This window comes from Pseudomonas phytophila (genome assembly GCF_025643095.1).
Lineage (GTDB): Bacteria > Pseudomonadota > Gammaproteobacteria > Pseudomonadales > Pseudomonadaceae > Aquipseudomonas > Aquipseudomonas quasicaspiana.
On sequence record NZ_CP081201.1, the window covers coordinates 6,304,953 to 6,347,500 of the forward strand.

A 42,548-nucleotide genomic window follows, 5' to 3' on the forward strand; every position below is an offset into this window, starting at 1 on the left:
CAAAGTTTATGGGCCAGCAAGACTGATGCACCGGTCGAGATCACTCAACAGCAGCAGAAGTATCCTTCGCGACACTAACTTGCCGTGATCCCCATAGGAGCGCGCTTGCCCGCGATGCGTATTTCCAAACAAAATATTCGCGGGCAAGCGCGCTCCTACAGTTCGAAAGCCCGGATCTCAAACCAGATACCAGCGCTTATCCGACACTGTGCCATCCAGCGGCACATCCCAACTGGCTTGCGCCAGGCGCTCAACCTTCTGACACTCATGGGCAAGCCCAAGCAATACAGGCTTTTGCCAGGCTTTTATGCGTGAGCGATACGCCAGACTGCGATCGTAGAAGCCGCCGCCCATACCCAAGCGCCCGCCTTCATCATCAAAACCTACCAACGGCATCAGGATCAAATCCAGCGCCCAGATTTTGCGCTGTTTCGCCGGATTGATACGCGGCTCTGGAATGCGGAAGCGGTTGGGTTTGAGTTTCTCCCCGGGCTTGACCCGCTGGAACACCATCTTGGTTCTAGGCCAGGCGCTGAGCACAGGAAGATAAGTGGCTTTGCCGCGTTTCTGTGCGGCGCGCAGTAATAGCCGCGGATCAATCTCGCCATCCATGGGCAGGTAAAGCGAGATGTGCCTGGCGCGACGAAACAGGGGATGTTGAGCCAGTTGCCGATAAATGCCGCGTGCCGCTTCGCGCTGTTCACTGGCGCTCAAGGCGCGGCGAGCCTGACGTAATTGTCGGCGCAATTGCTGGCGTGTGAGCGGTGCGTCACTGGTCATGAGCGGCGGGACATGCAGACTGATCCATCACGGTTGAACCAGGATCGAGGACGCCAGGGCGACGACCTCGTGGACAGTGTTGTCGAATGAAACCGGCAACACTCAGAATTGAGACTCCCCGACGAACCGCTGTCGGTGTAGCCCTTGAACCCGAAAGTTCAAGGTGGAGATTGCAGGAGGTTTTAAGGCTTTCCGTCGAGCGGACATGCACACCAACCCCAACGTGCAACCCCCGTGGTTGTGCGTATCGGCTCAGGGACATGACCGACTGGCAAGCACTCCAGGGAGCGGCGCAAGTATACCGAAACTTGTGAGAAATTTCAGCCCCGAGGCGCATCCGGAGGCAAATCGGAGTCTGTGGCAAGCACCAGATCAACGCGATCCAGCAGGTCGCGGACCTGTTCGCGAGTTGAGCCACTGGCCTGCAGGTCGGGCAAATCCTGCTTATGGAGCAAATCGTGAGTAATGTTCAACGCGGCCATCACAGCGATCCGGTCGGCACCGATTACTTTGCCGCTGCTGCGGATTTCACGCATCTTGCCATCCAGATAACGCGCGGCGCTGACCAGATTGGTGCGCTCCTCCTGAGGGCAGATGATCGAATATTCTTTGTCGAGGATCTGTACGGTGACGCTGTTGCCATTGCTCATGAGTCTTGCTCCAGGGCCTTGAGGCGCGAAATCATTGTCTCGACCTTCTGCCGGGCGATTTCGTTTTTTTCAATCAAATGAGCGCGTTCTTCGCGCCACGACTTTTCCTGAGCTAATAGGAGTCCGTTTTGGCGTTTTAGTTGCTCGACTCGAGTGATCAGTAATTCCAGTCGGGCCATCAGCGCTTGCAGGTCGGTGTCTTCCATTGGTTCCCACTGAATACTTTCTGATGAGTGGCACAGGAGCTGGCTTTACGCCACGGCCTCTGAAGCGCCGCCTACGGCCGTGTAGATGATCTTGTGGCCCGGATAGTCTAGGATACAAGCCTTCATTCTAGACACTGAGCCGATTGGCGACTAGCTACCCATGCCCATTCAGAATTCCCCGTACAAAGCATTCGCCACCCTGCTCAGCAGCAGCGGTCATCCTGTCTCTCCCGCTGAACTGCACGGCTTGTTGCTGGGCCGCAGTTGCGCCGGTTCCGGCTTCGATTCCGGTGACTGGTTGAACGACGCGGCAGAGCTGCTTGAGTCCGTGCCTGAAGACAATGTTCGTCAGGCCCTCATCGGCTTGCAGGAAATGGTCAAAGGCGAACTCACCAGTGACGACATGACCGTTGTTTTGCTGCTCCCGAGTGACGACGAGCCGCTTGCCGAACGCGCCATCGCGCTGGGCCAGTGGTGTCAGGGCTTCCTCACCGGTTTTGGTCTGACTGCCGGAGACACTGCCTTGAGTGCCGAAGCCATGGAAGTGTTGCAGGATCTGGCGGCCATCGCTCAGGTGCAGGACGCGCTGGAAGAATCCGACGACGGCGAAAGCGATTACATGGAAGTCATGGAATACCTGCGCGTCGCACCGCTGCTGTTGTTTACCGAGCTGAACAAAGCCACTAAGCCTGCCGAGCCAAAACCTTCGTTGCATTGATCCTTCATCGCCGCTTTCGCGACCATCGCCCATCCGGACGATGGTCGCGGCGCTTAAAAAGGGAACCTGCCTGCCTATGATCCACATCCCAAAGTCGGAATACGCTCGTCGACGCAAGGCTTTGATGGCGCAGATGGAACCCAACAGCATCGCCATTCTGCCCGCTGCCGCCGTGGCGATACGTAATCGCGACGTCGAACATGTGTATCGTCAGGACAGCGACTTCCAGTACCTGAGCGGCTTCCCGGAACCTGAAGCGGTGGTGGTGTTGATACCCGGCCGTGAACATGGCGAGTACGTGCTGTTCTGTCGCGAGCGCAATCCTCAGCGTGAACTGTGGGACGGGCTACGCGCCGGGCAGGAGGGAGCCATCCGCGACTTCGGCGCTGACGACGCGTTTCCGATCAACGATATCGACGATATCCTTCCCGGCCTCATCGAAGGCCGTGACAGGGTTTACTCGGCCATGGGCAGCAACGCGGAGTTTGATCGGCACCTGATGGAGTGGATCAATGCGATCCGCTCCAAAGCCCATCTGGGCGCTCAGCCGCCAAACGAATTCGTTGCCCTGGATCACCTGCTCCACGACATGCGTCTGTATAAATCGGCGGCAGAAATCAAAGTGATGCGTGAAGCTGCGAGGATTTCTGCCCGCGCTCACGTTCGTGCGATGCAAGCCTGTCGCCCCGGGTTGCATGAGTTCAGCCTCGAAGCCGAGCTGGATTATGAATTCCGTAAAGGCGGCGCGAAGATGCCTGCCTACGGCTCTATCGTTGCTTCGGGCCGCAACGCCTGCATCCTGCATTACCAGGAAAACGATGCGCTGCTCAAGGATGGCGATCTGGTGATGATCGACGCGGGTTGCGAGATTGACTGTTACGCCAGCGATATCTCCCGGACCTTCCCGGTCAGCGGCAAGTTTTCTCCTGAGCAGAAAGCAATTTATGAGCTGGTGCTCAAATCTCAGGAAGCTGCGTTTGCGGCCATTGGCCCGGATAAACACTGGAATCAGGCACACGAAGCAACTGTCCAGGTCATTACCGAAGGTCTGGTGGAACTGGGCTTGTTGCAAGGCGATGTGGATGAGCTGATCGCCAACGAAGCCTACAAGGCTTTTTACATGCACCGCGCAGGGCATTGGCTGGGGATGGATGTACATGACGTCGGCGACTACAAGGTCGGCGGCGAATGGCGGGTACTGGAAGTCGGCATGACCCTGACGGTCGAGCCGGGTATCTATGTCGCCCCTGACAATCAGCAGGTTGCGAAGAAATGGCGCGGTATCGGTATAAGAATCGAGGATGACGTCGTGGTGACCAAAAAAGGCTGTGAAATTCTTACCGGTGACGTACCCAAAACCGTCACGGAAATCGAGGCATTGATGGCCGCTGCCCGCAATCAACCGGAATTTGCTGCATGAGTCGTTTCAACCTGGCAATCGTCGGCGGTGGCCTGGTCGGCGCCAGCCTCGCCATGGCTTTGCAGGCAGGCGCGAAGGAGCGCGGCTGGAAGATCGTGTTGATCGAACAGTTCGCCCCTGGTGACACTTATCAGCCGAGCTATGACGCCCGTTCTTCGGCTTTGTCCTTCGGTGCTCGACAAATCTACGAGCGCCTTGGCCTGTGGCAAGCCATCGCCCGCCGCGCCGAGCCGATCCTGCAGATTCAAGTGTCTGACCGTGGTCGATTCGGGTCTGCGCGCCTGTCGGCGATGGAAGAAGGTGTTCCCGCGCTGGGTTATGTGGTGGAAAACGCCTGGCTGGGCCAATGCCTTTGGCAGGGCCTGGACAAAGACGTGGTCAGTTGGCGCGTCCCGGCCGAAGTCAAACACATGCAGGCGTTGCCGGATGGCTATCGCCTGTTGCTTGACGACGAAACCGAACTGGAATGTGATCTGGCGGTTCTCGCCGACGGTGGCCGTTCGAGCCTGCGCGAACAACTGGGTATCGGAGTTCGTCAGCGCCCTTACAATCAGAGCGCACTGATCGCCAACATCACGCCGAGCGAAGCCCATTGCGGTCAGGCGTTCGAACGCTTCACCGATGAAGGGCCAATGGCGCTGTTGCCGCTGCCGGAAAACCGTTGTGCGCTGGTCTGGACGCGTAAGGGTTCGGATACTCAACGCTTGCTCGAACTGGACGACCGCAGTTTTCTCAACGAACTGCAGAGCGTGTTCGGCTATCGCCTCGGCACGCTGCAACAGGTCGGGGTGCGGCATGTGTATCCGCTGAACCTCATCGAAGCGGAAGAACAAGTCCGCTCACATCTGGTCGTACTGGGTAACGCTGCGCACAGCCTGCACCCGATTGCCGGCCAGGGTTTCAATCTGTCGCTGCGGGATGCACACGCATTGGCGCAGACGCTACTGGCCAGCGATACGCTGCCGGGTGACCTGCCAACGTTGCAGCTGTATCGCGAGCAACAGCGACTGGATCAACAGCTTACGGTCGGCTTTTCCGATCAGGTCACGCGCCTGTTTGGCAGTAATGAGCCTCTTATCGCAGCGGGTCGTAACATCGGTTTGCTGGGCCTTGATCTGTTGCCTCCGGCCAAGCGCTGGTTCGCGCGTCAGGCCATGGGCCTGGGGACTCGTCCCAATGTTTGATTTACGTTTTATCACTCACCGGCTTACGCCATCAGCGGGAACGATTTAAAGCATGGAAATCCGCGCAGATCTCCTGATTGTCGGGGCCGGAATGGTCGGCAGCGCTTTGGCACTGGCTCTACAGGGCAGCGGCTTGAACGTTATCGTGGTCGATGGCGGTCCGCTGAGCGTCAAGCCATTTGACGCTCAGGCGATGTTCGAACCTCGAGTCAGCGCGTTGTCCGCCGCCAGCCAACGGATTCTGCAGCGCCTGGGTGCGTGGGAAGGCATCGCCAGTCGGCGCACCAGCCCTTACGGCGAAATGCAGGTCTGGGATGGCAGCGGCACGGGGCAGATTCACTTCTCGGCAGCCAGCGTCCACGCCGACGTGCTCGGGCATATCGTGGAAAACCGCGTTGTTCAGGACGCCCTGCTGGACCGTCTGCATGATTGCGATATCGGCCTGCTGGCCAATGCGCGACTGGAGCAAATGCGGCGCTCCGGGGATGACTGGCTGCTGACACTGGCTGACGGTCGTCTGCTACGTGCGCCGCTGGTCATTGCCGCTGACGGTGCCAACTCTGCGGTTCGACGTCTGACCGGGACTAAAACCCGAGAATGGGATTACCAGCATCACGCTATCGTGACCAGCGTGCGTACCAGCAACCCGCATCGCAAAACGGCCTGGCAGCGTTTTACCGACAATGGCCCACTGGCGTTCCTGCCGTTGCAGCGTGAAGGCGAGCATTGGTGCTCCATTGTCTGGTCAGTCACCCCAAAAGAAGCCGAGCGGTTGACGGCTCTGGACGATGATGCGTTCTGTCGCGAGCTTGAACAGACCTTCGAAGGCCGTCTGGGTCCTGTGCTGGCCGTCGACCCTCGGGTGTGCGTGCCACTGCGTCAGCGCCACGCCAAGCGTTATGTCGCTGAAGGTCTGGCCTTGATCGGCGATGCCGCCCACACCATCCACCCGCTGGCCGGCCAAGGGGTGAATCTGGGCTTCCTTGACGCGGCGGTACTGGCTGAAGTGTTGTTGCATGCCAATGAGCGTGGCGAGCGACTGGCTGATGTGCGCGTGCTGAGCCGCTTCGAGCGGCGACGCATGCCTCACAATCTGGCGCTGATGGCCGCTATGGAAGGTTTCGAGCGGCTGTTTCAGGCCGACCAGTTGCCGCTGCGCTGGCTGCGCAATACAGGGCTGAAAATGGTTAATCAGATGCCGGAAGCCAAGGCGACCTTTGTGCGCCAAGCGCTGGGGTTGAGTGGGGACTTGCCGGATTTGGCGCGGTTGTAAGCCCAATGTCTTGGTAATGTGGGAGCCGGGCTTGCCCGCGATACAAACACCTCGCTGCAACAGACATATCGCGTCATCGTTCATCGCGGGCAAGCCCGGCTCCCACAGGGAATGTGTTTGCAGGCCTACATAGAACCACCCACAAATATTTGAGCTTCCACCTCGCAACATTCTGTTACTCGTCTATCCAGACTTGGCAAATGGGATTCACTACCATTTCGCCTCATTTTGCGAACGCGAGACCTCTCCATGCAGGCAAGCAAGCGTCTTCTGGCTGCTTTGACACTGACAGTGCTCGGCAGCACCGCACAGGCTGCCGATGAGGTAGTGGTTTACTCCTCCCGGATTGATGAGCTGATCAAGCCGGTGTTTGATGCGTATACCGCTAAAACCGGCGTAAAGGTCAAATTCATCACCGACAAGGAAGCGCCGCTGATGCAGCGCATCAAGGCCGAGGGCGAAAACGCCACTGCCGACCTGCTGCTCACCGTCGATGCGGGTAATCTCTGGCAGGCCGAGCAGATGGGCATTCTGCAGCCGTTCACCTCACCGGTGATCGATGCCAATATTCCTGCGCAGTATCGCTCGTCGACCCATAGCTGGACCGGCCTGAGCCTGCGCGCCCGGACCATCGCCTATTCAACTGATCGTGTTAAGCCCGAAGAGCTGACGACCTACGAAGCCCTAGCTGGCAAGGACTGGGAAGGTCGTCTGTGCCTGCGCACAGCTAAAAAGGTTTACAACCAGTCGCTGACTGCCACGTTGATTGAAACCCATGGTGCCGAGGCCTCCGAGAAGATCCTCAAGGGCTGGGTGAACAACCTGTCCACCGACGTGTTCTCTGACGACATCGCGGTGCTGGAAGCGATTAACGCCGGTCAGTGCGATGTCGGCATCGTCAATACTTACTACTATGGCCGCCTGCATAAGGAAAATCCTGATCTGGCAGTGAAGCTGTTCTGGCCGAACCAGTCGGACCGCGGCGTACACGTCAACTTGTCCGGTATCGGCCTGACAAAACACGCCCCTCATCCGGAAGCCGCCAAGGCTATGGTCGAGTGGATGACCGGTCCTGAAGCACAGGCGATCTTCGCGGGCACCAATCAGGAATTCCCGGCCAACCCGAAAGTCGCCCCATCCGAAGAAGTCGCGAGCTGGGGTCAGTTCAAGGCTGATACCATTCCGGTCGAAATTGCGGGCAAGCGCCAGGCCGAAGCGATCCGCATGATGGATCGGGTGGGCTGGAATTGATCGCAGCCTGACGCCTGCCGATGTAGGAGCGCGCTTGCCCGCGATAGCGTTTATTCAGCCGAAGAGGTTTTCGACAGAAAGATAGCTATCGCGGGCAAGCGCGCTCCTACAGGCCCATGTCGTAACCATGCCTTTAAGGTCTATCCCTTGGCACATCCCGCCCAACGCCGCTGGTATCCACTGGTCTTCGCCATCGCTGCATTGGTGCTGCTGCCACTCAGCGTCTTGCTGCTTTCCTGGCAGACCATCGACATGCAGATCTGGTCCCACCTCTGGGAAACCCAGATGCCACGCCTGCTGGGCAATACGCTGACACTGGTGCTGGGAGTGGGTTTCGGGGTCACGCTGCTTGGCGTCAGCCTGGCCTGGCTCACCAGCCTGTGCGAATTCCCCGGTCGGCGCTGGCTGGATTGGGCGTTGATGCTGCCGTTTGCGATTCCCGCCTATGTGCTGGCATTTGTGTTCGTCGGGCTGCTGGATTTTGCAGGCCCCGTACAGACTTTGCTTCGCGAGTGGTTCGGCACCGGGCTGCGACTGCCACGCGTACGCTCCACCGGCGGCGTGATCATCGTGCTGGTGTTGGTGTTCTACCCGTACGTCTATCTGCTCGCACGCACAGCGTTTCTTGCCCAGGGCAAAGGTTTGATGGAAGCCGCCAGAGTGCTTGGCCAAACACCCTGGCAAGCATTCTGGCGCGTGGCATTGCCCATGGCACGCCCGGCCATTGGTGCGGGTGTGGCATTGGCGCTGATGGAAACCCTGGCCGATTTCGGCGCGGTGTCGGTGTTCAACTTCGATACCTTCACCACCGCGATTTATAAAACGTGGTACGGCTTCTTCAGCCTCTCCAGCGCAGCACAACTGGCCAGCCTGTTGCTGCTGGCGGTGATGATCGTGCTCTACGGCGAACGCCGAGCCAGAGGTGCGAGCCGGGCGACCAACGAAAGGCCTCGGGTCAAGGCGCTTTACCACCTTCGCGGACTCAAAGCGGCGGCTGCCAGTTGCTGGTGTGGACTGGTGTTCATCTGCGCCTTCGCGGTCCCGCTGTTGCAACTTATTGTCTGGGTCTGGCAACGCGGGCGCTTTGATCTGGATGAGCGTTATACCGGGCTGATCCTGCACACGTTGTATCTGGGCGGCATCGCCGCGCTGATTACCGTAAGCGTGGCACTGGTGTTGGCGTTCGCCCGACGTCTGGCACCGACCCCGGCGATCAACTCCGGGGTTGGCCTGGCCAATCTGGGCTATGCACTGCCAGGTTCAGTGTTGGCCGTTTCTATCATGCTGGCTTTCAGTTATCTGGATCGCGTACTGGTCATTCCGGTTTCCGGCTGGCTGGGCGGTGCAGGCAAGCCTTTGCTGCTGGGCAGTCTGGCTGCGTTGCTGCTGGCTTATCTGGTGCGTTTCATTGCCGTAGCCTACGGGCCGCTTGAAAACAGCCTGTCACGCATCCGCCCTTCCCTCCCGGAAGCAGCACGCAGTCTGGGTGTCAGTGGGCCACGATTGTTTTTCAAGGTGTATCTACCGCTGCTGGTCCCTGGCGCACTCAGTGCAGCGTTGCTGGTGTTCGTCGATGTGCTCAAGGAAATGCCCGCCACCCTGCTGATGCGCCCGTTCGGCTGGGACACGCTGGCGGTGCGCATCTTCGAGATGACCAGCGAGGGCGAATGGGCCCGCGCCGCCCTGCCCGCCCTGACGCTGGTCATGGTTGGCCTGTTGCCAGTCATCGGTTTGATCCGACGCTCGGCCCGCCAATTTCGTTAGGTGCGGGTCTACAGCCTTGCGGCTACAATGCGCCGCAATCGGTGTGGTCTGTCAGACTGTTCGACATGTTGCTATCTGCTCCAAACCCCGAAACACAGGGGGCATGTCAGCGTTTTTGCCTGTCCGCACCTTCGCCACGCCCGGAAGGAGAAACCCATGGGACAGCGCACGCCGCTTTTTGACCTGCATCTCGCCCTGGGCGCGAAGATGGTCGATTTTGGTGGTTGGGACATGCCGTTGCATTATGGATCGCAGGTCGAGGAGCACCATCAGGTGCGCCGGGATTGCGGTGTGTTCGACGTCTCACACATGCATGTGATCGATGTAACCGGCAGTCAGGCAAAAACCTGGCTGCAGTATTTACTCGCCAATGATGTCGACCGGTTGAAGGATGTGGGGCAAGCGCTATACAGCGCGATGCTCGACAACGACGGCGGGGTTATTGACGACATGATCGTTTACCTCACTGACAGCGGTTATCGTCTGGTGGTCAACGCGGCTACCGGCGACAAAGATCTCGCCTGGATGTTTGTGCATCTGAATGACTTCGATGTGCAACTGAACAAACGTAATGATCTGTCGATGCTGGCCATTCAGGGACCCCACGCCCGCGCCAGAATTGCCGAGCTGGTCACCGCCTCCCGTGCTGAACTGATCCGCCAGCTCAAGCCGTTTGAAGGGCGCGTAGACGCCAACTGGTTTATCGCACGTACCGGCTACACCGGCGAAGACGGCCTGGAAATCATTCTGCCGTCTGAACAGGCACCTGGCTTCTTCAACGATCTGGTGGGCGCTGGTATTTCTCCAATCGGTCTGGGCGCACGAGATACCCTGCGTCTTGAAGCAGGCATGAACCTGTATGGGCAGGACATCGACGAGCAAGTCACGCCTCTGGTAGCTAACATGGCCTGGACTATTGCGTGGGAGCCTGCCTCCCGCAAGTTCATCGGCCGTGCCGCTCTGGAAGCCGAGCGCGCACGGGGCATTGGCTCCAAACTGGTTGGTCTGGTGCTGGAAGAGCGCGGCGTTTTGCGCGCTCATCAAGTGGTGCGCATCGCAGAAATTGGCGAAGGAGAGATCACCAGTGGTAGTTTCTCTCCTACGCTGAGCAAGTCGATTGCCTTGGCACGCGTGCCAATGGCCACTGCTGACCGTGCCGAAGTCGAAATTCGCGGCAAATGGTACCCGGTTCGCGTGGTGAAGCCCGCGTTTGTACGTCATGGCAAAGCCCTGATCTGAATTTTCCTGGCGGGTTTACCGCTGACCCGATGTTGAGGATGACTAAATGAGCAATATCCCCGCCGAACTGCGTTTTGCTGAAAGCCACGAATGGGCAAAGAAGGAAGGTGACCTGATTGTCGTGGGCATTTCTGACCACGCTCAGGAAGCACTGGGCGACGTGGTGTTCGTTGAACTGCCGGAAATCGGCAAAGTCTTCGCCGCTGGTGATGCTGCGGGTGTCGTTGAATCGGTGAAAGCCGCTTCCGATATCTATTCGCCGATTGCTGGCGAAGTCGTCGAAGTCAACGAAGCACTGGGCGACGCGCCAGAATCGTTGAACAACGACTCTTACGGTGCATGGATTTTCAAAATCAAGCCAAGTGCTGCCGATGCTGATCTGGCGAAACTGCTGGACGCTGCAGGCTACAAGGCAGCTATCGGCGAGTAAGCCGAACAGCCAGCCATAAAAAATGCCGCTCAATGAGCGGCATTTTTTTTATCTCTAAATTACTGGTTTTCAGCAACCAGATTCTTGGCCAGGATGGCGTTGGCCAGATCCATGTCCGAAGCGTTCAGGCCTGGGTTCTCGCTGCGAACCTGCTGGATGGCAGCTTCCAGGAAAGGACCACGGATACCGCCGTCGCTGGCAACAAAGCTGCCTGCGTCGTCTTGAGCAGCAACGATCAGTTTGTGATCCTTGAAGGTCAGGTAAGTGGAGCCGGTAGTGGCGCCAGAAGAAATGACATCACGCCAGAACCCAGCGTCAGCCATTGCTGAACCAACCGGGAGAGAAAGCAGAGCAAACGTGGCGACAGCGAGCTTGAGACGCATGATGAGGTACTCCAACAGTGATTGTTCTGAAACTCTTGGATAGCGGGAGTGATGCGGTAGTTCCGTGGTGGATGCGACGACACCTGCAGGAGCGCGCTTGCCCGCGATAGCGTTGAGTCAGGCACCAGTGTGCTATCTGGAAGACTGCTATCGCGGGCAAGCGCGCTCCTACAGGGGTCAGGTGTTATTCAAAGCGCCTCAACCCGCAATATCGCCCCATCCTGGCCGATCACCCGTACCTGACTACCGACCGGGGTATCAGGCCCGTTCACCAGCCAGACGCTGTCGCCAACCTTGATCTTGCCCCGCCCATCGACAATCTCGTTCTGAACGGTAAACACGCGACCGATCAGTTCCTGGCCGCGCATGTTCAGACCGGGCTGATCCGAGGGTCGGTTCACCGTGCGCTGACGTCGCCACCAATACAACGCGGTCAGCACCGAGGTCACCGCAAACAGCAGGAACTGAAAAGTCCAGATCATCCCTGGAATGATGAATGTCATGACCCCTACCGCTGCAGCCGCCACGCCCATCCACAGCAAATAGCCGCCCGCGCCGAATACTTCGAGAATCAGCAAGATGGTGCCCAGCCCAAGCCAGTCCCAGAACGACAGGTTTTGCAGGTATTCCATAGGGCGTGCCTCAGGACTTCTTGCTGTCGAAGGTAGCTTTGACGATTTCGCCGATACCGCCCACAGCGCCAATGACCTGACTGGCCTCAAGAGGCATGAGAATGACCTTGCTGTTGTTGGCTGAAGCCAGTTTGCCCAGTGCATCAATGTACTTTTGCGCAACGAAGTAATTGACCGCCTGGACATTGCCGCTGGCAATGGCCTCGGACACCACCTGGGTGGCGCGTGCTTCTGCTTCGGCCTGACGCTCACGCGCTTCAGATTCGAGGAAAGCGGCCTGACGACCACCTTCAGCCTCAAGAATCTGCGCCTGCTTCTTGCCTTCGGCAGTCAGAATCGCCGCCGCTCGCAGACCCTCGGCTTCGAGGATTTGCGCGCGCTTGATCCGCTCGGCCTTCATCTGACCACTCATCGCCGCCATCAGGTCGTCAGGCGGGCTGATGTCCTTGATTTCGATACGGGTGATCTTGATGCCCCACGGGGCCGTCGCTTCATCCACGGTACGCAGCAGGCGCTCGTTGATGTTGTCACGCTGGCTGAGCATTGCGTCCAGCTCCATGGAGCCGAGCACGGTACGGATGTTGGTTTGCAGGAGATTGCGAATGGCATGCTCGAGGTTGTTCACCTCGTAGGCCGCCTGCGCGGTGTTCACGACCTGGAAGAAACACACAGCGTCGATTTGTACCGTCGCGTTGTCAGCAGTAATGACTTCCTGAGGCGGGATGTCGAGCACGCTTTCCATGACATTGATCTTGCGTCCGATGCGATCCATCACCGGCACGATGATGTTCAGACCCGGCTTGAGGGTTGTGGTGTATCGACCAAAGCGCTCGACCGTCCATTGGTAGCCCTGCGGCACAACCTTGAAGCCCATGAATACGATGGCGATCGCCAGCGCAACGAAGAGTAAAACCACACTGCCCAGTTGCATAACATTTCCCTGTTGGTTACGAACGTTTATCAGGGGGCTATTTAGTCAGACTTTGGCTACAGAAAGCCAATGATTCAAAGGAATATTGGTTCTGGATATGAGTTATTTCTTAAGAGCGGCGCTATCCAGTGGGACCGAATTTATTCGGGAAGGCGGTATTTCAGGAGATAAATAGCCTGCGGATGTACCGCCCTCTTCGCGAATGAATTCGCTCCCACCGGGATCACCCATTGCAGGCCAACATAGGATCTCCCAGAGATAACCATCTCAGGTGGATCGCAAATCCCTGTGGGAGCCGGGCTTGCCCGCGACACTGGCGACGCGGTTTCACGGCCACACCGCGTCATCGTTCATCGCGAGCAAGCTCAGCTCCCACAGGCTGGTAGCATCTCAAGCTTATGCAAAAACTGTGGGACCGACTTTATTCGGGAAAGGGCCGGCAGATTCAACACTTCCGTCGCCTGACATGACGCATTCGCGAATGAATTCGCTCCCACCGGGATCAACCCTTGCAGGCCACCATAGGATCTCCCAGAGATAACCATCTCAGGTGGATCGCAAATCCCTGTGGGAGCCGGGCTTGCCCGCGATACTGGCGACGCGGTTTCACGGCCACACCGCGTTATCGTTCATCGCGAGCAAGCTCAGCTCCCACAGGTTGGTAGCATCTCAAGCTTATGCAAAAACTGTGGGACCGAATTTATTCGGGAAAGGGCCGGCAGATTCAACACTTCCGTCGCCTGACATGACGCATTCGCGAATGAATTCGCTCCCACCGGGATTGGGTTTGCGAGCCTAAATCGGATCTCACACCGCGAGCCGCGCTCCAGACGACCTCAGCGCTGTTCGCTCTGCGGCGTCACGCGTAGCACTTCTTCAAGTGTGGTCAGCCCCGCCGAGACTTTCTGTGCGCCGGACAAGCGCAAACTGCGCATGCCCTCTTTGAACGCCTGGCGACGCATCGCGGTAAGGTCAAGGTCGGCGCTGATCAAACCTTGCACGCCATCGGACATCAGCATGATCTCGTACACCCCGGCACGGCCACGGTAACCGGTGTCACGGCACTCCACGCAACCTACTGCCCGGTGCGCGCCGGCCGGCACAGGCGCTTGCCATGGTCGGGTCAGGCTCTGCCAGTCGCCCTCATCCAGTTGCACCGGTGCCTTGCAGTGCGGACACAGAGTTCGCACCAGTCGCTGCGCCATGACCCCAAGAATGGTCGCCTTGAGCAAGTAATGCGGTACGCCAAGTTCCAGCATCCGGCTGATTGCACTGGGTGCGTCGTTGGTGTGCAGCGTCGAGAGCACCAAGTGACCGGTAAGCGCGGCCTGGATCGCCATCTCCGCAGTCTCGAGATCACGAATCTCGCCAATCATGATGATGTCCGGGTCTTGCCGCATCAACGCACGGACACCGCTGGCAAACGACAGATCGATGTTGTGCTGGACCTGCATCTGATTGAATGCGGGCTCGACCATCTCGATAGGGTCTTCGATGGTGCACAGGTTGACCTCAGAGGTCGCGAGCATTTTGAGCGTGGTGTAAAGCGTGGTGGTCTTGCCAGAACCGGTCGGCCCGGTGACAAGAATGATGCCGTTGGGCTGACGGGTCATGCCCTCCCAGCGGCGCAGGTCGTCGCTGGAAAACCCGAGCTGGTCAAAGTTTTTCAGCAGTACATCCGGATCGAAGATCCGCATGACCATTTTTTCCCCAAACGCCGTCGGCAGTGTTGAGAGACGAAGCTCAACCTCGCCGCCATCAGGGGTGCTGGTTTTAACCCGTCCGTCCTGCGGCTTGCGCTTCTCGGCAACATTCATACGACCAAGGCTTTTCAGGCGACTGACGATAGCCATGGTCACTTGCGCGGGGAATTGATAAACGTTGTGAAGCACGCCGTCGATGCGAAAGCGCACCGTGCCCTGCTCACGGCGGGGCTCGATATGGATATCACTGGCGCGCTGCTGGAAAGCGTACTGGAACAACCAGTCGACGATATTGACGATGTGCGCGTCGTTCGCATCGGGTTCCTGGTCACTGGCACCCAGCTTGAGTAACTGTTCGAAGTTGCCCATGCCACTGATTTTCTGATCCGTCGCGGCAGCGCCGCTGACGGACTTGGCCAGCCGATAAAACTCAACGGCCAGCCGCTGAATATCGACCGGATTGGCCACCACACGCCGTATTGGCAGTTTCAGCACGTGGGTCAGGTCAGCTTCCCAGCCATGCACATAGGGCTGCGCGCTGGCGATGGTCACTGAGTCATGATCGACCGCCACCGCCAGAATCTTGTGGCGTTGCGCAAAGGCGTAAGACATCAAAGGCGTGACCGAAGCGACCTTGATCTTCAGCGGGTCGATGCGCAAATAAGGCTGACCGCTTTGGGCCGCGAGCCAGGCAGTCAGGGTTTCCAGATCCAGCTTGCGCCCCGGTCGCTTGAGGTCGTCGAGCTGTTGCGCAGCGATAAACTCAAGCGGATGCAGTTGCAGGTTCGCAGCACTGCGCCTGTGGGTCAGTGCAATCTCGGCACTGTTCTGATCGATAAACCCTTCGGCGACCAGATCGCGCAGCAGATCATTCAGATCCAGCCAACGATCCTGTGATGAGGCGTGAACTGACATGCGGATTCCTTTGGACAAATCGGCTCAAACGAACCAAGCGTAGCCCCCAGCGTGTCAGTTATTTCGGCATATGCGTACACATGAGTTACGTTTTTTTTCTGCCAGGCTTAACCGACGGCGAGGGAAACCGTTGAGTTTGAGACGTACGGCTGGGCCAGTTGTTCCAATTCTACCGAGCAGACGTTGATCAGGCTGCGCATTTTTTCCGCAATGACCTGCGCCCGGTGCCAGGTCAGATTAGCGATCTCAACGTCGATACCCAACACGTCGTCCTCCTGCATCACGTTGACCTGATGAGGGATCAGGTACTGCATCGCAAAGAGGTTCAGCACCCGGCACAGTGAATCGGCCTCAGCCTCGACCAGAATCTGATAACGCGCGCAGCAATGAGCATTGTCAGCCGCCCAGGTATCCGGACGTTGCGACAGTGAAGTAACGGCTTCGAGATTGGGCATGCTGACCTCTGCGATTTAGAGGGTTAAGTGACTGAAAGAAATTCTTGCATGCTGAAAAAGAAATTTCTGGTCCATCCTTGATTGATTTAATCTCTTTACGACTTGTTAATGCGCCATATCTCCATAGAGAGAAATAGTTATGCAAACCGAGCTGGATGCTTATGATCGCAAGATTCTTGCGCTGCTTCAGGAGGACGCTTCCTTGTCCAGTGCGCAAATCGCCGAGCAGGTGGGGTTATCCCAATCGCCGTGCTGGCGCAGGATTCAGCGGCTCAAGGATGAAGGGGTCATTCGTCGTCAGGTATCGCTGCTGGACCGCAAGAAGATCGGTCTCAATACGCAGATCTTTGCCGAGGTGAAGCTCAATGCTCACGGTCGCTCGAACTTCACCGAGTTTACCGAGGCCATTCGCGGCTTTCCTGAAGTGCTGGAGTGCTATGTGCTGATGGGGTCGGTGGATTTCCTGCTGCGTATCGTGACGCCGGACATCGAGGCGTACGAGCGGTTCTTCTTTGAAAAGCTTTCGCTGGTGCCGGGCATTCAGGAAGTGAATTCGACGGTTGCCCTGTCGGAGATCAAGTCCACGACCAGCTTGCCGGTTTGATACTCCGTTTGTGGGAGCCGAGCTTGCTCGCGATAAGAACACCGCAATATCCGAATATGGTGGTGCTCTTATCGCGGGCAAGCCCAGCTCCCACAGGTACGCGTCAGGCCTGCCAATAAACTGATCCACGCCACCGATATTGCAGGCCAAGCGCCAGCTTCAAAGCTTCGCGTTGGCGGCAGCCATGGATCGTGGCACGATGGCGCGGTTATCGACCGAGATTTTCTGATCATGCCGCAATCCAAAGCCAAGAATCTTTCCCTGATCGCTGCCATTGACCTGGGCTCGAACAGCTTCCACATGGTGGTAGCTCAAGCCAACTCCGGGGATATCCGCATCCTGGAACGCCTCGGAGAGAAGGTTCAACTGGCGGCTGGCATCAACGAAGAGCGACAACTCAACGAAGAATCCATGCAGCGAGGGCTCGACTGCCTCAAGCGTTTTGCCCAACTGATCAACGGTCTGCCGTTGGGTGCGGTCCGCATCGTGGGTACCAACGCCCTGCGCGAAGCACGTAACCGTAATGAATTCATCGTTCGCGCCGAGGAAATTCTCGGCCATCCGGTAGAAGTGATTTCAGGCCGTGAAGAAGCCCGCCTGATTTATCTCGGTGTGTCCCATACCCTGGCTGATACCCCCGGCAAACGTCTGGTGGCGGACATCGGCGGTGGCAGTACCGAGTTCATCATCGGTCAGCGCTTTGAACCCCTGCTGCGCGAAAGCCTGCAGATGGGTTGCGTAAGCTTCACCCAGCGCTACTTCAAGGACGGCAAGATCACTCCGGCACGTTATGCGCAGGCCTATACCGCCGCTCGCCTGGAGATCATGAGCATTGAACACGCCCTGCATCGTCTGAAGTGGGATGAGGCGATCGGTTCGTCGGGCACCATCCGTGCGATCGGTCTGGCGCTCAAGGCCAACGGTCAGGGCTCGGGTGAAGTGAATGCCGACGGCCTCGCATGGCTCAAGCGCAAACTGTTCAAGCTAGGTGACGTAGAGAAGATCGATTTCGACGGCATCAAGCCGGATCGCCGCTCGATCTTCCCGGCAGGCCTGGCAATCCTCGAAGCGATCTTCGACGCGCTGGAACTGCAGCGCATGGATCACTGCGAAGGCGCGCTGCGGGAAGGTGTGCTGTATGACCTGATGGGCCGTCATCACCATGAAGACGTCCGTGAGCGCACGCTAAGCTCGCTGATGGAGCGTTATCACGTTGACCTTGAACAGGCTGCTCGTGTGGAGCGAAAGGCCCTGCACGCCCTTGAGCAGGTCGCTCATGCCTGGGATCTGGAAGATGACAGCTACCGGGAATTACTCAGTTGGGCAGCCAAGGTCCACGAAGTCGGTCTCGACATCGCTCACTACCACTACCACAAGCATGGCGCTTACCTGATCGAGCACTCCGACCTGTCGGGTTTCTCCCGGGAAGACCAGCAAATGCTTGCGCTGCTGGTGCGCGGCCACCGCCGTAATATTCCCAAGGACAAGTTTGCCGAGTTCGGCGCAGAGGGCGAAAAGCTGATTCGTCTGTGCGTGCTGCTGCGCTTCGCGATCCTGTTCCACCACATTCGTGGAGTACAGGAGATGCCTCAGCCGGTGCTCACCGCCAGCGGCAACAATCTTGACGTGGTATTTCCGGAAGGCTGGCTGGAAAACAACCAACTGACCCAGGCCGACTTCGCGCTGGAAGCGGAGTGGCTGACCCGGGTCGGTATCGTCCTCAGCGTACGCTGAGGACCGGGTTGCTCAGGCGCTCCAACAGGGTCGCCTGAACGTTGCGAGCATTCTGATTGCCGGTCGGCGTGCTTCGCACGTAGGTGCCATCTGGCTGCAGCAGCCAGCTGTGGGTGTTGTCGGTCAGATAAAGCTCAAGCTCTTTCTTCACGCGCAGGATTAACTTCTTGCCCTCTACCGGGAAGCAAGTCTCGACGCGCTTGTCGAGGTTGCGCTCCATCCAGTCGGCACTCGACAGATACATCTGCTCGTCGCCGCCATTGAGGAAGTAGAACACCCGGGTGTGCTCCAGGAAGCGGCCAATGATCGAGCGCACATGGATGTTGTGAGAAACGCCCGGGATACCCGGCCGCAGGCAGCACATGCCACGCACCACCAGATCAATACGTACGCCAGACTGACTGGCCTTGTACAGCGCGCGGATGATCTTCGGATCGGTCAGCGAATTGAACTTGGCAATGATATGCGCCGGCTTGCCGTCCACAGCGAACTGGGTTTCCCGGGCAATCATGTCAAGCATGCCCTTCTTCAGCGTGAAAGGCGCATGCAGCAGTTTCTTCATGCGCAGGGTTTTACCCATGCCGATCAACTGACTGAACATTTTGCCGACGTCTTCGCACAAAGCGTCGTCGGAGGTCAGCAGGCTGTAGTCGGTATACAGACGGGCGTTACCAGCGTGGTAGTTACCGGTACCCAAGTGCGCATAGCGCACGATCTCGCCCGCCTCGCGACGCAGGATCAGCATCATCTTGGCGTGGGTCTTGAAGCCCACCACACCGTAGATCACGACTGCACCCGCAGCTTGTAGACGGCTGGCCAGTTGCAGGTTGGACTCTTCATCAAAGCGCGCGCGCAACTCGATCACCGCAGTGACCTCTTTACCGTTGCGGGCCGCGTCTACCAGTGCATCAACGATTTCCGAGTTGGCACCGCTGCGATACAGGGTCTGGCGGACAGCCAGAACGTGCGGGTCTTTCGCGGCCTGACGCAGCAGATCGACCACTGGAGTGAAGGATTCGTAGGGATGCAGCAGCAGAATGTCCTGCTTGCTGATGACGCTGAAAATGTTCTCGCTGTTTTGCAGCAGTTTCGGAATAGCAGGGGTAAACGGCTGGTATTGCAGCTCCGGATGGCTGTCCAGACCGGTAATGCTGAACAGACGCGTCAGGTTGACCGGGCCGTTGACCTGATACAACTCGGACTCGGACAGATTGAACTGCTTGAGCAGGTAGTCAGACAGATGCTTTGGACAGGTGTCGGCCACTTCCAGACGTACCGCATCACCATAACGACGGGAGAACAACTCGCCACGCAGCGCGCGGGCAAGGTCTTCCACATCTTCAGAGTCCAGCGCCAGGTCGGCGTTACGGGTCAGACGGAACTGATAACAGCCCTTGACCTTCATGCCCTGGAACAGATCGTCCGCGTGAGCATGGATCATCGACGACAGGAACACGAAGTTATCCCCGGCGCCGCCGACGTCTTCCGGCACCTTGATCACTCGCGGCAACAGGCGCGGAGCCGGAATGATCGCCAGACCGGAGTCACGACCGAAAGCATCGATGCCTTCCAGTTCGACGATGAAGTTCAGGCTCTTGTTCACCAGCAGCGGGAACGGGTGGGTCGGGTCCAGACCGATGGGCGTGATGATTGGCGCGATTTCGTCACGGAAATAACGACGAACCCAAGCCTTAAGCTTGGCTGTCCAGTGACGGCGACGAATGAAGCGCACCTGATGCTTTTCAAGCTCAGGCAGCAGAATGTCATTGAGGATCGCATATTGGCGATCAACGTGGCCGTGCACCAGTTCACTGATGCGGGCCAGCGCCTGATGCGGCTGCAGACCATCGGCACCGGCTTGTTCGCGGGCGAACGTGATCTGCTTTTTCAGACCGGCGACACGAATTTCGAAGAACTCATCGAGGTTGCTGGAAAAGATCAGCAGAAACTTGAGCCGCTCCAGCAACGGATAGGACTCATCCAGTGCCTGTTCCAACACGCGAATGTTGAACTTGAGCTGCGAGAGTTCACGATGGATGTACAGACTGCTGTCATCCAGATTCGGCACGACAAGGGCCGGAACCGGTGGCGTCTCGACGATTGCGGGTAAAACCTCAATGCTTGGCTCGACCACAGTCAGAACTTCCTGATCGTTGACTTCAACAGCAGCTTCGGTGAGTCCTTCGGTATTCATGAATGTTCCTGTACGGCTATTGCCCTTTTAACAATTCTGCAGCGCGGACGGCGAAATAAGTGAGGATGCCGTCAGCCCCTGCGCGTTTGAAAGCGGTGAGCGATTCAAGAATGACGCCTTCACTCAGCCAGCCATTCTGGATGGCGGCCATGTGCATCGCGTACTCGCCGCTGACCTGATAAACAAATGTCGGCACTTTGAACTCATCCTTGACCCGGTGAAGGATGTCCAGATAAGGCATGCCCGGTTTGACCATGACCATGTCCGCGCCTTCAGCCAGATCCGCCGCCACTTCGTGCAACGCTTCATCGCTGTTGGCCGGATCCATTTGGTAAGACGCCTTGTTCGCCTTGCCCAGATTCAATGCTGAACCGACCGCATCGCGAAATGGCCCGTAATAGGCGCTGGCATACTTGGCTGAGTAAGCCATGATCCGCACATTGACGTGTCCGGCCAGTTCCAGTGCTTCGCGAATGGCCTGAATCCGACCGTCCATCATGTCGGAAGGCGCCACAACCTGCGCACCTGCATCGGCGTGGGACAACGCTTGTTTGACCAGCGCGTCGACAGTGATGTCGTTCTGCACGTAGCCTTCTTCGTCGAGAATCCCGTCCTGACCATGGGTCGTGAACGGATCCAGTGCCACGTCAGTGATGACGCCCAGCTCCGGGAAACGGTCACGCAGCGCGCGGGTGGCACGCTGGGCAATACCGTCCGGATTCCAGGCTTCGGCGCCATCCAGGGTTTTCTTCTCAACCGGCGTCACAGGGAACAGCGCCAGCGCTGGAATACCCAGTGCAACCCATTTCTGCGCCTCTTCCAGCAGCAGATCGATGCTCAGGCGCTCGACGCCAGGCATCGAAGTCACTTCTTCACGACGGTTTTCACCATCGAGTACAAATACGGGAAGAATCAGGTCATCGACAGTCAAAACGTTTTCACGGACCAGACGACGAGAAAAATCATCGCGACGATTGCGACGCAGGCGGGTAAGAGGAAAGAGGCGATTGGCGGGGGTAAAGCTCACGGCGAGACTCCTGAGCCCGCGTACACGGGCAAGCGTGACAGTTATAAGCGGCCATTATGACTAATGTGTGACAGTCGTGGGCCAGCATGCGACTCGGGGCCGCAGTTGAGGTATTTGCCATTGTCCTTGTAGGAAAGATTCACGTCGAGACACATTTCCACACTTTCCTGAATGCCTTGGCCGAGTTAGGCTGCGCGTTCATTTCGCCAGCATCCAGACAATGCTCCAGAATTTCTTGCACGAATTTGGCTACTTCGCCCTCTTCATCGGCACCTTCTTTGAAGGCGAGACCATTCTGGTTCTCGCTGGATTCCTGGCGTTCCGTGAATACATGGACATCAAACTGGTCGTGGTCGTGGCTTTCTTCGGAAGCTATGCAGGTGACCAGCTCTGGTACTACATGGGGCGCAGGCACGGCCGCAAAATCCTGGCGCGCAAGCCGCGATGGCAGCTCATGGGCGACAAGGCGCTGGCGCATATACGCAGGCACCCGGATCTCTGGGTATTAAGCTTCCGCTTTGTCTACGGCTTGCGAACAGTCATGCCCGTAGCCATTGGTCTATCAGGCTATCCGCCACTGCGCTATCTGATCCTAAACGGTATCGGTGCGGCTGTCTGGGCTGCGGCGCTGGGTTATGCGGCGTACCATTTCGGCGCAGTGCTAGAAGGCATGCTGGGCAATATCAAGAAGTATGAATTGTGGGTGCTTGGCGCATTACTGGTACTCGGGTTCGCCCTCTGGCTGCGTCGTCGTTTCAAGAACGCGCGTATCGCCCGGGAAGAAGCCGCCGCTGCCTCCATGGCAGCAGCGGCCGAAGCTGATGCCGGCGTCGTTAGCCCGGTTCCGGCTGAGGTCACCGTTGACGTCCCTGCCGACAGCAAGAAGCACGGCGACCGCTAGCGCCACCACGAGCGCAATGCTCCGGCATTGCGCTCGCCTGTAAGTCCCCTCCTCATGCCCCATTGGAATGCTTTTCTGTAGCTGCCAAAGGCTGCGAAAGCATTCAGCCTGACACACCGCCATCGCAGCCTTCGGCAGCTCCTACAAGTAAATCGTTTTCTGCGCGGTTTCAGAACGCAGTGCATTGGATTGAATCCCCGCCCCAGACGCTTGTCCCAAGATCAGGTAAAAGTCTTGAGCAGACCGCTGCGCTCGATAGGGAGAATGATCATGCAAAAGAAAGTCGCCGTGATTTTGTCCGGCTGTGGCGTCTATGACGGCGCGGAAATTCATGAAAGCGTGCTGACACTGCTGCGCCTTGATCAACGCGGCGCAGCCGTCCAGTGTTTTGCGCCAAACATCACTCAGCATCACGTGATCAATCACCTGACGGGCGAAGAGATGCCGGAGACCCGCAACGTGCTGGTGGAATCCGCCCGGATCGCTCGCGGCGCCATCGAGGATATTCGTGAAGCAGACGTTACCCGGTTTGATGCACTGATCATTCCCGGTGGTTTCGGTGCAGCCAAGAATCTCTCCGACTTCGCCACTGCTGGGGCGGATTGCAAGGTGCAGGCTGAAGTCCTGGCACTGGCAGAAGCATTCGCCGAGGCTGGCAAGCCGGTCGGGCTGATCTGCATCAGCCCCGCTTTGGCCGCCAAAATTTATGGCCCGGGCGTAACCTGCACCATCGGCAACGACGCCGAGACCGCACAGGCCATCACCCTCATGAAGGGTGAACACCAGGAATGCGAAGTGACCGATATCGTCGAAGACCAAGCCCGCAAGCTGGTCAGCACGCCGGCTTATATGGTCGCCAAAACCATCGGCGAGGCAGCCGCCGGGATTAACAAGCTGGTGGACCGGGTGCTGGAGTTGACCCACGAAGGGTAGATTCTGGATCAATCCTTTGCAGGAGTGGCCGTCCCGTCTTTGACGCTGCCCTGTCGCGCAGCAAACACAGTTTCTATGTGGGAGCGAGGCTTGACCGCGATAAGGCTGGATGCGATTCACTTTAGGTCGCGTGGGCCCTATCGCGGGCAAGCCTCGCTCCTACATAAAATATAATCTGATCAATGATTTATATGTAATCCGAGGGCTGCGAATCAGTAAGGCAGACACTCCGCCTTTCGCAGCCTTCGGCAGCTCCTACAGAAAAGCATTCGCGATAGGGTTTAACTAAACTCAACCCGCTCCGGCACCCGCGTCATCAATACTTTCCCGCCTCTGATTGACACTCGCGCCTTTGCCTGGCGACGCACCGCTTCGTAATCACTTTCAGCATCCAGAATGACCAGATTCGCCGGCCGGCCCACTGCGATGCCATAGCCCTCGTCCAGATTAAGGGTTCTGGCGCTGTTGTCAGTGACCAGGTCCAGGCTGCGTGAAAGGTCTTCGAAACCCATCATGTGACAGATGTGCAAGCCCGCATCCAGTACGCGCAGGATGTTGCCATTGCCCAGTGGGTACCAGGGATCTTTGATCGAGTCCTGACCAAAGCACACGTTCATCCCGGCGCGGTCCAGCTCTGCGACACGGGTCAGGCCGCGGCGCTTGGGGTAGGTGTCGAAACGCCCTTGCAGGTGAATGCTCTCGGTCGGGCAGGAGACGAAGTTGATGCCCGACCTTTTCAGCAGCCGGAACAGCTTTGAGCAGTAAGCATTGTCATAAGACCCCATGGCGGTGGTGTGGCTGGCCGTTACACGGCTGCCCATGCCACGCACCCGCGCCTCTTCAGCAAGGACTTCAAGAAAGCGCGAATTCGGGTCATCGGTTTCGTCGCAATGCACGTCCACCAGACAACCTGTTCGCTCAGCCAGATCCATCAGGAACCTGATCGAGCTGACGCCCTGCTCGCGGGTGTTTTCGAAGTGCGGGATACCGCCCACCACGTCCGCGCCCATTTCCACGGCACGCGTCATCAATTCACGCCCACCTTCGTAGGACTCGATGCCCTCTTGAGGAAAGGCAACGATCTGCAGATCTATCAGATGGCGGGCTTCTTCACGCACTTCAAGCATCGCCTTGAGCGCGCCCAGTGTCGGGTCGGTGACATCAATGTGGGTCCGAACATGCTGAATGCCGTGCTCAGCCAACATGCGGATCGTGGTGTGAGCGCGTTGCTTGGTGTCTTCGTGGGTAATGGTTTCCTTGCGTTGACCCCAGCGCTCTATGCCTTCGAACAGGGTCCCGCTCATGTTCCACTCAGGGTCACCGGCGGTCAGCGTGGCGTCCAGGTGAATATGCGGCTCCACCAATGGCGCAATGACCAGTTGGCCGAGGGCATCAATCTCATCTGACGCAGGCTGCACGCTTTCCGTCTGAGCGGTGATGGCTGTGATGCAGCCGTTTTCCCAGGTGACGGTATGCAGCCCTTGGGTTTTACGCAACGTGGCATTAATGATGTTCATGACTAATCCTGTCGCTGAGCCTCGGACATGCGCCATACCAGCAGCGCAACCGAAGCGTTCATTCGAAAATTAGCGTCGTCGAGGGATTGCCCGCTGAGCTGCTCGATACGCTGAATACGTTGGTTGATGGTGTTGCGATGGATACCAAGGCGCTGGGCGGCCTTGAGTCCGTTACCGTTTTCCTGGAGCAAGGCGTCCAGTGTTTCGATCAGGCTGTGGGGCTGCTTGCGGTTGCTCTCGATCAGCGGCCCGAGGGTCTGTTTGACGAAGCTATCGATGACCGAGCGATCAGTAACCGCTTGCAGCAGACGCAACACACCCAGTTCGCTGAAATCGCAAAGGCCACTGGCGGGTCGCAAGTGTTCGGCGACATCCAGCGCCTGACGAGCCTCATTCAGCGCCTGCCGATATTGCCCGCAGTCTTCGACCGGATTGGCCAGCCCCATGAACAACGCCATGTCGCCCAGCACTGACGAAAGATCGCGGTAAAGCCGCGCCAGCTCACTACGGATCGCTTCAAGCCTGGGCAACAGCAAAATAAACAAGTCGCCCTGGACGATGACCGGCAAAGCGTCCGGCAATACGCGATTCCAGGCGTCGAGATGGTCGAGAACCGCTTGCCGGGTTTGTTGCAGCAGCCGTTCCGCAGCCTCCGGGGCATGGCTGTCGAACAACACGCTGACCGCCGACAGGCGCAGGGCCACCAGACGCCGAGGCACCTCCAATGGCAGCCGTAAATGCGCGGCCCTTTGTCGGGCAATACTCAGGCTCGGGTAATCACCGCTGAGCAACTGCCCGAGGATGTCGTGACGCGAGCGCTTGGTCTGCGCCATCTGCACCAATGCCGTGCCGATCAGGTGGGTGACGATGACCATCTTCAACAGATACGGCTGCTCGATCAGCGGCAAACCGCACTGCTCCGCCAACTCAATCACGGACTCGGGGATCTGCTGGATGTAGGCATTGCCGGTCAGAATCACCAACCCGGCAATACCATTGGCATCACCCTCCTGCACCACGCGCAACAGATTGGCTTCATCGCGCAGATAATTGATGCCGGTGATGAATACCAGCTCGCCGCCCATGATCCAGTCGGCAATCCCTTCGTTCTCGGCAACGTATGACCAGCGCACGCTGCGATGCAGGTTGGCTGATCCTGAACGCACGACCATTTCCTCCAGCCCGGGAAGCTGGAGAATTTCCTCAACGGTCAGGCTCAAAGCTCCTCCTGTACGCCGGCGACCATGCTGCGCTTGCCCGTCACTTCAAGCAGGACGATGTAGCAGATGGCCGAAGCGGCGATGCCTACCAGAGGCGCGATCCAGGGCGAGAAATACGCCAGCGCGGCGCCGATGGCATAAGCCGACAGCCCCAGCAGGTTGTAGCGCGGCAGCGTGACGCTGGCCAACACCGGGTATTTGCCGTGGTGGCGATACCAGAAGTCAGCCATGATCACGCCGCCAATCGGCGGGATGATAGAACCCAGCAACACCAGAAAAGGAATCAGCATTTCGTACATGCCACCGATGGCCAGCACGATACCGAGCGCCGCTGCAATCAACGTCATGGTTCGGCGTCGCTCGCTGCGCAGCAGGTGGCAGGCCGCCGCTGAAACGTTGTAGATGGTCGGTCCCTGAATGGTCCACAGATTCAAACAAAGCATGATCACTGCGGCGAACGAAAGACCCTGAAGCATCATCACTTCAACGATATCGGCCTGCTGATAAACCATCGCACACCACGCGCCTGCAACGACCATCAAACCGTTACCCAGCAGGAAGGCGACGACGCTGGCAGTCACGGCAACGCGTCCGCTGCGCGACAGGCGCGTCCAGTTAGTGGCTTGGGTCGCACCGCTGGCAAACGTTCCGAAGACCATGGTGATGGCCGCTGAAAGCGTCATGGTCTCGTGAGGAATAACCGCCGCCAATCCCTGGAAACCGCCTACATCTCGGGTGGCGATGTACATGGAGATGATCAGCAGCACGAACATGAGCGGCACGGAGATCCGCGACAGCACGTCCAGCCCTTTGTAGCCGATGATCGCGGTGATGCTGAAGCCCAGCCCAAACAGGACCATCAGTGGTGAGGTGAAGCCTTCGGCCAGACCGAGCATCTTTACCAATACAATGGCCACGGTTGCGGTGCCCCATGCGTACCAGCCCAGCTCGGCAAAACCGAGCAGCACATCGGAAAGCCGACTGCCCGCTTCGCCAAAACAAAAGCGCCCCATCAATACAGTATTCAAACCGCTGCGCGAGGCGATGAAGGCCAGCGCTGCGGCATAGATCGCCAACAGGCTGTTACCGATGGCGGCGATCCACAGCATGTCGACGAAGTTGAACGCCATGCCCAGCTTGCCGCCCGCAAACATGGTGCCGGTGAAGAAGGTGAAACTGAACAGCACCATGGAAATCGACAGCAGCCCCTTGCGTCCTTCACGCGGGGCTTCACTCAAGGGAAACTCGCTGGGTGAACTCATATCGTTTTTCTCCACATCGACAAGGTTGGGATTCGGATTCAACGGCAGGCTGGTGCAAGAGCAATAACCAGGCCGTTTCCGGACAACGTTGCGAAGTGAAAAAAAGCGGGCAGAGCCAATATCGAGCGATGTTCACTCTGCACACTTTAAACTGAGGATGCAGCATAAGACTGTGCAGAGTGATTCATTCTGAGGCACGAACGCACCGTTTTAGGCTGCGCTGCATAGCGGGATGCTTAGCGAGTAAGCCGCGTGAGAATCCGGTCCAGTGAGTTGGCGAATGCCTGTTTTTCGCGGTCGCCATAAGGCGGCTGACCACCACCCATCTGCCCTTGATCGCGCAGGTCGGTAAACAGGTTGCGCACGGCGAGCCGGTCGCCCATGTTTTGCGTGTCGAACTCTTTACCGCGAGGATCCAGCGCAGCAACGCCCTTCTTGACCAGCCGATCGGCCAGCGGCACATCGCTGCAAATCACCAATTCGCCGGGCACGGCATGTTCAACCAGATAATCGTCCGCAGCGTCAGGGCCGCTGGGCACCACGATCAGTTTAACCAGGGTGTACGTGGGCTTGATCTGACTCTGCCCGGCAACCAGCACCACCTCAAACTGACGTTTGAGCGCGAACTTGATGACCTGTTCTTTTGCTGCCTTGGGGCAAGCGTCGGCATCGATCCAGACGCGCATGGTGCACCTCGTTCAAAAATGGACACATCTCTGGAGGAGCAAGCTCACGCCCATTGAGCACCACTCAAATTACTTGAATTGGGACGCTATTTCTGTGGGAGATTCTATGGTTGTGATCAAGCCATAACCCACCCTTTGGGTTGATATTCGCTCTGATTTTTCATCAGGGCGAACGCCACCCGAGCGAGTTTGCGAGCGAGCATCACAAGTACCTGTGTGGTTGCTTTTCCGCGGCTGCGATGATGGTCGTAAAACTCTTTCCAGGCACTCGATCGGCTGGCCGACATTGCTGCGTTGTGCAGCAATCGGCGAATCTCCGAGCAGCCTCGTTTGGTTAGGAACCTACGGCCATTTTTTTGGCCAGAATCGGTCACTCTCAGATCCATGCCCAAAAAAGCAATGTAGGAGTCGCCGCTCTTGAAGTCGCCTCGGTTGTAAGCCATGACCAGAGCTGTCGCGGTCAGGAAGCCGATACCTTCAACCGCTTGGCAACGGGCCACTTGCTCCAGCAGGCCGGCTTCGCGCAAGGCATCTTTGAGCTTTGCCTTGACCAGCAGGTCCAGCCGTTCGATTGACTTGAGGAAGGCTGCAAATGACGCCTTCAAGCTGGTGTCATTTGCCCAGCTCTGGGTCAGGCTGGTTTTGGCTTGAATCAGTGAAGCCCTGCGTCGCAGAAGGCTTTGCAGCTTTCCGTAGACTGCTGGGGGCGGCGTCCAGGGGCGAAGATTTTCGCCTTCGTTTTTCAGAAATCGGGCAAGAAGACGGGCATCAGATGCGTCTGTTTTACTACGGCCACCGACACCTTTACGGTAATTACTGAGTTGAAAACCATCGATGATGTAGACGTCGAAACCAGACTCGTAAGCCAGCTCGACCAGATCGACGTGATAAACATTTGTCGCTTCAACAGCAATGGCGGTGGTCCTCGGTAACGTTTTAAGCCAGCGTTTTATGGCAGGCTTTTCGTTGGTTATCGAGGTGAGCAGATCCGGATCTGCCTGGTAGGTAGCGAGCTCAACTTTGGCGACATCCACGCCTACGATTGACTTCGAAACACGCATTGCCATGAGCATTTCTCCACGCTAAGGTTTGACGACTTGTTGGGGGTTCACCCAGAGGCGCAGGCTTGTTTCTATCGTCGCTTGAACGAAGCATTCTTTATCGGCGCTTTTGGTGGAAGGGGTGGGGCGAGGTCTCCCACGGTCTGTACTGTTGCAGCAGTCAGATGCGAACTGTTCGTCCCACCACCCCTTCAAGTCTAACCATACAAGCGAGGCTTGCCCGCGATAAGGCTGGACCCGGTTCACTTTGGATAGCGTCCGGCCTTATCGCGGGCAAGCCTCGCTCCCACAGGGTCCGCGTTTATTTCACGATGGCAGCAGAAGTCTAGATCACACTACCTGCGCCCTGCGCTTTTCCGCCAGCCAACTGCGGCCATACAGCACTGCAATCGCCAGCAAGGCTATCAGCTGTGCACTCAGCGAATAAGCATCGGCATGTATCCCCAGCCAGTCGAACTCGAAGAACGGCACAGGACGAGTCCCGAAAATACCGGCTTCCTGAAGGGCTTTTACACCATGCCCGGCAAACACCACCGACAACGCACACAGCAGTGCTGCGTTGATACTGAAGAACAGTGTCAACGGCAGTTTGGCCGAGCCGCGCAGGATGATCCACGCCAGGCCGATAAGTAATACCAACGCCGTGGCACCGCCCGCCAGAACCGCGTTGTGCCCAGCCGGGCCCGCCTGCAGCCACAGGGTTTCATAGAACAGAATCACTTCGAACAACTCGCGATAAACCGAGAAGAACGCCAGGATCGCAAAACCGAATCGTCCACCGCCGCCCACCAGGCTGCTCTTGATGTAATCCTGCCAGGCCGCCGCATGGCGACGGTCGTGCATCCAGACACCCAGCCACAAGACCATCACGCTGGCGAACAACGCCGTCGCGCCCTCAAGCAATTCGCGTTGAGCGCCGCTGACGTCAATCACGTAAGCCGCCAGCGCCCAGGTCCCGAGCCCCGCCAACAAAGCCAGCGCCCAGCCAATATTGACGCTGCGCACCGCTGACTCCTGCCCCGTGTTACGCAGGAACGCAAGGATCGCCGCCAACACCAGAATCGCCTCAAGGCCTTCGCGCAGCAGAATCAGCAGACCAGAAATGTAGCTCAGCGACGTGCTTAAGCCATCACTGCCCAACAGGCCCGCCGATTCCTTGAGTTTGGCTTTGGCGAAATCCAGTTTTTGCGCCGCCTGCTCCAGCGGCAAACCGTCCTGCAAAGACTGACGGTAAGCCATCAAAGCCTTTTCGGTGTCTTTGCGAACATTGGCGTCGACGTTATCCAGCGAACTTTCAACCAGCTCGAAGCCTTCCAGATAGGCCGCGACAGACAAGTCATAAGCCTGCTCGTGCGAGCCCGCACGATAAGCCGCCAGACTTTTGTCCAGCGTCTCGCTGGTGTAATCGAGCAACTGCGCAGGGCCGCGCTGAACCTGAGGAGGCTGGGCACGTTGAGCGCGGAAAGTGGCAGCCGCCTGTTCACCCTCGGCGGCGCTGACTTCAGCAGGTGTTTGCCGCGCGAGGTCCGCGAGGTTGTAGTTTTTGAAGGGTATCGCCACTGGCTGCGCGCTGAAACTCGCAATGTAAGTCGCAATATCCCAACGCTGGCGTTCATCCAGTTGATCGGCGAAGGCTGGCATATCAGTTCCGGCAATTCCCAGACCTACAGCGTTGTAAAGGTCATAAAGGCTTAGTCGATCCAGACGGGCCGAGTCGCGCAGATTAGAAGGCGGCGGCTCCAGACCGATACCAGCCGGGCCATCGCCCGCGCCAGCATCGCCATGGCAGACCGAGCAATGCTGAGCATAGAGCGGCGCACCTCGCGTCGGATCCGGGGTAATCACCGGCGCCTGACTCACTTCATACGCCACCGCCAACCGCGCACCCAATTGGCGAGCCTGGCGGGTGATCAGAGCGCCATCCTGCTTCTTGGCCACCGCCTCCGAAAGGCTGGACACGCCTTTCTCAAGTTCGGCGCGTTCGGCTCGCGCAGGCAGCGCTGCAACCAGCCCCTTCAAGACGCCCAGTGCTTCCACCTGCTTCTGGTATTCATCTTCTGCCACCTCCTTGCTTTCAGCCACGGTCGACGGGTAATCCGCGCCAATGTAATCAAGCAAATGCAGGGCTTGCGCCGCGCCATCAGTGGTGTCTGCCAACAGACTGGAACTGCACAACGCCAACAACGGCAGCATCAACCAGGCCAGGAAACGGGAACGCATGGACATCGGTGAATCTCAGCGAAATGATTAGGTATCGCATTGTTCACTTGGCTTCGTTCTGACTCAAGGCTCAGCAGGATGTTTGTTGCTAAATATTACGCAAATGCTCGACATCGCCTCAAATCACAGTCATTCAACCTCGACGTAATGAGAACGACTAGCATCTATAGCGAAAGGCTTACACAAAGAGGCGGCAATTCGCCCTATTGCACCTGCGGGTTCCTGAGTAACATTGGATCCAACAGCTGATGCGCAGGACGCGCACAGGATCAAGGATGATCGACCATGGCCCGGAGGGCTTACCGACAGGATGTTGGAATGGTCTTGAAGAAAACCCGCCTCGGCGGGTTTTTTGTTGCCGGTCAGAAAGTCGCCGTCATGCTGCGACCTCTCTATTTCGAGGGCCACGACCTGGAAACTGGACTACAACCATGCAACCGCAGGGGAACATTTGCGCCTGTGTGAGGTTCACACCTTTTCAGGCAACTATCGCCATCGAGGCCGACGGGCCAGATCCGAGAGGGTCCGCTCGGCTTAAAGTCATATCTGATAGGGATACCGTCGATGGAATACCTGTTGCCCCAGAGCTGGCTGGAAGCTGTGCCTCTACCTTGGCTAAAGACCCTGATCGCCGCCTGTGTTGCGGTTTTACTGGCGCTGCTGATCCGCTGGGTCGCCCTCAGTGTGCTGCGCCGTGTCGCAAACTCGTTTGTGTTGCCACAACAACTGATTTATCGCACTGCCAGCCCGACTTTGTGGCTGCTGCCATTGTTGGCCCTGCAAACGGTGTGGACCTCTGCACCTGACGATCTGGTGCTGATTGGCACCGTGCGTCACATCAACGGGCTGTTGGTCACCGCCGGCTTTACCTGGTTGGTGCTCAGATGCGTCAAAGCGGTGGGCGACACGGTAGCGATCCGTAATCCGCTGGATATCGAAGACAACCTTCATGCGCGGCGAATACAGACTCAGGTTCGCGTGCTGGTGCGCTGCCTGAATGCGCTGGTGTTGCTGTTCGGTACCGGCCTGATCCTCATGAGCTTTCCTCCCGTGGCCAAAATCGGCACCAGCTTGCTGGCATCCGCGGGTCTGGCCGGGCTGGCAGCAGGTTTTGCTGCCAAGCCGGTGCTGGGTAACTTGATTGCGGGTCTGCAAATTGCGATCTCCCAACCCATTCGCCTCGATGACGTGGTGATTGTGGAGGGCGAATGGGGCCGAGTGGAGGAGATCAGTGGCACTTACGTGGTCATCAAAATCTGGGACGAGCGGCGCATGGTCGTGCCGCTGCAATACTTTATCGAGAAACCGTTCCAGAACTGGACCCGTGCGACTTCCAGCCTGATCGGTTCGGTGTTTGTCTGGGTGGATTACTCACTGCCGGTAGAAGAGTTGCGTGCGGAAGTGCAGCGTATTTGTGAAGACATCCCGCACTTGTGGGACGGTCGCGTCTGCGTTCTCCAAGTCGCTGACACCAACGCCAAAGCCATGCAACTGCGAGTGCTGCTGAGTTCGGCGGACTCGTCACGCAGTTGGGATGCCCGTTGCCACATGCGCGAACGCCTGATTGCGTTCATCGCCAAGCAATATCCACAAAGCCTGCCGCAACTGCGCACGGAAATTTCGTCGCGCAATGTACGACCGGAGATCGACGCGCACGAAACGCCGGTCGACATTCCCCGCCAACCGCCGGTCTAGAGCCCGCGCTACGGACCTTGTCTGCCAGCAGGTGAGGTTCGTCGGGTAAACCAGCATAACCCCCGAAGCAAGCTATCGTTTCCTTGGGAACGTTAAGGCAAAACGCCATGTCTGTGTCTGTCTGGAAACGGCCGTCAGCCCCATGACGTCACCATGCGCGTCGATACAAAAAAACAATGCAGTGTAACCCTACGCTGAATCGATACAGCGCCGATGTCCCGAGACCAGTTTCGTCCTTTAAATCTTGAGTTTTCTGCCATGAGCCTTTTTGCCAGACTCCGGGGCACACCTGCCAGATCCGGCGGTGTTCTGAACCTGATCACTTCGGCCAGAAGCCTGAGTGAGCAACTTGCCTCCGTGAGTTTCGAGCCTGTTTACCTAACGGGATTCGTTTCGCCGCATATCGATATCGATCAAATTGCCCGTAGCATCAGCGCGCGCTTTCCCAACACGGCCATCAGCTTGTGCACCACCTCTGGCGAGTTGTCTTCAAAGAATGACGCGCTCTATTGCGCAACCGGAGATCAGTGGGATCGCGTAGTGCTGGCCCTGTTTGACTCGAGCGTTATTCAGTCAGCTGAGATAGTGCACATCCCCCTGCACAGCGAAGACATCCGCACGCCTGGCAAGCGCATGTCCATGCGCGAACGTATTGCGCGGCTGACGGACTCGATCAAGCGCACGACGATCAATACGCCTATCGACCATCGCGACACGCTCGCATACGTCACCTTTGACGGGTTATCGGCTTCTGAATCGTTCTTCATGGAAGCGTTGTATGAGTCAGGCCGCTTTCCGTGCCTGTTCGTCGGGGGCTCCGCAGGCGGCAAAGGCGACTTCAAAACCACAGCCATTCATGATGGCAAACGCAGTTATGTGAATCACGCCCAGGTGGTGTTTCTCAAAAGCGCCAAAAACGTGCGTTTTGGAGTATTCAAAAGCCAGAACTTTGAGCCAACTCCATTCAGCATGAGCGTACTGACAGCCTCTCTGGAAGAGCGTTACATCAGCCAGGTGGTGACCTCCAGCGGCCAGATCACCAGCATGGTGTCGGCACTGTGCGAAATCCTCAAGTGCGAACCGGGCCAACTGGAAGCGCAGCTTGCCCAATACTCATTCGCCATACGTGTAGGGGAAGAGTTGTTCGTTCGTTCCATCGCGCAAATCGACTACGCAAACGAGCGGGTGCATCTGTTCTGCGACGTTGCGCCAGGCGAAGAGTTGGTCATGGTTCGGCGTACCTCCATGGTGGATGCTACGCGCAAGGATTTTGCGCGCTTCCTGCAGGGCAAGTCAGGCAAGCCATTGGTTGGCCTGCTAAGCGACTGCATCCTGCGACGCCTGAACAACGGCAACGAATTGAGCCGCATGACTGGTGTGTTTGGCGATACTCCCGTGGTGGGTTTCTCAACCTTTGGGGAAATCCTCGGCTTGAATCTCAACCAGACACTGACCGCCGTGTTCTTCTTTCGGGTCGCGGACAATCAGGTCTTTCGCGACGATTACATTGATAACTTCATTGCCTACTACGGTGAGTTCAAGGCGTTTTTCCTGCGTCGACAGATCAAGAAGCTCGCGGGCTTGAGTCAGGTGGTCGTCAAGCAGATCGACCAGTTCAAGGTCCGCAACTTCAAAAGTGCAATTGATGCCAATGGCCTGGATGAACATATACAGCCAGTGTTCAATGGCTTGAGCGACCTGGGTGATGTGCTGGTCAAGGCGCATCACGACCAAGAGGAAATCTCAACCCAGCTGCGGCACTATTCCGGCGAGTTGCACGTATCAATGGACGAACTGGGCCAGACCATTTCCACTCAGGAAAAGGCCATGGACAGAGCCAGTCACACCGTCAAAAACCTTACGAGTCAAGCTGACGAAGTGGTACTCAGCTCCCGTGAGCTGGCCAAATCGAGCCTGAAAATTCAGTCCATTGTGCAGATGATTCAGCAAATCGCAGGGCAAACCAATCTGCTAGCACTCAACGCAGCAATCGAGGCCGCGCGAGCAGGGGAAATGGGAAGAGGCTTTGCTGTAGTTGCCGACGAAGTTCGTCAACTGGCTCAAAAGACATCGCAGAATGCCAGCGAGATAGGCACCGACATTGATCGCCTCGCCGACGAGATCCGCAAGTTAGCGCAGCACATCGAACAGCAGTCTTCAGAAGTGGGAACGTTGAACGACTTACTGGCTGAGCTGGAGGGCTCGAGCGAGATGACTGCAGGAACATCACAGCGTACCCGCAAGCTGGCGGACACATTGGTGGGACTGACGCAGTAGCGGTACTGAAGCGGAGACTGCAGGAACCGTCTCGGTGAGCCTTACACCGAGCGGTATCGCAGCGAACATAGAGCCATGAAGGAGTGAGCTTGCTCGCGATGACGGTCAACCTGTTGAGAACTACCCTCTGGCCTGACTCTATCGCGAGCAACGCCTACAAAATGCTTACTCTGTAGGAGGCTGTGCCATCTCCATCCCCATTACCTTGCTCATGATAAGAGCCATAAATTGAGCCGGGGGCATCTTCTGGCCGTTGAAATCAACGATGTTATTGGCGTACTGCATGTTTGAGACGATGTTATCGCCATCGACCTTGGCCATTTGCATCATGACTGCCATGGCACCCACCATATCGCCAGCGGCTTTGGCCTGTTCAGCAATTGCAGCTGGATCGGTTTGCCCGGCGAGATTTGCTTGCAGGGCCGCCAGGTCGCCGATCATTGGTTTGGACAGAACCAGTCGCGCTTCCATCTGAGCAATGGCGTTACGGTAACGCTCAGGCGATGGCTGTTCGGTCCCGGTGTCGGTCAAATCCACAGCAACACGCAGGTGACTTTCACCATTGGCCGTTTTGAGGGCAAGTTTTTCAAGCTCGACATGTGGCTTGGCGGCTAGCAGTTTGATGATTTGCGCATCCATCAACTGCTGATCCGCTGGGCTGAGTTGCGGTACAAACAGTTCACCGGCAGCGTAAGCAGCCTGTTGTTGCGGCATGATTTTTGTTTGATACAGGTCGTACATCGCTTTTGACGCGGCAACATCAAAGTTGCTGAATTTAAACGCCGACTGCAAAGCGCCCACGTCCTTGCCGTCGTAGCTGATCATGCCGAGGTTGTAGCTCGCCTGACCAGCAAGAGTACCGCCCTCTTCCTGAATCAGACTGGTACCGGTCAAGTCCTTGACCGCAACGGGTGCAAGCCCCGCAATCTGCCCCACGAGGTTATCGACTTTCAAAGTGTTATGGCCCAGATAGAAGCCGGATTTGCCCTTGGTGCCGCCCATGTCCAGGGTTAATCCTTTGGCACCCAGCGCGACATCACCTTCTGGCGAGGTGACGTTCAGCTGAAAGTTATCCATCTTGCCAAGCACTTTGATTTTTTCGGCATCAGCGCTGGCTTCAGTATCCAGTCGAAGACCCGAGAAGGTGAACGTACCGTCCGTGTCCTTCAGTTCCAGCGGCGTCAACAGCAGCGCGCCACTGGTAGAGCGGTCATAGCCGATGCTGGCGTGGCCGGTAACCGGGCTCACGCCCTTGCTCATGGCAAACCACTTGGCAGCACTGGGGCTTTGTTCCATTTCAAAATTGCTCTGCGCCATGACAGGCAGCAGCTTGAAGCTCTTCAAACGAGAAAAAGGCAGCGGACCGTGTTCGATGTTGTCGACGAACAGGAACTCGGCGTTTTTATCCTCAGTGGTGAGGTTCTCGTCGTGAATGCGTACACGGTAGTGTGCGGTGCTGCTGAACAGGTGCCGATCAATCGACAGCATTTCCAGCGTGATAGCGCTGCCGGAACCTTTGAGGGATTTCACCAGTTCCTGGTTGCCCTGCTCAATCGAATCACGCAGTACACCTTCGATTCGGGTACCCGTGTACCAAGCTCCGGCGGTGGCCAGCGCTCCCACGACAACGATAACGCCAGCTGCGATGCCTACTGATTTATTCATGTTTTGACTCGAAGAGATCCGTTTCTGGTAATTGGAAAAATTCTTCCCTGAACCCTCTGCCGGTTTTTCGGCAGCCTGATTCCAGGCCAACCAAAGCAGCACAACGCAAGGGCGAAAAGTGGCGAGAGATTATCATCGCGCCCTTCCAGTGGCCCAGCGTTGTCGCTCTTTTGTGTGTATGAATGATCCTTTTCTACCGCTGTTGGGCAGCGATTCGGCCGTTTGGTTGCAAACTGCCTTCATTCAGTTATGGGGTAGCAATCGTCTTGCTCCAGACGTTAGGCTGGAGCCCGGTTTGAAATAACAGGATCCGAGACGATGACTGAACAGCAAAGTGAGCGAGGCCCGATCAAGGCCGTGATTTTCGACATGGACGGCTTGTTGCTGGACACCGAAGGGGTCTACACCGAAGTCACCCATCTGATCGCCAGCCGGTATGGCCGCACATTTGACTGGGCCGTCAAGCAGCATACGATTGGCCGCGGCGCGCAGGATTTCGCGCGTTACGTGATTGAGGCGCTGGAGCTGCCGCTTTCCGTTGATGAGTTCCTTGAAATTCGCGCGCCGATGCTGGATGAGCGCTTCCCGAAAGCACCCGCGATGCACGGGGCTGAAGCCTTGGTGCGGCATCTGGCGGAAAACAATATTCCCATCGCCGTGGGCACCAGCTCATCAGTCCACTACTTCAAAGCTAAAATCCAGATGCACCGCGCATGGTTCGAATTGTTCGAGACGGTGGTGACGGCGGATGATCCGGAAGTGGGCGCAGCCAAACCCGCGCCGGATATTTTCCTGGTCGCCGCTCGCCGCCTGGGCATCGCACCTGCTGATTGCCTGGTCTTCGAAGACTCGCCTTTCGGCGTGACCGCTGCCAAAGCGGCCGGGATGTACGCGGTTGCGGTGCCCGATTCGCACATGCCGTTGGAGCAATATGAGCATGCGGACCTGATCCTGAAGTCGCTGGCTGACTTCCCCTTGCAGAACTGGGGACTGCCGGGGATGAAAGGTTAGGGCTTACGTTACCAGCTAGTGTCGCTGAACCTGCCCGCTAAGGACGATGGGGCTGCACGCGGGTCATTTAGATCGCGTCGTACAAGCATGCGGATAAATGAATCTAAGGATGGCCACGCTACGCTTTCCCGGCTAAGCCGTTCCCACGAGCATGATAGTCGCCGCCACTGACGCCAGCCCGGTTTGGCTATAAGCTTGCCGGGCATTATTCCTTCAGGACCTACACACCGCGTGGCCACGTATTCCCTTGTCATCCGTCGCCTGCTGATCTGCTCGCTGACCATCGTTGTCAGCCGTGCGATCACCAGCCCCTTGCTGACGCTGTTTCTGAGTAATCGATTAGGCCTGAATCAGCAAGATGTCGGTCTGCTGATGGGGATTGCAGTGTTTCTCGCCACGCTGCTCGGGCTCTATGGCGGGTACATCATCGACCGTCTGGACAAACGCAGGCTGCTGATCGTGGCGATGCTTTCAAGCGCTATCGGTTTCACCTTGCTGACCTTTGCCCATAACGTTTACCTGACCACGCTGACATTGGTGATCACCGAAGCCGCGTCGGCGTTATTTCTCATCGGTTCGAAAGCAATCATCAGCGAGAATCTGCCCATCGGCCTGCGCGCCAAGGTGTTCTCACTGCGCTACACGTTGACCAACATTGGCTATGCGACCGGGCCGATGCTGGGAGTGCTCATCGCTGGATACTTACCGCTTGCGCCGTTTCTGATTGCCGGAGCGATTGCCTTGGGCAGCGTGTTTCTGATGGTCGGAATTGCTCCAGTAAAACCTGCCGACACTGTTAAACCCCAAAGCTTCATCAACACGCTCCGTATCCTGAAAAACGACCGCACTCTGATTCTGTTCACCTGCGGCAGCCTGCTCAGCACCATCGTTCACGGACGCTTCACGCTGTACCTGTCACAGTTTCTGCTGGTGACTCATGCGCAGAAAGATGCGTTGCACATTCTGTCTGCCGTGCTGGCCTGTAACGCGGTTACCGTAATCCTGCTGCAGTATCAGATTGGCCGGTGGCTCAAGCGTGAGAAGCTCGCCGGGTGGATTTGTGTCGGTATCGGACTGTTCGTGTTTGGCCTGATCGGTTTCAGTTTCTCGAACAACATGCTGACATGGTGCATCGCGATGTTTATTTTCACGCTAGGGGAAATGATCATATATCCCGCCGAATATTTATTCGTCGATACAATAGCGCCCGAGGCTTTGCGTGGCAGTTATTACGGCGCGCAGAACCTGGCTGCCTTCGGCGGTGCACTGAGCCCGGTAATTTGCGGCTATCTGCTGATCAACACACCGCCCGCGACGATGTTTTATGTCTTGGCCGGACTGACGATGGCTGGCGGCACGCTATGCTTTATGAGCGCACGCAGAAGAACGGCAGTCATCACCACGGATCGCTGACTTACATGCTGACGGTTTGACAACCTATAGAGCAGGACCTAGGGTCATTTGGATCCAATAACAGCACTCATGAAGATAAGTCTCGATGCCCAACACCGCTAGAGAAAGCCTATTGCGCGCGATCATAGGCGATGAACACCCGCCTGCGCATTTAGCCAGGGCAGTGATCGAGGAAAAACTGCGAAGCGCCATTCTGGATGGTCGTTTACCGGCCGGAACCGCACTGCGTCAGCAAGAGCTCGCCACGCTGTTTGGTGTGAGTCGAATGCCTGTGCGCGAAGCACTACGCCAACTCGAAGCCCAGTCATTGCTAACCGTCGAGCTGCACAAGGGAGGCGTTGTGGCCCCTTTGATTGGCGAAGATGCGGTTGATGCTTACGCGCTGCGAATCCTGCTTGAGTCCGAAGCGATTCGCCTGTCGGTCCCGCTACTCGACGCCGAAGACCTGGCCTTGGCCCAGCGTTGTATTGAGGCGCTTGAAGTCGAAACCGACTACGCCGAGATCGGCAGGCTTAACCGTATGTTCCATATGGCACTCTACGCAAAGGTTTCCAACAAGCGGTTGATGGCAGCGGTCGAGCAAGGATTGAACGAGGAAGAGCGCTTTCTGCGCTTCAATCTGGAAGCCATGGGCCTAGGCAAGCTGGCTCAGGACGACCACTGGGAATTACTCAACCTTGCCAGGGACGGAAATGTAGATGAAACCGTGCAAGCCCTGCAGCTGCACCTCAACCGAGGCGTGAAAGCCGTCACTCAATATTTACGTAACCAGGCAAACGCTCAGCCATTGCCAGCACGTAAAGCAAAAACCCGCATCAGCTAGCGACACTCGCCCTCCCTTATCCCGATTGCTGACGACGTCATGAATAACGTACGTAAGCTATTCAGCTGATTAGTCTGCTTTTAAAAGACCTTAAAAACAAAACCCCCGATCGCGTTAGCGATCGGGGGTTTCGGAATTTAATCTTGACGATGACCTACTCTCACATGGGGAAACCCCACACTACCATCGGCGATACATCGTTTCACTACTGAGTTCGGGATGGGATCAGGTGGTTCCAATGCTCTATGGTCGTCAAGAAATTCTGTAGCTGGTTCGTCACTGAAGTAACGCACCGGCGAAATTCTATGGCTTCTACTAAAACAAAACCCCTGAACGCGTAAGCGATCAGGGGTTCTGGAATTTAATCTTGACGATGACCTACTCTCACATGGGGAAACCCCACACTACCATCGGCGATACATCGTTTCACTACTGAGTTCGGGATGGGATCAGGTGGTTCCAATGCTCTATGGTCGTCAAGAAATTCGGTTGCCGGTGCGTTGGCCCTTGCGGGTTACGTGCCAGCGAATGGGTATGTGATAGCTCAGGTTCAGTGTGCGAACAAACTTTCGGTTCGTGTCGTCTTCACAGTCACCGCAATCTGGCCCTGCCTTCATTGATCAAGGCATGTCGCAAATTGCTTGGGTGTTATATGGTCAAGCCTCACGGGCAATTAGTATGGGTTAGCTCAACGCCTCACAGCGCTTACACACCCCACCTATCAACGTCGTAGTCTTCGACGGCCCTTCAGGGAACTCAAGGTTCCAGTGAGATCTCATCTTGAGGCAAGTTTCCCGCTTAGATGCTTTCAGCGGTTATCTTTTCCGAACATAGCTACCCGGCAATGCCACTGGCGTGACAACCGGAACACCAGAGGTTCGTCCACTCCGGTCCTCTCGTACTAGGAGCAGCCCCTCTCAAATCTCAAACGTCCACGGCAGATAGGGACCGAACTGTCTCACGACGTTCTAAACCCAGCTCGCGTACCACTTTAAATGGCGAACAGCCATACCCTTGGGACCGGCTTCAGCCCCAGGATGTGATGAGCCGACATCGAGGTGCCAAACACCGCCGTCGATATGAACTCTTGGGCGGTATCAGCCTGTTATCCCCGGAGTACCTTTTATCCGTTGAGCGATGGCCCTTCCATACAGAACCACCGGATCACTAAGACCTACTTTCGTACCTGCTCGACGTGTCTGTCTCGCAGTCAAGCGCGCTTTTGCCTTTATACTCTACGACCGATTTCCGACCGGTCTGAGCGCACCTTCGTACTCCTCCGTTACTCTTTAGGAGGAGACCGCCCCAGTCAAACTACCCACCATACACTGTCCTCGATCCGGATAACGGACCTGAGTTAGAACCTCAAAGTTGCCAGGGTGGTATTTCAAGGTTGGCTCCACGCAGACTGGCGTCCACGCTTCAAAGCCTCCCACCTATCCTACACAAGCAAATTCAAAGTCCAGTGCAAAGCTATAGTAAAGGTTCACGGGGTCTTTCCGTCTAGCCGCGGATACACTGCATCTTCACAGCGATTTCAATTTCACTGAGTCTCGGGTGGAGACAGCGCCGCCATCGTTACGCCATTCGTGCAGGTCGGAACTTACCCGACAAGGAATTTCGCTACCTTAGGACCGTTATAGTTACGGCCGCCGTTTACCGGGGCTTCGATCAAGAGCTTCGCGTTAGCTAACCCCATCAATTAACCTTCCGGCACCGGGCAGGCGTCACACCCTATACGTCCACTTTCGTGTTTGCAGAGTGCTGTGTTTTTAATAAACAGTCGCAGCGGCCTGGTATCTTCGACCGGCAGGGGCTTACGCAGTAAATGCTTCACCTCCACCGGCGCACCTTCTCCCGAAGTTACGGTGCCATTTTGCCTAGTTCCTTCACCCGAGTTCTCTCAAGCGCCTTGGTATTCTCTACCCAACCACCTGTGTCGGTTTGGGGTACGGTTCCTGGTTACCTGAAGCTTAGAAGCTTTTCTTGGAAGCATGGCATCAACCACTTCGTGTTCTAAAAGAACACTCGTCATCAGCTCTCGGCCTTAAGATCCCGGATTTACCTAAGATCTCAGCCTACCACCTTAAACTTGGACAACCAACGCCAAGCTGGCCTAGCCTTCTCCGTCCCTCCATCGCAATAACCAGAAGTACAGGAATATTAACCTGTTTTCCATCGACTACGCTTTTCAGCCTCGCCTTAGGGACCGACTAACCCTGCGTCGATTAACGTTGCGCAGGAAACCTTGGTCTTTCGGCGTGGGTGTTTTTCACACCCATTGTCGTTACTCATGTCAGCATTCGCACTTCTGATACCTCCAGCAAGCTTCTCAACTCACCTTCACAGGCTTACAGAACGCTCCTCTACC

General features: G+C 57.1%; 35 protein-coding genes, 3 rRNA genes, 1 other RNA gene and 1 pseudogene (2 of these 40 cut by a window edge). 19 read left to right on the plus strand and 21 right to left on the minus strand.

Annotated features, from left to right (window positions below; translation table 11 throughout):
* A protein-coding gene (locus K3169_RS28470; RefSeq protein ID WP_049826714.1) for a hypothetical protein crosses the window boundary here: on the plus strand, positions 1-78 show its 3' portion. 75 nt of this gene lie to the left of the window's left edge; the window shows 78 of its 153 coding nt (coding positions 76-153); the start codon falls outside the window, past its left edge; the stop codon is at positions 76-78.
* Between the two features lie 99 nt (positions 79-177).
* Here K3169_RS28470 and K3169_RS28475 read toward each other — a convergent pair whose 3' ends face one another.
* The 4 genes from K3169_RS28475 to K3169_RS28490 all read right to left on the minus strand — a co-directional run bounded on the left by K3169_RS28475 (position 178) and on the right by K3169_RS28490 (position 1,636).
* Positions 178-780 carry a 5-formyltetrahydrofolate cyclo-ligase gene (locus K3169_RS28475; protein WP_231675388.1) on the minus strand — a complete coding sequence of 201 codons (603 nt, stop codon included), beginning with the start codon at positions 778-780 and terminating at the stop codon, positions 178-180.
* 111 nt (positions 781-891) lie between these two features.
* Positions 892-1,070: non-coding RNA, 6S RNA (gene ssrS / locus K3169_RS28480), on the minus strand.
* 30 nt (positions 1,071-1,100) lie between these two features.
* Positions 1,101-1,430 (minus strand): cell division protein ZapA, encoded by a 330-nt coding sequence (locus K3169_RS28485; RefSeq protein ID WP_027902405.1) that lies wholly within the window; start codon positions 1,428-1,430, stop codon positions 1,101-1,103.
* On the minus strand, positions 1,427-1,636 hold the full coding sequence (locus K3169_RS28490; protein ID WP_027902404.1) for a TIGR02449 family protein: 210 nt from the start codon (positions 1,634-1,636) through the stop codon (positions 1,427-1,429). The genes K3169_RS28485 and K3169_RS28490 overlap by 4 nt, the downstream gene beginning before the upstream one ends.
* Before the next feature lie 160 nt (positions 1,637-1,796).
* On the opposite strand from K3169_RS28490, the gene K3169_RS28495 reads away from it, so the two are divergent.
* The 8 genes from K3169_RS28495 to gcvH all read left to right on the plus strand — a co-directional run bounded on the left by K3169_RS28495 (position 1,797) and on the right by gcvH (position 10,915).
* The gene (locus K3169_RS28495) at positions 1,797-2,354 is read left to right on the plus strand and encodes a YecA family protein (RefSeq protein ID WP_027902403.1); all 558 of its coding nucleotides are present in this window, start codon (positions 1,797-1,799) and stop codon (positions 2,352-2,354) included.
* A 76-nt stretch (positions 2,355-2,430) separates the two neighbouring features.
* On the plus strand, positions 2,431-3,774 hold the full coding sequence (pepP, locus tag K3169_RS28500; RefSeq protein WP_027902402.1) for a Xaa-Pro aminopeptidase: 1,344 nt from the start codon (positions 2,431-2,433) through the stop codon (positions 3,772-3,774).
* Positions 3,771-4,958 carry a 2-octaprenyl-6-methoxyphenyl hydroxylase gene (ubiH, locus tag K3169_RS28505; protein ID WP_099268366.1) on the plus strand — a complete coding sequence of 396 codons (1,188 nt, stop codon included), beginning with the start codon at positions 3,771-3,773 and terminating at the stop codon, positions 4,956-4,958. The genes pepP and ubiH overlap by 4 nt, the downstream gene beginning before the upstream one ends.
* A gap of 58 nt (positions 4,959-5,016) precedes the next feature.
* Complete coding sequence (locus K3169_RS28510) at positions 5,017-6,231, plus strand: 2-octaprenyl-3-methyl-6-methoxy-1,4-benzoquinol hydroxylase (protein WP_263272369.1); 1,215 nt, start codon at positions 5,017-5,019, stop codon at positions 6,229-6,231.
* 249 nt (positions 6,232-6,480) lie between these two features.
* Positions 6,481-7,482, plus strand: coding sequence for an extracellular solute-binding protein (locus K3169_RS28515; protein WP_122398096.1), 1,002 nt, complete (start codon positions 6,481-6,483; stop codon positions 7,480-7,482).
* Between the two features lie 147 nt (positions 7,483-7,629).
* Complete coding sequence (locus K3169_RS28520; protein WP_263269222.1) at positions 7,630-9,246, plus strand: ABC transporter permease; 1,617 nt, start codon at positions 7,630-7,632, stop codon at positions 9,244-9,246.
* Positions 9,247-9,402: 156 nt separating this feature from the next.
* Positions 9,403-10,485 (plus strand): glycine cleavage system aminomethyltransferase GcvT, encoded by a 1,083-nt coding sequence (gene gcvT / locus K3169_RS28525; protein WP_231675390.1) that lies wholly within the window; start codon positions 9,403-9,405, stop codon positions 10,483-10,485.
* 46 nt (positions 10,486-10,531) lie between these two features.
* On the plus strand, positions 10,532-10,915 hold the full coding sequence (gcvH, locus tag K3169_RS28530; protein ID WP_027901290.1) for a glycine cleavage system protein GcvH: 384 nt from the start codon (positions 10,532-10,534) through the stop codon (positions 10,913-10,915).
* 59 nt (positions 10,916-10,974) lie between these two features.
* On the opposite strand, the gene K3169_RS28535 is transcribed toward gcvH, so the two are convergent.
* From K3169_RS28535 to K3169_RS28555, 5 genes are all read right to left on the minus strand, one after another.
* Positions 10,975-11,298 carry a DUF2388 domain-containing protein gene (locus K3169_RS28535; RefSeq protein WP_027901291.1) on the minus strand — a complete coding sequence of 108 codons (324 nt, stop codon included), beginning with the start codon at positions 11,296-11,298 and terminating at the stop codon, positions 10,975-10,977.
* Between the two features lie 188 nt (positions 11,299-11,486).
* Positions 11,487-11,930, minus strand: coding sequence for an NfeD family protein (locus tag K3169_RS28540; RefSeq protein WP_099268361.1), 444 nt, complete (start codon positions 11,928-11,930; stop codon positions 11,487-11,489).
* Positions 11,931-11,940: 10 nt separating this feature from the next.
* Positions 11,941-12,861: an SPFH domain-containing protein gene (locus tag K3169_RS28545; protein WP_027901293.1), complete on the minus strand. Its 921-nt coding sequence runs from the start codon at positions 12,859-12,861 to the stop codon at positions 11,941-11,943.
* An 836-nt stretch (positions 12,862-13,697) separates the two neighbouring features.
* Positions 13,698-15,479 (minus strand): GspE/PulE family protein, encoded by a 1,782-nt coding sequence (locus tag K3169_RS28550; protein ID WP_027902033.1) that lies wholly within the window; start codon positions 15,477-15,479, stop codon positions 13,698-13,700.
* Between the two features lie 107 nt (positions 15,480-15,586).
* Positions 15,587-15,934 carry a hypothetical protein gene (locus K3169_RS28555; protein ID WP_122397548.1) on the minus strand — a complete coding sequence of 116 codons (348 nt, stop codon included), beginning with the start codon at positions 15,932-15,934 and terminating at the stop codon, positions 15,587-15,589.
* Between the two features lie 139 nt (positions 15,935-16,073).
* On the opposite strand from K3169_RS28555, the gene K3169_RS28560 reads away from it, so the two are divergent.
* Positions 16,074-16,538 carry an Lrp/AsnC family transcriptional regulator gene (locus K3169_RS28560; protein ID WP_027902031.1) on the plus strand — a complete coding sequence of 155 codons (465 nt, stop codon included), beginning with the start codon at positions 16,074-16,076 and terminating at the stop codon, positions 16,536-16,538.
* 231 nt (positions 16,539-16,769) lie between these two features.
* Positions 16,770-18,272 carry an exopolyphosphatase gene (ppx, locus tag K3169_RS28565; protein ID WP_122397547.1) on the plus strand — a complete coding sequence of 501 codons (1,503 nt, stop codon included), beginning with the start codon at positions 16,770-16,772 and terminating at the stop codon, positions 18,270-18,272.
* Here the strand turns inward: ppx and ppk1 are convergent.
* Both ppk1 and hemB read right to left on the minus strand, forming a co-directional pair.
* Positions 18,259-20,466 carry a polyphosphate kinase 1 gene (gene ppk1 / locus K3169_RS28570; protein WP_027902029.1) on the minus strand — a complete coding sequence of 736 codons (2,208 nt, stop codon included), beginning with the start codon at positions 20,464-20,466 and terminating at the stop codon, positions 18,259-18,261. The two genes, ppx and ppk1, sit on opposite strands and share 14 nt — an antisense overlap.
* Positions 20,467-20,482: 16 nt before the next feature.
* Positions 20,483-21,493, minus strand: coding sequence for a porphobilinogen synthase (gene hemB / locus K3169_RS28575; protein ID WP_099268357.1), 1,011 nt, complete (start codon positions 21,491-21,493; stop codon positions 20,483-20,485).
* 220 nt (positions 21,494-21,713) lie between these two features.
* On the opposite strand from hemB, the gene K3169_RS28580 reads away from it, so the two are divergent.
* Positions 21,714-22,394, plus strand: coding sequence for a DedA family protein (locus tag K3169_RS28580; protein WP_231675392.1), 681 nt, complete (start codon positions 21,714-21,716; stop codon positions 22,392-22,394).
* Between the two features lie 270 nt (positions 22,395-22,664).
* Positions 22,665-23,327 (plus strand): isoprenoid biosynthesis glyoxalase ElbB, encoded by a 663-nt coding sequence (gene elbB / locus K3169_RS28585; protein ID WP_122806469.1) that lies wholly within the window; start codon positions 22,665-22,667, stop codon positions 23,325-23,327.
* A 281-nt stretch (positions 23,328-23,608) separates the two neighbouring features.
* On the opposite strand, the gene codA is transcribed toward elbB, so the two are convergent.
* The 6 genes from codA to K3169_RS28615 all read right to left on the minus strand — a co-directional run bounded on the left by codA (position 23,609) and on the right by K3169_RS28615 (position 31,299).
* Positions 23,609-24,844: a cytosine deaminase gene (codA, locus tag K3169_RS28590; RefSeq protein WP_263269225.1), complete on the minus strand. Its 1,236-nt coding sequence runs from the start codon at positions 24,842-24,844 to the stop codon at positions 23,609-23,611.
* Between the two features lie 2 nt (positions 24,845-24,846).
* On the minus strand, positions 24,847-26,064 hold the full coding sequence (locus tag K3169_RS28595; RefSeq protein WP_263269226.1) for a PucR family transcriptional regulator: 1,218 nt from the start codon (positions 26,062-26,064) through the stop codon (positions 24,847-24,849).
* Entirely contained in the window at positions 26,061-27,326 is a 1,266-nt protein-coding gene (gene codB / locus K3169_RS28600; RefSeq protein ID WP_231673541.1) for a cytosine permease, read from the minus strand. The genes K3169_RS28595 and codB overlap by 4 nt, the downstream gene beginning before the upstream one ends.
* A 236-nt stretch (positions 27,327-27,562) precedes the next feature.
* A complete protein-coding gene (locus tag K3169_RS28605; RefSeq protein ID WP_027902767.1) occupies positions 27,563-28,012 on the minus strand; it encodes a YaiI/YqxD family protein in 450 nt (149 codons plus the stop codon).
* Between the two features lie 116 nt (positions 28,013-28,128).
* The gene (locus tag K3169_RS28610; protein ID WP_263269229.1) at positions 28,129-29,079 is read right to left on the minus strand and encodes an IS110 family transposase; all 951 of its coding nucleotides are present in this window, start codon (positions 29,077-29,079) and stop codon (positions 28,129-28,131) included.
* A 324-nt stretch (positions 29,080-29,403) separates the two neighbouring features.
* The gene (locus K3169_RS28615; RefSeq protein ID WP_231675394.1) at positions 29,404-31,299 is read right to left on the minus strand and encodes a cytochrome c/FTR1 family iron permease; all 1,896 of its coding nucleotides are present in this window, start codon (positions 31,297-31,299) and stop codon (positions 29,404-29,406) included.
* 558 nt (positions 31,300-31,857) lie between these two features.
* Between K3169_RS28615 and K3169_RS28620 the strand changes: the two genes are divergently transcribed.
* The 3 genes and pseudogenes from K3169_RS28620 (at position 31,858) to K3169_RS29945 (ending at position 35,265) form a co-directional block, all read left to right on the plus strand.
* Positions 31,858-32,988, plus strand: a complete 1,131-nt coding sequence (locus K3169_RS28620) for a mechanosensitive ion channel family protein (protein WP_263269231.1) — start codon at positions 31,858-31,860, stop codon at positions 32,986-32,988.
* A gap of 258 nt (positions 32,989-33,246) precedes the next feature.
* A pseudogene (locus tag K3169_RS29940) lies at positions 33,247-34,353 on the plus strand (FIST signal transduction protein); the annotation flags it as partial.
* 462 nt (positions 34,354-34,815) lie between these two features.
* Positions 34,816-35,265: a methyl-accepting chemotaxis protein gene (locus K3169_RS29945; RefSeq protein ID WP_406643780.1), complete on the plus strand. Its 450-nt coding sequence runs from the start codon at positions 34,816-34,818 to the stop codon at positions 35,263-35,265.
* 165 nt (positions 35,266-35,430) lie between these two features.
* Here K3169_RS29945 and K3169_RS28630 read toward each other — a convergent pair whose 3' ends face one another.
* Positions 35,431-36,930 carry a YdgA family protein gene (locus tag K3169_RS28630; RefSeq protein ID WP_263269233.1) on the minus strand — a complete coding sequence of 500 codons (1,500 nt, stop codon included), beginning with the start codon at positions 36,928-36,930 and terminating at the stop codon, positions 35,431-35,433.
* A gap of 318 nt (positions 36,931-37,248) precedes the next feature.
* Here K3169_RS28630 and K3169_RS28635 point away from each other — a divergent pair, with 318 nt between their 5' ends.
* The 3 genes from K3169_RS28635 (at position 37,249) to K3169_RS28645 (ending at position 40,177) form a co-directional block, all read left to right on the plus strand.
* Positions 37,249-37,941, plus strand: coding sequence for an HAD-IA family hydrolase (locus K3169_RS28635; RefSeq protein ID WP_099268350.1), 693 nt, complete (start codon positions 37,249-37,251; stop codon positions 37,939-37,941).
* A 231-nt stretch (positions 37,942-38,172) separates the two neighbouring features.
* Positions 38,173-39,354: an MFS transporter gene (locus tag K3169_RS28640; protein ID WP_231675396.1), complete on the plus strand. Its 1,182-nt coding sequence runs from the start codon at positions 38,173-38,175 to the stop codon at positions 39,352-39,354.
* An 85-nt stretch (positions 39,355-39,439) separates the two neighbouring features.
* A complete protein-coding gene (locus tag K3169_RS28645) occupies positions 39,440-40,177 on the plus strand; it encodes a GntR family transcriptional regulator (protein ID WP_231675397.1) in 738 nt (245 codons plus the stop codon).
* Between the two features lie 141 nt (positions 40,178-40,318).
* Here K3169_RS28645 and rrf (K3169_RS28650) read toward each other — a convergent pair.
* From rrf (K3169_RS28650) to K3169_RS28660, 3 genes are all read right to left on the minus strand, one after another.
* A 5S ribosomal RNA gene (gene rrf, locus K3169_RS28650) occupies positions 40,319-40,434 on the minus strand.
* A gap of 108 nt (positions 40,435-40,542) precedes the next feature.
* Positions 40,543-40,658 (minus strand): 5S ribosomal RNA (rrf, locus tag K3169_RS28655).
* A 171-nt stretch (positions 40,659-40,829) separates the two neighbouring features.
* Positions 40,830-42,548, minus strand: a 23S ribosomal RNA gene (locus tag K3169_RS28660) (it continues 1,175 nt past the right edge of the window).

Bases quoted from the DNA above. Each gene is read 5' to 3' on its own strand.
- K3169_RS28475 (WP_231675388.1), bottom strand. From the start codon at position 780: ATGACCAGTGACGCACCGCTCACACGCCAGCAATTGCGCCGACAATTA.
- K3169_RS28485 (WP_027902405.1), bottom strand. From the start codon at position 1,430: ATGAGCAATGGCAACAGCGTCACCGTACAGATCCTCGACAAAGAATAT.
- K3169_RS28490 (WP_027902404.1), bottom strand. From the start codon at position 1,636: ATGGAAGACACCGACCTGCAAGCGCTGATGGCCCGACTGGAATTACTG.
- K3169_RS28495 (WP_027902403.1), top strand. From the start codon at position 1,797: ATGCCCATTCAGAATTCCCCGTACAAAGCATTCGCCACCCTGCTCAGC.
- pepP (WP_027902402.1), top strand. From the start codon at position 2,431: ATGATCCACATCCCAAAGTCGGAATACGCTCGTCGACGCAAGGCTTTG.
- ubiH (WP_099268366.1), top strand. From the start codon at position 3,771: ATGAGTCGTTTCAACCTGGCAATCGTCGGCGGTGGCCTGGTCGGCGCC.
- K3169_RS28515 (WP_122398096.1), top strand. From the start codon at position 6,481: ATGCAGGCAAGCAAGCGTCTTCTGGCTGCTTTGACACTGACAGTGCTC.
- gcvT (WP_231675390.1), top strand. From the start codon at position 9,403: ATGGGACAGCGCACGCCGCTTTTTGACCTGCATCTCGCCCTGGGCGCG.
- gcvH (WP_027901290.1), top strand. From the start codon at position 10,532: ATGAGCAATATCCCCGCCGAACTGCGTTTTGCTGAAAGCCACGAATGG.
- K3169_RS28535 (WP_027901291.1), bottom strand. From the start codon at position 11,298: ATGCGTCTCAAGCTCGCTGTCGCCACGTTTGCTCTGCTTTCTCTCCCG.
- K3169_RS28540 (WP_099268361.1), bottom strand. From the start codon at position 11,930: ATGGAATACCTGCAAAACCTGTCGTTCTGGGACTGGCTTGGGCTGGGC.
- K3169_RS28545 (WP_027901293.1), bottom strand. From the start codon at position 12,861: ATGCAACTGGGCAGTGTGGTTTTACTCTTCGTTGCGCTGGCGATCGCC.
- K3169_RS28550 (WP_027902033.1), bottom strand. From the start codon at position 15,479: ATGTCAGTTCACGCCTCATCACAGGATCGTTGGCTGGATCTGAATGAT.
- K3169_RS28555 (WP_122397548.1), bottom strand. From the start codon at position 15,934: ATGCCCAATCTCGAAGCCGTTACTTCACTGTCGCAACGTCCGGATACC.
- K3169_RS28560 (WP_027902031.1), top strand. From the start codon at position 16,074: ATGCAAACCGAGCTGGATGCTTATGATCGCAAGATTCTTGCGCTGCTT.
- ppx (WP_122397547.1), top strand. From the start codon at position 16,770: ATGCCGCAATCCAAAGCCAAGAATCTTTCCCTGATCGCTGCCATTGAC.
- ppk1 (WP_027902029.1), bottom strand. From the start codon at position 20,466: ATGAATACCGAAGGACTCACCGAAGCTGCTGTTGAAGTCAACGATCAG.
- K3169_RS28580 (WP_231675392.1), top strand. From the start codon at position 21,714: ATGCTCCAGAATTTCTTGCACGAATTTGGCTACTTCGCCCTCTTCATC.
- elbB (WP_122806469.1), top strand. From the start codon at position 22,665: ATGCAAAAGAAAGTCGCCGTGATTTTGTCCGGCTGTGGCGTCTATGAC.
- codA (WP_263269225.1), bottom strand. From the start codon at position 24,844: ATGAACATCATTAATGCCACGTTGCGTAAAACCCAAGGGCTGCATACC.
- codB (WP_231673541.1), bottom strand. From the start codon at position 27,326: ATGAGTTCACCCAGCGAGTTTCCCTTGAGTGAAGCCCCGCGTGAAGGA.
- K3169_RS28605 (WP_027902767.1), bottom strand. From the start codon at position 28,012: ATGCGCGTCTGGATCGATGCCGACGCTTGCCCCAAGGCAGCAAAAGAA.
- K3169_RS28610 (WP_263269229.1), bottom strand. From the start codon at position 29,079: ATGGCAATGCGTGTTTCGAAGTCAATCGTAGGCGTGGATGTCGCCAAA.
- K3169_RS28615 (WP_231675394.1), bottom strand. From the start codon at position 31,299: ATGTCCATGCGTTCCCGTTTCCTGGCCTGGTTGATGCTGCCGTTGTTG.
- K3169_RS28620 (WP_263269231.1), top strand. From the start codon at position 31,858: ATGGAATACCTGTTGCCCCAGAGCTGGCTGGAAGCTGTGCCTCTACCT.
- K3169_RS29945 (WP_406643780.1), top strand. From the start codon at position 34,816: ATGGACAGAGCCAGTCACACCGTCAAAAACCTTACGAGTCAAGCTGAC.
- K3169_RS28630 (WP_263269233.1), bottom strand. From the start codon at position 36,930: ATGAATAAATCAGTAGGCATCGCAGCTGGCGTTATCGTTGTCGTGGGA.
- K3169_RS28635 (WP_099268350.1), top strand. From the start codon at position 37,249: ATGACTGAACAGCAAAGTGAGCGAGGCCCGATCAAGGCCGTGATTTTC.
- K3169_RS28645 (WP_231675397.1), top strand. From the start codon at position 39,440: ATGCCCAACACCGCTAGAGAAAGCCTATTGCGCGCGATCATAGGCGAT.